At 68.1% G+C, this 56,429-nt stretch carries 65 protein-coding genes, 1 tRNA gene and 1 other RNA gene (1 of these 67 running past the window's edge); 59 read left to right on the forward strand and 8 right to left on the reverse strand.

Going from position 1 to position 56,429, the window contains the following annotated elements; all coding sequences use genetic code 11:
• From ftsA to smpB, 15 genes are all read left to right on the forward strand, one after another.
• The coding region (gene ftsA / locus EPN29_07805; GenBank protein ID TAN32526.1) for a cell division protein FtsA at positions 1-778 on the forward strand (778 nt) is incomplete at its 5' end.
• 64 nt (positions 779-842) lie between these two features.
• Positions 843-1,904, forward strand: coding sequence for a cell division protein FtsZ (gene ftsZ / locus EPN29_07810; GenBank protein TAN32527.1), 1,062 nt, complete (start codon positions 843-845; stop codon positions 1,902-1,904).
• A 12-nt stretch (positions 1,905-1,916) separates the two neighbouring features.
• Entirely contained in the window at positions 1,917-2,378 is a 462-nt protein-coding gene (gene nrdR / locus EPN29_07815) for a transcriptional repressor NrdR (protein TAN32528.1), read from the forward strand.
• Positions 2,379-2,388: 10 nt separating this feature from the next.
• Positions 2,389-3,102 carry a laccase domain-containing protein gene (locus EPN29_07820; protein ID TAN32529.1) on the forward strand — a complete coding sequence of 238 codons (714 nt, stop codon included), beginning with the start codon at positions 2,389-2,391 and terminating at the stop codon, positions 3,100-3,102.
• The gene (locus EPN29_07825; protein ID TAN32530.1) at positions 3,099-3,761 is read left to right on the forward strand and encodes a YggS family pyridoxal phosphate-dependent enzyme; all 663 of its coding nucleotides are present in this window, start codon (positions 3,099-3,101) and stop codon (positions 3,759-3,761) included. The genes EPN29_07820 and EPN29_07825 overlap by 4 nt, the downstream gene beginning before the upstream one ends.
• Before the next feature lie 4 nt (positions 3,762-3,765).
• Positions 3,766-4,017, forward strand: coding sequence for a YggT family protein (locus EPN29_07830; GenBank protein TAN32531.1), 252 nt, complete (start codon positions 3,766-3,768; stop codon positions 4,015-4,017).
• 3 nt (positions 4,018-4,020) lie between these two features.
• A complete protein-coding gene (locus EPN29_07835) occupies positions 4,021-6,894 on the forward strand; it encodes an isoleucine--tRNA ligase (protein TAN32532.1) in 2,874 nt (957 codons plus the stop codon).
• A gap of 20 nt (positions 6,895-6,914) precedes the next feature.
• The gene (gene lspA, locus EPN29_07840) at positions 6,915-7,343 is read left to right on the forward strand and encodes a signal peptidase II (GenBank protein TAN32533.1); all 429 of its coding nucleotides are present in this window, start codon (positions 6,915-6,917) and stop codon (positions 7,341-7,343) included.
• Positions 7,340-8,221 (forward strand): RluA family pseudouridine synthase, encoded by an 882-nt coding sequence (locus tag EPN29_07845; GenBank protein ID TAN32612.1) that lies wholly within the window; start codon positions 7,340-7,342, stop codon positions 8,219-8,221. The genes lspA and EPN29_07845 overlap by 4 nt, the downstream gene beginning before the upstream one ends.
• The gene (locus EPN29_07850) at positions 8,218-8,814 is read left to right on the forward strand and encodes a guanylate kinase (protein ID TAN32534.1); all 597 of its coding nucleotides are present in this window, start codon (positions 8,218-8,220) and stop codon (positions 8,812-8,814) included. Before EPN29_07845 ends, EPN29_07850 begins: the two co-directional genes overlap by 4 nt.
• 56 nt (positions 8,815-8,870) lie before the next feature.
• On the forward strand, positions 8,871-10,067 hold the full coding sequence (gene coaBC, locus EPN29_07855; protein TAN32613.1) for a bifunctional phosphopantothenoylcysteine decarboxylase/phosphopantothenate--cysteine ligase CoaBC: 1,197 nt from the start codon (positions 8,871-8,873) through the stop codon (positions 10,065-10,067).
• Positions 10,068-10,071: 4 nt separating this feature from the next.
• On the forward strand, positions 10,072-12,051 hold the full coding sequence (priA, locus tag EPN29_07860; GenBank protein ID TAN32535.1) for a primosomal protein N': 1,980 nt from the start codon (positions 10,072-10,074) through the stop codon (positions 12,049-12,051).
• A gap of 90 nt (positions 12,052-12,141) precedes the next feature.
• Complete coding sequence (gene def / locus EPN29_07865) at positions 12,142-12,657, forward strand: peptide deformylase (GenBank protein ID TAN32536.1); 516 nt, start codon at positions 12,142-12,144, stop codon at positions 12,655-12,657.
• Entirely contained in the window at positions 12,423-13,484 is a 1,062-nt protein-coding gene (locus tag EPN29_07870; protein TAN32537.1) for a methionyl-tRNA formyltransferase, read from the forward strand. Before def ends, EPN29_07870 begins: the two co-directional genes overlap by 235 nt.
• On the forward strand, positions 13,477-13,941 hold the full coding sequence (gene smpB, locus EPN29_07875; protein TAN32538.1) for an SsrA-binding protein SmpB: 465 nt from the start codon (positions 13,477-13,479) through the stop codon (positions 13,939-13,941). The genes EPN29_07870 and smpB overlap by 8 nt, the downstream gene beginning before the upstream one ends.
• Before the next feature lie 30 nt (positions 13,942-13,971).
• On the opposite strand, the gene EPN29_07880 is transcribed toward smpB, so the two are convergent.
• Entirely contained in the window at positions 13,972-14,937 is a 966-nt protein-coding gene (locus tag EPN29_07880) for a hypothetical protein (GenBank protein TAN32539.1), read from the reverse strand.
• 72 nt (positions 14,938-15,009) lie between these two features.
• On the opposite strand from EPN29_07880, the gene ssrA reads away from it, so the two are divergent.
• Positions 15,010-15,388: a transfer-messenger RNA gene (ssrA, locus tag EPN29_07885) on the forward strand.
• A 102-nt stretch (positions 15,389-15,490) separates the two neighbouring features.
• The gene (locus EPN29_07890; protein TAN32540.1) at positions 15,491-15,763 is read left to right on the forward strand and encodes a hypothetical protein; all 273 of its coding nucleotides are present in this window, start codon (positions 15,491-15,493) and stop codon (positions 15,761-15,763) included.
• A gap of 399 nt (positions 15,764-16,162) precedes the next feature.
• Here the strand turns inward: EPN29_07890 and EPN29_07895 are convergent, their stop codons facing one another.
• Positions 16,163-16,354: a hypothetical protein gene (locus EPN29_07895; GenBank protein ID TAN32541.1), complete on the reverse strand. Its 192-nt coding sequence runs from the start codon at positions 16,352-16,354 to the stop codon at positions 16,163-16,165.
• A gap of 332 nt (positions 16,355-16,686) precedes the next feature.
• On the opposite strand from EPN29_07895, the gene EPN29_07900 reads away from it, so the two are divergent.
• The 12 genes from EPN29_07900 (at position 16,687) to EPN29_07955 (ending at position 26,183) form a co-directional block, all read left to right on the forward strand.
• Positions 16,687-17,115 carry a nitroreductase family deazaflavin-dependent oxidoreductase gene (locus EPN29_07900; protein ID TAN32542.1) on the forward strand — a complete coding sequence of 143 codons (429 nt, stop codon included), beginning with the start codon at positions 16,687-16,689 and terminating at the stop codon, positions 17,113-17,115.
• Between the two features lie 103 nt (positions 17,116-17,218).
• A complete protein-coding gene (locus EPN29_07905) occupies positions 17,219-17,830 on the forward strand; it encodes a hypothetical protein (protein ID TAN32543.1) in 612 nt (203 codons plus the stop codon).
• Between the two features lie 5 nt (positions 17,831-17,835).
• Entirely contained in the window at positions 17,836-18,606 is a 771-nt protein-coding gene (locus EPN29_07910; GenBank protein TAN32544.1) for a TIGR00730 family Rossman fold protein, read from the forward strand.
• 104 nt (positions 18,607-18,710) lie between these two features.
• Complete coding sequence (locus tag EPN29_07915; protein ID TAN32545.1) at positions 18,711-19,685, forward strand: hypothetical protein; 975 nt, start codon at positions 18,711-18,713, stop codon at positions 19,683-19,685.
• Between the two features lie 40 nt (positions 19,686-19,725).
• Positions 19,726-21,084 (forward strand): redoxin domain-containing protein, encoded by a 1,359-nt coding sequence (locus EPN29_07920; GenBank protein TAN32546.1) that lies wholly within the window; start codon positions 19,726-19,728, stop codon positions 21,082-21,084.
• A gap of 2 nt (positions 21,085-21,086) precedes the next feature.
• Positions 21,087-21,998: a hypothetical protein gene (locus EPN29_07925; protein TAN32547.1), complete on the forward strand. Its 912-nt coding sequence runs from the start codon at positions 21,087-21,089 to the stop codon at positions 21,996-21,998.
• The gene (locus EPN29_07930; GenBank protein TAN32548.1) at positions 21,995-22,885 is read left to right on the forward strand and encodes a protoheme IX farnesyltransferase; all 891 of its coding nucleotides are present in this window, start codon (positions 21,995-21,997) and stop codon (positions 22,883-22,885) included. Before EPN29_07925 ends, EPN29_07930 begins: the two co-directional genes overlap by 4 nt.
• Before the next feature lie 9 nt (positions 22,886-22,894).
• Positions 22,895-23,551 carry an N-acyl homoserine lactonase family protein gene (locus EPN29_07935; protein ID TAN32549.1) on the forward strand — a complete coding sequence of 219 codons (657 nt, stop codon included), beginning with the start codon at positions 22,895-22,897 and terminating at the stop codon, positions 23,549-23,551.
• Positions 23,551-24,384 carry a sulfurtransferase gene (locus EPN29_07940; GenBank protein TAN32550.1) on the forward strand — a complete coding sequence of 278 codons (834 nt, stop codon included), beginning with the start codon at positions 23,551-23,553 and terminating at the stop codon, positions 24,382-24,384. The genes EPN29_07935 and EPN29_07940 overlap by 1 nt, the downstream gene beginning before the upstream one ends.
• A gap of 44 nt (positions 24,385-24,428) precedes the next feature.
• Positions 24,429-25,217, forward strand: coding sequence for an enoyl-[acyl-carrier-protein] reductase FabI (gene fabI, locus EPN29_07945; GenBank protein ID TAN32551.1), 789 nt, complete (start codon positions 24,429-24,431; stop codon positions 25,215-25,217).
• 6 nt (positions 25,218-25,223) lie between these two features.
• Positions 25,224-25,712 (forward strand): reverse transcriptase-like protein, encoded by a 489-nt coding sequence (locus EPN29_07950; GenBank protein ID TAN32552.1) that lies wholly within the window; start codon positions 25,224-25,226, stop codon positions 25,710-25,712.
• Between the two features lie 102 nt (positions 25,713-25,814).
• Entirely contained in the window at positions 25,815-26,183 is a 369-nt protein-coding gene (locus EPN29_07955; GenBank protein ID TAN32553.1) for a hypothetical protein, read from the forward strand.
• 27 nt (positions 26,184-26,210) lie between these two features.
• Here EPN29_07955 and EPN29_07960 read toward each other — a convergent pair whose 3' ends face one another.
• Complete coding sequence (locus EPN29_07960) at positions 26,211-26,501, reverse strand: hypothetical protein (protein ID TAN32554.1); 291 nt, start codon at positions 26,499-26,501, stop codon at positions 26,211-26,213.
• Between the two features lie 188 nt (positions 26,502-26,689).
• On the opposite strand from EPN29_07960, the gene EPN29_07965 reads away from it, so the two are divergent.
• On the forward strand, positions 26,690-27,130 hold the full coding sequence (locus EPN29_07965) for a MaoC family dehydratase (GenBank protein TAN32555.1): 441 nt from the start codon (positions 26,690-26,692) through the stop codon (positions 27,128-27,130).
• On the forward strand, positions 27,127-27,519 hold the full coding sequence (locus EPN29_07970; protein ID TAN32556.1) for a dehydratase: 393 nt from the start codon (positions 27,127-27,129) through the stop codon (positions 27,517-27,519). Before EPN29_07965 ends, EPN29_07970 begins: the two co-directional genes overlap by 4 nt.
• Positions 27,520-27,535: 16 nt before the next feature.
• On the opposite strand, the gene EPN29_07975 is transcribed toward EPN29_07970, so the two are convergent.
• Entirely contained in the window at positions 27,536-28,357 is an 822-nt protein-coding gene (locus tag EPN29_07975) for a hypothetical protein (GenBank protein ID TAN32557.1), read from the reverse strand.
• 111 nt (positions 28,358-28,468) lie between these two features.
• Here EPN29_07975 and EPN29_07980 point away from each other — a divergent pair, with 111 nt between their 5' ends.
• Positions 28,469-29,059 (forward strand): biotin transporter BioY, encoded by a 591-nt coding sequence (locus EPN29_07980; GenBank protein TAN32558.1) that lies wholly within the window; start codon positions 28,469-28,471, stop codon positions 29,057-29,059.
• A gap of 13 nt (positions 29,060-29,072) precedes the next feature.
• Here the strand turns inward: EPN29_07980 and EPN29_07985 are convergent, their stop codons facing one another.
• The 3 genes from EPN29_07985 to EPN29_07995 form a co-directional block, all read right to left on the reverse strand.
• Positions 29,073-29,747 (reverse strand): hypothetical protein, encoded by a 675-nt coding sequence (locus EPN29_07985; protein ID TAN32559.1) that lies wholly within the window; start codon positions 29,745-29,747, stop codon positions 29,073-29,075.
• Positions 29,748-30,015: 268 nt separating this feature from the next.
• On the reverse strand, positions 30,016-30,777 hold the full coding sequence (locus EPN29_07990; GenBank protein TAN32560.1) for an SCO1664 family protein: 762 nt from the start codon (positions 30,775-30,777) through the stop codon (positions 30,016-30,018).
• Positions 30,755-31,261, reverse strand: a complete 507-nt coding sequence (locus tag EPN29_07995) for a DUF3090 family protein (GenBank protein TAN32561.1) — start codon at positions 31,259-31,261, stop codon at positions 30,755-30,757. The genes EPN29_07990 and EPN29_07995 overlap by 23 nt, the downstream gene beginning before the upstream one ends.
• Positions 31,262-31,368: 107 nt before the next feature.
• On the opposite strand from EPN29_07995, the gene dnaK reads away from it, so the two are divergent.
• Complete coding sequence (gene dnaK, locus EPN29_08000; GenBank protein ID TAN32562.1) at positions 31,369-33,279, forward strand: molecular chaperone DnaK; 1,911 nt, start codon at positions 31,369-31,371, stop codon at positions 33,277-33,279.
• A gap of 15 nt (positions 33,280-33,294) precedes the next feature.
• Positions 33,295-34,440, forward strand: a complete 1,146-nt coding sequence (locus tag EPN29_08005; protein TAN32563.1) for a DUF2029 domain-containing protein — start codon at positions 33,295-33,297, stop codon at positions 34,438-34,440.
• A gap of 27 nt (positions 34,441-34,467) precedes the next feature.
• Here the strand turns inward: EPN29_08005 and EPN29_08010 are convergent.
• Positions 34,468-34,543, reverse strand: a tRNA-Thr gene (locus EPN29_08010).
• A 68-nt stretch (positions 34,544-34,611) separates the two neighbouring features.
• Here EPN29_08010 and EPN29_08015 point away from each other — a divergent pair.
• The 25 genes from EPN29_08015 to murA all read left to right on the forward strand — a co-directional run.
• Positions 34,612-35,100: a GNAT family N-acetyltransferase gene (locus tag EPN29_08015; protein ID TAN32564.1), complete on the forward strand. Its 489-nt coding sequence runs from the start codon at positions 34,612-34,614 to the stop codon at positions 35,098-35,100.
• Between the two features lie 27 nt (positions 35,101-35,127).
• Positions 35,128-36,249: a PDZ domain-containing protein gene (locus EPN29_08020; GenBank protein TAN32565.1), complete on the forward strand. Its 1,122-nt coding sequence runs from the start codon at positions 35,128-35,130 to the stop codon at positions 36,247-36,249.
• Positions 36,240-37,928: an arginine--tRNA ligase gene (locus tag EPN29_08025; protein ID TAN32566.1), complete on the forward strand. Its 1,689-nt coding sequence runs from the start codon at positions 36,240-36,242 to the stop codon at positions 37,926-37,928. The genes EPN29_08020 and EPN29_08025 overlap by 10 nt, the downstream gene beginning before the upstream one ends.
• Positions 37,929-37,969: 41 nt before the next feature.
• Positions 37,970-38,614 (forward strand): lactamase, encoded by a 645-nt coding sequence (locus tag EPN29_08030; GenBank protein TAN32567.1) that lies wholly within the window; start codon positions 37,970-37,972, stop codon positions 38,612-38,614.
• Positions 38,615-38,677: 63 nt separating this feature from the next.
• Positions 38,678-40,330: a CTP synthase gene (locus EPN29_08035; GenBank protein ID TAN32614.1), complete on the forward strand. Its 1,653-nt coding sequence runs from the start codon at positions 38,678-38,680 to the stop codon at positions 40,328-40,330.
• Positions 40,331-40,333: 3 nt separating this feature from the next.
• Positions 40,334-41,302 (forward strand): fructose-bisphosphatase class II, encoded by a 969-nt coding sequence (locus EPN29_08040; GenBank protein ID TAN32568.1) that lies wholly within the window; start codon positions 40,334-40,336, stop codon positions 41,300-41,302.
• Between the two features lie 67 nt (positions 41,303-41,369).
• Positions 41,370-42,254: a site-2 protease family protein gene (locus EPN29_08045; GenBank protein ID TAN32569.1), complete on the forward strand. Its 885-nt coding sequence runs from the start codon at positions 41,370-41,372 to the stop codon at positions 42,252-42,254.
• A gap of 19 nt (positions 42,255-42,273) precedes the next feature.
• Positions 42,274-42,483, forward strand: a complete 210-nt coding sequence (locus EPN29_08050) for a 50S ribosomal protein L31 (GenBank protein ID TAN32570.1) — start codon at positions 42,274-42,276, stop codon at positions 42,481-42,483.
• A complete protein-coding gene (locus EPN29_08055; protein ID TAN32571.1) occupies positions 42,484-43,488 on the forward strand; it encodes a DUF1385 domain-containing protein in 1,005 nt (334 codons plus the stop codon).
• Positions 43,485-44,555: a peptide chain release factor 1 gene (locus EPN29_08060; GenBank protein ID TAN32572.1), complete on the forward strand. Its 1,071-nt coding sequence runs from the start codon at positions 43,485-43,487 to the stop codon at positions 44,553-44,555. Before EPN29_08055 ends, EPN29_08060 begins: the two co-directional genes overlap by 4 nt.
• Entirely contained in the window at positions 44,485-45,396 is a 912-nt protein-coding gene (prmC, locus tag EPN29_08065) for a peptide chain release factor N(5)-glutamine methyltransferase (GenBank protein TAN32573.1), read from the forward strand. The genes EPN29_08060 and prmC overlap by 71 nt, the downstream gene beginning before the upstream one ends.
• Complete coding sequence (locus tag EPN29_08070; protein ID TAN32574.1) at positions 45,387-45,971, forward strand: threonylcarbamoyl-AMP synthase; 585 nt, start codon at positions 45,387-45,389, stop codon at positions 45,969-45,971. Before prmC ends, EPN29_08070 begins: the two co-directional genes overlap by 10 nt.
• Positions 45,972-46,034: 63 nt before the next feature.
• Positions 46,035-47,288 carry a serine hydroxymethyltransferase gene (locus EPN29_08075; GenBank protein ID TAN32615.1) on the forward strand — a complete coding sequence of 418 codons (1,254 nt, stop codon included), beginning with the start codon at positions 46,035-46,037 and terminating at the stop codon, positions 47,286-47,288.
• An 18-nt stretch (positions 47,289-47,306) separates the two neighbouring features.
• Positions 47,307-48,416 carry an undecaprenyl/decaprenyl-phosphate alpha-N-acetylglucosaminyl 1-phosphate transferase gene (locus tag EPN29_08080; protein ID TAN32575.1) on the forward strand — a complete coding sequence of 370 codons (1,110 nt, stop codon included), beginning with the start codon at positions 47,307-47,309 and terminating at the stop codon, positions 48,414-48,416.
• A complete protein-coding gene (locus EPN29_08085; protein TAN32576.1) occupies positions 48,229-48,642 on the forward strand; it encodes an AtpZ/AtpI family protein in 414 nt (137 codons plus the stop codon). The genes EPN29_08080 and EPN29_08085 overlap by 188 nt, the downstream gene beginning before the upstream one ends.
• Positions 48,639-48,986 (forward strand): hypothetical protein, encoded by a 348-nt coding sequence (locus EPN29_08090; protein ID TAN32577.1) that lies wholly within the window; start codon positions 48,639-48,641, stop codon positions 48,984-48,986. The genes EPN29_08085 and EPN29_08090 overlap by 4 nt, the downstream gene beginning before the upstream one ends.
• Complete coding sequence (gene atpB, locus EPN29_08095) at positions 48,983-49,762, forward strand: ATP synthase F0 subunit A (protein TAN32578.1); 780 nt, start codon at positions 48,983-48,985, stop codon at positions 49,760-49,762. The genes EPN29_08090 and atpB overlap by 4 nt, the downstream gene beginning before the upstream one ends.
• Before the next feature lie 9 nt (positions 49,763-49,771).
• Positions 49,772-50,023, forward strand: coding sequence for an ATP synthase F0 subunit C (gene atpE / locus EPN29_08100; protein ID TAN32579.1), 252 nt, complete (start codon positions 49,772-49,774; stop codon positions 50,021-50,023).
• Positions 50,024-50,545 (forward strand): ATP synthase F0 subunit B, encoded by a 522-nt coding sequence (gene atpF, locus EPN29_08105; GenBank protein ID TAN32580.1) that lies wholly within the window; start codon positions 50,024-50,026, stop codon positions 50,543-50,545.
• Positions 50,520-51,056: a F0F1 ATP synthase subunit delta gene (locus tag EPN29_08110; protein ID TAN32581.1), complete on the forward strand. Its 537-nt coding sequence runs from the start codon at positions 50,520-50,522 to the stop codon at positions 51,054-51,056. The genes atpF and EPN29_08110 overlap by 26 nt, the downstream gene beginning before the upstream one ends.
• Before the next feature lie 11 nt (positions 51,057-51,067).
• Positions 51,068-52,738 carry a F0F1 ATP synthase subunit alpha gene (locus tag EPN29_08115; GenBank protein TAN32582.1) on the forward strand — a complete coding sequence of 557 codons (1,671 nt, stop codon included), beginning with the start codon at positions 51,068-51,070 and terminating at the stop codon, positions 52,736-52,738.
• Positions 52,739-53,611: an ATP synthase F1 subunit gamma gene (gene atpG, locus EPN29_08120; GenBank protein ID TAN32583.1), complete on the forward strand. Its 873-nt coding sequence runs from the start codon at positions 52,739-52,741 to the stop codon at positions 53,609-53,611.
• A 53-nt stretch (positions 53,612-53,664) separates the two neighbouring features.
• Positions 53,665-55,077, forward strand: coding sequence for a F0F1 ATP synthase subunit beta (gene atpD / locus EPN29_08125; protein ID TAN32616.1), 1,413 nt, complete (start codon positions 53,665-53,667; stop codon positions 55,075-55,077).
• Positions 55,078-55,079: 2 nt separating this feature from the next.
• Positions 55,080-55,484, forward strand: a complete 405-nt coding sequence (locus EPN29_08130; GenBank protein ID TAN32584.1) for a F0F1 ATP synthase subunit epsilon — start codon at positions 55,080-55,082, stop codon at positions 55,482-55,484.
• 26 nt (positions 55,485-55,510) lie between these two features.
• Positions 55,511-56,429, forward strand: partial view of a UDP-N-acetylglucosamine 1-carboxyvinyltransferase gene (gene murA, locus EPN29_08135; protein ID TAN32585.1) — the 5' portion only. The gene runs 401 nt beyond the window's last position; 919 of the gene's 1,320 nt are visible here — the first part of the coding sequence; the start codon lies at positions 55,511-55,513; its stop codon lies off the right edge, out of view.

The following is a 56,429-nucleotide window of genomic DNA, read 5'->3' on the forward strand; positions in this document are numbered from 1 at the left end:
TCTGGAGGTCGAGACCAACATCGTCACCGGCGCCCAGACGGCGGTGCAGAACGTCATCAAGTGCGTGCACGGAGCGGGCTTCGACATCGAAGACGTGGTGTGCGCCGGCCTCGCCGCCGGCGAGGGCGTGCTCTCGCAGCAGGAGATCGAGCTCGGTGTATGCCTGGTCGAGATCGGCGCCGGCACGACCAGCGTGGTCGTCTACACCGACGGCTCCGCGCGCCACCTGGCGGTGCTGCCCGTGGGCGGGAACCACGTCACCAGCGACATCGCCATCGGCCTCCGCACCACGCTCGAAGAGGCGGAGAGCTTGAAGCTGAACTACGGCCACGCGCTCCCCGACGTGATCGACCACGCCGAGAAGGTCGAGGTCCGGCAGGTCGGCGGCGACCGCATCCAGGCCCTGCCCCGCCGCTTCCTGGCCGAGATCATCGGCCCGCGCATGCGCGAGATCTTCCAGATGGCGCGCGAAGAGGTGCGCAAGAGCGGCTTCGACCAGCTGCTGCCCGCCGGGGTCGTCGTCACCGGCGGCGGTTCACGGTTGATGGGCACGATGGACGCCGCCCAGTCCGTCTTCGACACCTCCGCCCGCCTCGGCCAGCCTTTGGGCCTGGCCGGTCTGGCCGACAGGGCGCAGGGGCCCTCGTTCAGCGTCGCCGCGGGCCTCGTCAAATGGGGCTCGCGGGCTCCTGCCCGCGGCTACTCCAACTCCCGCCAGCCCGCGACGTTCGGCACCACGTATCAAAAAACAGTGAGGTGGCTGCGCGATTTTTTCTAGAGAAGAAACCCGAAACCAACTAGAGCTCGCCATAGCCAAACCAAAATTCGAGCAGGAGGACGTCATGAAGGAAAGCGAATTGCACGAAGGGCGAGCGCGAATCAAGGTCGTCGGCTGCGGGGGCGGCGGCGGAAACGCCGTCAATCGCATGATCTCGAAAGCGCTCAAAGTCCAGTTCATCGCCGTCAACACGGACAAGCAGGCGCTCGAGCGCTGCCAGGCGGACGTGAAGGTCCAGATGGGCAACAAGATCACCCGCGGCCTGGGCGCCGGGGGGGACTGGACGCGCGGCCGCGACGCCGCCGACGAGAGCCGCACCGAGCTCTCCGCGGTGGTCCAGGATTCGGACATGGTGTTCATCACCGCCGGCATGGGCGGCGGCACCGGCACCGGCTCGGCGGCCGTCGTCGCCGAGCTGGCGAAGGAGGCCGGCGCGCTCACGATCGGCGTGGTCACGCGACCGTTCGCCTTTGAAGGCCGCATCCGCAACGACACCGCCGAAGAGGGCATCAAGGCCCTCCGCAGCCAGGTCGATGCGCTCATCGTCATCCCCAACGACCGGCTCGCGCAGGTCGCCAGCTCCAAGACCACGCTCGAGGACGCTTTCCGCATGGCGGACGATGTGCTCCGCCAGGGCGTGCAGGGGATCTCCGACCTGGTCACGCAGCCCGGCGTCATCAACCTCGACTTCGCCGACGTCAAGGCGATCATGGAAAACGCGGGCGAAGCGCTCATGGGCATCGGGCACGGCGCGGGCGACACGCGTGCCGAGGACGCCGCCAAGCAGGCGGTCTCCAGCCCGCTGCTGGAAACCTCGATCGACGGCGCCAAAGGCATCCTCTTCAACATCACCGCCGGCAAGGACATCACCCTGCAGGAGGTGCAGAAAGCGGCCGAGATCGTGCGCGCGGCCGCGGACCCGGGGGCCAACATCATCTTCGGCGTCGTGCGCGACGACACGATGCAGGGCGAGATCAAGATGACCGTGATCGCCACCGGCTTCGGCGGCAAGACCCAGGCGGAGGCCAAGCAGGAGACCATGCGCCGCGTCGTCGAGCGGCCGGAGTTCGGCGCCGAAGAGCTCGGCGACATCAACATCCCGGCCTTCCTGCGCAACCGGATGTAGAGGACAGAGACAATGCGCTGCCCGTACTGCGGTCATCACGACCTGAAAGTGGTCGACTCTCGCGACTCGGAGATCGGGGAGGCGATCCGCCGCCGGCGTGAGTGCCTGCAGTGCGGGCAGCGTTTCACGACTTACGAACGCATCGAGGCCGTTCCGTTCTACGTCACCAAGAAGGACGGCCGGCGCGAGGACTTCGATCCCCAGAAGCTGTTCACGGGTCTCAAGAAGGCGACCGAGAAGCGAGACATCTCGCCGGAGCGGCTGCGGGCGATCGTCGACGACATCGAGGCGGAGCTCCGGCGTTCCGGCCGGGTCGAGATCCCGAGCGGAGAGATCGGCGAGATGGTGATGGACCGGCTGCGCGACCTGGACGAGGTCGCCTACATCCGTTTCGCATCGGTGTACCGCGAGTTCATGGACCTGCAGCAGGTCAAGCGGGAGATCGAGCAGGTCCTCAGCACCAGACGTCCGTAACCTTCAGGGCGTGGGCGCCACGCCGCAGGTCTTGAAGATCCCTGAGCTCGAAGCCGAGACCGGTCTGATTCACGGCTTCTCGACGATGGCGCTGGGCTCCGTCGGACTCACGCATGCCCCAGATCCCGCGCCGGTGCTGGCCTCGCGCCGGGACTTCGCCCGCGCTCTGGGGATCGACGGCGAGACTCTGACCACGGCGGGGGCGGTGCACGGGGCTGCGGTCGCGCGCGTCGACGAGCCGCACGAGGTGGTCCGCGGTGTGGACGCGATGGTCACCGCCAAGCTCGGCGTGGCGCTGTTCGCCACCTTCGCCGACTGTTATCCGATCGTGCTCTGGGACGCGCGGAACAGGTGCGCCGCGCTGGCCCATGCCGGCTGGCGCGGGACGGTGGCAGGCGTCGCGACCGCCACGGTGAAGTTCATGAGGGACGAGTTCGGCACCACGCCGGGCGACATCCGCGCTGGGATCGGCCCCGGCATCTGCCGGCAGTGCTACGAGGTGGGGGAGGACGTCGCCTCGCGGTTCGACTCGCGTTTCGTCACCCCCGGCTCGGGCGATCGCGCCCTTCTCGACCTCGCCGCCGCCAACCGAGCGCAGCTCGAGGCGGCCGGCGTCAGGGACGTGCACGTCCTCGGCCTGTGCACGAAGGAGACGCCGTACCTGCCCTCGCACCGCCGGAGCCCGGACGGGACGCGCTTCGGCGCCATCGTCGCCTTGCGATGAAGGTGAGCGGCGCGGGGACGACCGTCGTGGAACGCCTGGCGTGGGTGAGCGCCCGCATCGCGGCCACGGGGAGCAACCCGGACGAGGTCGCCATCGTCGCCGTCACCAAAGGCTTTGACGCCGGCGTCTGCAGGCAGGCGCTGGGCGCGGGACTGAGCATGCTGGGAGAGAACCGCGTCCAGGAGGCGATCAGGAAGATGGGTGAGGTGGACGCCGCGGCATGGCACCTGATCGGCCATCTCCAGACCAACAAGGCGCGACAGGCCGCCGGTCGCTTCGCGCTCATCCAGTCCGTGGATTCCGTGCGCCTGGCGGAGGCCCTGGCCCGCGCGACGCCGTCGCAGGCCGTCCTGGTGCAGGTCAACGTCGCGCGCGAGCCGCAAAAGTCGGGCGCCGACCCCGACCGGGCGCTCGAGGTCATCGCGGCGGTGGCGAAGCTCCTCGACCTCCAGGGGCTGATGGCCATGGGAGCGTCCGCGGGCGATCCCGCGCCCGCCTTCAACGAGCTCCGGTGCCTGCGCGACGAGGCCGAGCAGAGGCTGGGCAGGCGGTTGCCCATCCTCTCGATGGGGATGAGCGGGGACTTCGAGGCCGCCGTGGCCGCTGGAAGCACGATGCTACGATTGGGCCAGGCGCTGTTCGGACCTCGCGCCACCTGACGATATGGCATTGATCGTAACCCTCATCATCTACGCCCTCTACGCCTTCATCATCGCCGTCCTGGTGCGGGTTGCCTTCTCGTGGGTGAGCCCGTTCCCGACCAACTCCGTCTCGCGCTTCGCCGTCCAGGTGACCGAGCCCGTGCTGGCGCCGGTGCGCCGGCGGCTGCCGCCGGTGTCGGGCATCGACCTCTCTCCCTTGGTGGTCACCCTGGCGGCATATTTCCTGATCGCCGCGCTCCGCAATATCGGCTGAGCGATGTCCAACCACGCCGGTCGCGAGCAGGGCGCGATGTTTGAACCCGTAATCCAGAAGGTCAGCTTCCCCGAGCTGGAGAGGCGGCTCATGGCGCGATGGGCGGACGAGGGCACCTTCCAGAAATCCCTCGAGCTGCGCGCCGGCCGGCCGCGCTTCGTCTTCTACGAGGGACCGCCGACCGCCAACGGCAGGCCGGCAACCCACCACATCCTCGCGCGCGCGTTCAAGGACCTCTTCGGCCGTTACAAGACCATGCGCGGGTTCTACGTCGAACGCAAGGCGGGCTGGGACACGCATGGGCTTCCGGTCGAGATCGAGGTCGAAAAGAAGCTCAAGATCTCGGGCAAGTTCGAGATCGAGAACAAGATCGGCATCGAGCGGTTCAACGAGATGTGTCGCGCGAGCGTGCACGAGTACGTGTCCGACTGGGTCGCCTTCAGCCAGCGGATGGCCTTCTGGCTCGACTACGAGGCCGCCTACTGGACGCTCACCTCGGACTACATCCAGTCCGTCTGGTGGGCGCTCAGCGAGATGTGGAAGCAGGGCCTGGTGTACAAGGGCTTCCGGGTCGCGCCGTACTGCTCCCGCTGTGCCACCCCGCTCTCGAGCCACGAGCTCGCGCAGGGGTACCGCGACAACGTGCCCGACCCGAGCGTCTTCATCCGGTTCCGCCTGAAGAAGGACCCGAAGACTTCGATCCTCGCGTGGACGACCACGCCATGGACGCTGCCGGGCAACGTCGCCCTGGCGGTCGACAACGACATCGACTACGTCAAGGTCAGGGATGGGGACGAATTCCTCATCCTGGCCGAGTCCCGGCAGGGGGTCCTCGACCACCCGTCAGACGTGGTCGAGCGCATGAAGGGCCGTGATTTGGTCGGGCTCGACTACGAGCCGCTTTTCCCATATTCGGTCCCGGCCGAAGGCCGCGCCCACTACGTCGTCGACGCGGACTTCGTTTCGACCGAGGAAGGTACCGGGGTGGTCCACACGTCGGCCCTCTACGGTGTCGACGACCTGCGCCTCAGCCAGGACAAGGGCATCCCTTTCCGGCACACGGTCGGACTGGACGGCAAGTTCCTGCCCTACGTCCAAAAGTTCAAGGGCCTTCACGTCAAGGAGGCCGACCCGGTCATCCTCGACGACCTCAAGGCACGCGGCCTGCTTTACAAGGCCGAGACGATCCTCCACACCTATCCCGAGTGCTGGCGGTGCAAAACTCCGCTCATCTATTACGCCCTCGACTCGTGGTACGTGCGCACCACGGAGCGCAAGGCGGAGCTGATCGCGAACAACGCCGCGACCAACTGGGTGCCCGCGCACGTCAAGACCGGCCGCATGGGTGACTGGCTGGAGAACAACGTGGATTGGGCGATCTCGCGTTCGCGCTACTGGGGGACGCCGCTGCCGTTCTGGGTGTGCGAGGCGTGTGGCGAGCAGCGCTGCGTCAGCTCGGCTTCAGAGCTCGGCCTCAAGGACGATGCCGACCTGCACCGGCCCTACATCGACGCCGTCACCCTGCCGTGCGAGAAATGCGGCGCAGTCATGCGGCGCGTCGCCGAGGTGCTGGACTGCTGGTTCGACTCGGGCGCGATGCCGTTCGCGCAGCGCGGCTACCCGGCCAACGGTGAGCAGGCATTCGAAGAGACCTTTCCCGCGGATTTCATCTCCGAGGCGATCGACCAGACCAGGGGCTGGTTCTACTCGCTGCTCGCCATCTCGACGCTGCTGTTCAAGCGGAACTCGTACCGCAACGTCATCTGCCTCGGCCTGGTCGTCGATCCCAGGGGCAAGAAGTCGTCCAAGTCGCGGGGCAATGTGCTCGATCCGAACTACCTCTTCGACAACTTCGGCTCGGACGCGCTGCGCTGGTATTTCTACACGTCAACCCAGGTCGGCGAGAACTATCGCACCGGCCCAGACACCCTCAGGGAGACGGTGCAGCAGTTCTTCATCCCGCTGTGGAACTGCTACTCGTTCTTCGTCACCTATGCGCGCCTCGACCAATTCGACCCATCGCAGCCGGCTGTCCCGGTGGCCGAACGGCACGTGCTCGACCGGTGGCTGCTCTCGCGGCTGAGCGGGCTGACGGCATCGGTCTCGGCTGGGTTGGACCGCTACGACGCGAACGAGCCGGCACGCCGGATCCAGCGGTTCGTCGACGAGCTGTCGAACTGGTATGTCCGCCGCTCGCGGCGGCGGTTCTGGAAGTCGCAGGCGGACCGGGACAAGCTCGCCGCGTACCAGACCCTGCACGAAGCGCTGCGCACCCTCTGCCAGCTGACGGCGCCGTTCGCGCCGTTCGTGACGGACGCGATCTACCGGAACCTTTCAGGCGACCGGTCGGTCCACCTGTCCGACTTCCCTGAGCCCGCGCCCGTTTACGACGCGCAGGTCGAGACGGACATGGCAAGGGCGAGGCAGGCGGTGGAGGCCGGCCTGGCGGCTCGCGATGCGGCGCGCCTCAAGGTCCGGCAGCCTCTTGCATCCTGTGCCCTGACCGGCGAACCCCTCCCCGAGGACATGGCCGCGATCGTGCGCGAGGAGCTGAACGTCAAGAGCCTGACCTTTGGGGCGCAGGAGGTGAAGCTGGACACCGCGATCACGGAGGACCTGCGCCTCGAAGGCCTCGCGCGCGAGGTCGTCCGCGCCATCCAGGACCGCCGCAAGAAACTCGGGCTCAACGTCGAAGATCGAATCAACACGCGCTACGAGGCAGACGGCATGCTCGTGCGTGCGTTGGAACGGCACGCCGATTACATCAAGACCGAGACGCTGTCGGTGACGCTGGAGCATGGGCGCGACGACGGCTACAACGGCGAGCAGATGATGCTCGAAGGAGAGCAGATCTGGATCGGCCTCAAGCGAAACTGACGACGGGACGCATTCTGTTCGTGGTCGCCGCCATGGCCGTGTTCGTGGCCGACCGGCTGACCAAGAGCCTGGTCGCGGCGGAGATCCCGTACGGGACCGAGGTCGCGGTGCTCGGACACCTGGTCGGGATCACGAACCTGCGCAACTCGGGCGCGGCCTTCGGCTTGGCGCCGGCCGGCTCCGGCTTCTTTCTGGTGGCCTCGGTGGTCGTGGCCGCCGGCCTGGTGGTCTACGTCGTCCGCAACCCAGGCAACACGTGGACCGAGGCGGTGCTCGGGCTGATCATGGGCGGCACCCTCGGGAACGGCTTCGACCGCGTCGTCTTCGGGACGGTGACCGACTTCGTCAACTTTCACTTCTGGCCGGTGTTCAACGTCGCGGACTCGGCGATCAGCATCGGTGTCGTGGCTCTGGCCGCCGGGTATTTGCTACGCAAGCCCGCCGCCTGATCGCGGCGGCGGCGGCATCCCGCCTGGATCGATTCCTCGCCGAGCACGCCGGCGACCTCAGCCGCTCGGCGGCGGCGCGACTGATCAAGGCGGCGGCCGTCCGGGTGAACGGCAGGCCGGCGCGGGCGTCCGACCGCATCGCTCCGGGCGATGTGATCGAGTACGAGCCGGCTGCGGCCGAGGTGTTGGCGGCCTCGCCGGAGGCGATCCCGCTGGAGGTCGTCTACGAGGACAGCGACCTCGTGGTCATCAACAAGCGGGCAGGCATGGTCGTCCACCCCGCCCCGGGACACCACTCCGGCACGCTCGTCCACGCGCTGCTCGGCATGGGCGGGAGCTGGTCGGCGGCCGGCGGCGAGGTGCGGCCGGGAATCGTCCACCGGCTCGACAAGGGGACCTCCGGGCTGATCGTCGCCGCCCGCAACGATGTGAGCCACCGCGCGCTCGCGTCGCAGTTGAGCGACCGCACCTTGAGCCGCTCCTACCTGGCGATCGTGCGCGGCCGTCTCAAGGCCGACGCGGGCGAGCTCGAGGGGCCGATCGGCCGGCACCCGAAGGAGCGCAAGCGCATGGCCGTGGTCAAAGGCGGGCGCTTTGCCCGCACCCGCTACGAGGTGGTCGAGCGCCGGCGCGGACATACTCTTGTGCGCTGTGACCTCGAAACCGGCCGGACCCATCAGATCCGCGTGCACCTGGCGGCGCTCGGTCACCCGGTGGCGGGCGATGCCGACTACGGTGGACGCGAGCCTGGCGCCCCCGACCGGCCGATGCTCCATGCGTGGCGGCTGCGCCTGCGCCATCCAAGAACGGGCGCCGAGATGAGCTTCGAGGCCGCGCCGCCAGCCGATTTCGAAAGCTTCTGGTCATCGCGGCCGTGAAGCGAGGACTGCTGATCGTCATCTCCGGTCCCTCGGGTGTCGGCAAGGACACCCTGATCCGGCGATTGCTCGAGCTGGACGGCAACCTGCGTTACTCGGTCTCGTGCACCACGCGCGCGCCCCGCCCCGGGGAGGTGGACGGCGTCAGCTACACGTTCGTCAGCCGGGAACGCTTCGAGCAGCTGATCGAGGAGGGGGCGTTTCTCGAGCACGCCACCTATGACGGCAACCTGTACGGCACGCTGGTCGAGCGGGTGGAGGAGGCTCGGGCATCGGGACACGACATCGTCCTGAAGATCGAGGTGCAGGGCGCCGAACAGGTGAGGGTCCGGCTGGGCGAGGCGCTGTTCATCTTCATCGTCTCGCCCTCGACGCAGGAGCTGGAGCGGCGGCAGGAGCTGCGCAACAGCGAGAGCCCGCGGGACCTCGCGTCGCGCCGGAAGATCGCAGAGACGGAGATGACCTACGCGTCGCACTACGACCACGTGGTCGTGAACGACGAGCTCGAGCGCGCGGTGGCAGAAGTGCTGGCGGTCATCCATGGCGCACGCCGGCGCGACCTTCAAGAAGAAGCGCGGGAAGGGCAGACTTAGCCCATGCGAGAAGAGCCCCGGACGTGCCTCTAGACCCAACTCCCGTCCCCGACGAGCTGCGAGGCCTCCGGGTCGGGCTGCTGGTCTCGGGCGGGATCGCGGCGTACAAGCTGGTCGACCTGGCTTCCGCGCTCACGCAGGCGGGCTGCGAGGTGCGCGTGGCGATGACCCCCTCCGCCACCCGCTTCGTCGGACCCCCCTCATTCCAGGGCGTGACCGGGAACCCCGTCCTGACAGGGCTGTGGCCCACCGACGGCGCCGCGGAGCCTCACGTCTTCCTCGGGGACTGGGCCCAGGTGATCCTGCTCGCGCCGGCGACGGCCAACGTCATCGGCCGCATCGCCGGTGGCCGCTCCGATGAGATCGTCTCCGCCACCGTGCTGGCCGCACGCTGTCCGGTCGTGGTGGCGCCGGCGATGAACGACGCGATGTGGTCGAAGCCCGCAGTGGAGGACAACATCACGGCCTTGAGGCGGCGGGGGATGACCATCGTCGAGCCTGAATCGGGCCACCTCGCCAGCGGGCACGTCGGCGCCGGCCGCCTGGCCGGCTCGTCGCCGCTGCTGACGGCAATGGCGGGCGCGGTCCGATCGCGATACGACCTGGCGTCGAGGCGGGTGGTCGTCACCGCCGGCGGTACTCGGGAGCCGATCGACCCCGTGCGGTTCATCAGCAACTACTCGAGCGGCAAGATGGGCTTCGCCATCGCCGCGGCGGCGGCGGACCGCGGCGCGCGGGTCACGCTCGTGACGACCGCCTCACACCCCGCGCATCACGGCGTCAACGTCGTCCCGGTCGAAACCGCGGAGCAGATGCGGGACCAGCTGAGATCATGGATGAAAGGCGCCGACCTGCTCGTGATGGCCGCGGCGGTGGCGGACTTCAGGCCGGCCAAGACCACGCGGGCCAAGATCCGCCGCGAGGAGACGCCGCGACTCACGCTGGAGCTCGAGCCGGTCCCGGACCTGGTCGCCGCGCTGGGCAGCGACAGGGAATTGGCCGCCGTCTTTCGGGTCGGCTTCGCGGCCGAGGGGTCTGATCTCGCCGCCAGAGCGCTCGACAAGATGAGGAGAAAAGGCCTGCATGCGATCGTCGCCAACGACATCTCGCGCACGGACATCGGTTTCGGCAGCGACCACAACGCCGGTGTGATGCTGTTCGCCGACGGGGCGCGCCACGACCTCGAGCGCACGACCAAGCGCGAGATGGCGGATCGGATCCTGGACCTGGTCCTGCCTCATCTGACCCGCTAGCCACGTGCTCTATGCCGAGGTCGCGGTCGAGGCGGCGCGGGGGCTGGGTCGCGAGACGTACAGCTACGCGGTGCCCGAAGGCCTGGATGTCGTCCCCGGTCATCGGGTCACCGTCCCGTTCGGCCGGCGCAGCACGTATGGATTCGTCGTCTCGCTCGGCACCGACGAACCCGGGGTGGACGCCAAGCCGATAGCCACTGCCGGCAGCGAACCGCTGCTGCTGCCGCACCAGGTCGCGCTGGCGCGATTGGTCGCCGACCACTACTGGGTGCCGCTCATCGAATGCCTGCGCGCCATGCTCCCGCCGAGGGTGCGATCGACCGGGACCATCGGCTCCCGGGCATCGAACCGCCAGCGCCGTCATAGCCGCCTGGTGGAGCTGGCCACCGCTCCGGTGTTGACCGCGCAAGCGGCGGTCCTGACCGGCGAGCAGCAAGCCGCGCTCGAGGTGATCGGCTCCAACCAGCTCACGCTCCTGCACGGGGTCATCGCCAGCGGCAAGACCGAGGTCTACCTCGCGGCGGCGGAGCGAGCCCTTGCCGAGGGCCTGCGGGTGCTCCTGCTCGTACCCGACATCTCCCTGACGCCGCAGCTCGTCCAGCGGGTGCGGGCCCGGCTGAGGGCGCCCATCGCCGTGCTGCACAGCCAGCTGACCGAGCTCGAGCGGGCGCAGCAGTGGTGGCGCGCGAGGCGGGGCGAGGCGGAGGTTGTGCTCGGCAGCCGCTCCGCCGTGTTCGCGCCCATCCCGCGCCTCGGCCTGATCTGCCTGGACGAGGAGGGATCGGCCGCCTACAAGCAGGACCGGACGCCGCGCTACGAGACCGGCTGGGTGGCGCGCAAGCTCGCCTCCGTCTGCGGCGCTCGGCTGGTCGCCGGTTCGGCGACGCCGAGCGTGGTCACGTACCACGAAGCGGCGCGCGGCGAAATGGCCCTGGCCAAGCTGACGAAACGCGTTCGCGGCCGTGACGCCGAGCTAGAGGTCGTCGACATGCGCGATGAGGTGGCGGCGGGCCATCGCCACGCGCTCTCGCGCCGCCTCCTCGAGGTCGTCGACCGCACGCTCGAGGATGAGGAGCAGGTGATCCTTTACCTCAACCGGCGCGGTATGTCGACCTTCGTCCTGTGCCGGGACTGCGGCCGTTCGGTGCAGTGCCTCGGCTGCTCGGTGGCGCTGGTCCAGCACGCAGAGATCGATGGGCTCATCTGCCACTACTGCGGATATTCACGGCCCATGCCCGCGACCTGTCCGCACTGCGGCAGCCGGAACATCCGCGGCCTGGGCATGGGCACCCAGCGCCTGGAGACCATGGTGAAGAAGCTCTGGCCGCGAGCCCGCGTCCTGCGACTGGACAGCGACTCGGCGCGGGGGCCTGACTCGTACTTCGACATCTGGGAGACCTTCAGCGAGCAGCGAGCCGACATCCTGGTCGGGACGCAGCTCGTGACGCGCGGCCTCGACCTGCCGGCGGTGACCTGCGTGGGCGTGGTCGATGCCGACCTGCCGCTGCATTTCCCCGACTATCGATCGGCCGAGAACACTTTCGCCATGGTCGTGCAGGTGGCCGGCCGGGCCGGGCGCGACGGTCGTGCCTCCAGGGTCGTGGTGCAGACCAGCAACCCCGAGCACTACGGTCTGCGCTACGCGGTGGCGGGCGACTACGAAGGCTTTTACGACGCCGAGCTGCCGTCTCGGAAGGCATTCGCCTTCCCGCCGTTTGCGGAGCTGGCGGTGCTGACCCGGACGGACGCCGACGACGGGCGGGCTGCGGGCGCTGCACGCGAGGCGGCTGAGGCGCTGGCCACCGGCCTGTTGAAGGAGGGAGTCGAAGGCATCCGCGTGATGGGGCCGTCGCCGGCCTTCATCCACCGGCTGCGCGGAGACTATCGGTGGCAGGTCACGCTGAAGGGCGATGGCCTGGAGCGGGCGCGGCATCTCGCTCCGCGGGGGAAGGGTTGGAGCTACGACGTCGACCCGGTGACCTGAAGCCGCGGGGGCGGAATCAGGGGACCGCGCGCACTCGCGGCCGTCCCTGAGAGGCTTGGGAGCACAGGCGTGGCAGGTAGAATCGAATTCGTGGCCGTACGACCGATTCTCAATTTCGAACACCCGGTCCTGCGCGAGAAGGCGAAGAAAGTCGCGCGCGTGGACACGTCCATCCAGCGTCTGATCGACGACCTGGCGGAAACCATGCTCGCCGCGCCGGGCGCGGGCCTGGCCGCCAACCAGATCGGCGTCCCGCTGCGAGTGTGCGTGGTCAAGGGCGACGACAACCAGATCTGGGGGCTGGTGAATCCCGAGATCGTCAAGAGCGACGGGGTGCAGGTCGGATACGAGGGCTGCCTGAGCTACCCGGGTTGGGTGGGCGAGGTGGCTCGCCGCGAGACGGTCGTCGTCAAGGGCCGCAACCGTCGCGGCAAAGAGGTGCGCATCAAGTCCACCGGATTCACCGCGCGTGCCTTCCAGCACGAGCTCGACCACCTCGACGGCGTTCTTTTCATCGACCGATTGACCAACCTCGAGACCCTGCGGCGGGTCGACGAGTTGATGGCCGAGGAAAAGGAAGCCGCTGTCGCGGCGGCTTCGGGCTAGCCTTCCTGAAGCTGGTTTTCGCGGGTACGGCCGGATTCGCCGTGCCCTCTCTGCGGTTGCTTCACGCGGCCGGCCACGACATCCGGCTGGTGGTCACCCAACCGGACAAGCCCGGCCACCGGATGAAGGTGACGCCGTCGCCGGTCAAGGCGGCGGCGGCGGAGCTCGGGCTCGAGGTGTACCAGCCGGCTCGGATCCGCGAACCGGAGGTGGGGGAGAAGCTGCGTGCGTCGAGCCCCGACCTGTTGGTGGTGGTCGCTTATGGGCAGATCATCCCGGCGTCCGTGCTCGCGATCCCGCGGCGTGGAGCCGTGAATGTTCACGCCTCCCTGCTGCCGCGACACCGTGGTGCGGCGCCGGTCGCGCGCGCCATCCTCGCCGGCGACGCGGTCACCGGGGTCACGATCATGCGGATGGACGAGCAGCTGGACCACGGTCCGATCCTGGCGACCAGCGAGGTGGCGATCGCGCCGGGGGAGGAGGCGCCGCACCTCACCGAGCGCCTGGCGGCAGCCGGCGCGGACCTGCTGGTCGAAACGCTTGGGCGCCTGGATGAGATCGAGCCGGTCGACCAGGATCACGCCGCGGCGACGGTGGCGCCGCGACTCCGTCGCGAGGACGGGGAGCTCGACTGGAGCCTGGGGGCGCAGGAGATCGACCGGCGCGTTCGCGCTCTCCAACCGTGGCCGGGCGCGACGCTGCCGACAGCCCGCGGGCGCGTCAAGGTGCTGAGCGGGCGTGTCGAGGGCGACCGCTACGTGCTCGAGCTGGTGCAGCTGCCGGGCAAGAGGCCCGCGCCGGCAAGGCAGGTCCTGGGCGATGCCTGAAAGAGACGAGCGCGAGCGGGACGTCGCGGTCAACCGGCGCGCCTACCACGACTACTTCGTCGACGAGAAGTACGAGTGCGGAGTCATGCTCACCGGGCCCGAGGTGAAGTCGGTGCGAGGCGGGCGGTGCAACCTGCGCGACGGTTTCGTCCGCATCGACGGACGTGAGGCCTGGCTCGAGAACGTGCACATTTCGCCGTACGTCCAGGCCAACGCCATGAACGTCGAGCCGATGCGGCCGCGCAAGCTGCTGCTGCACCGCAAAGAGATCTCGACTCTGATCGGGAAGGTGCGTCAGAAGGGATACACCCTCATCCCGCTGCGCGTGTATTTCTCGCGCAACCGGGCCAAGATCGAGGTGGGGTTGTGCCGGGGCAAGCGCGAGTACGACAAGCGGGAGGCGATCGCCGAGCGGGACGCCAAGCGCGAGATCGCCCGGGCGATGCACCGGGGCTGAGCGTCTTCCCGACTCGGGGACAGGACAGCTTTAAGCGGCCAGCTTGATTCCGATCGCCCGCAGGCGCTTGTTGAGTGAGTCGAACGCGAAATTCAAAATCTCGCTCTCGGTGTGGCCGAATTCTGTGATGTAGCGTGGGTCGGGAGGCTCGAGCGTGCCCGAGATGAGGGGCAGGCACTCGATGAGCGTCTTCTGGATCAGCGGCGCAAATCGCTCGGGGTTCTCACGCACCGCCTCCTGCAGCACCTTGATCCCAAAGTTGACGTGGCGCGATTCGTCGCGCGCAATGGCCGTGAAGCCGCGGTAGAAGCCCCTGTCCGTCGTCCCGATCTCCCGCATCGATTCGAGCTCGAAGCGCTGGCCGGTGAGCGCGAGGGTTGCCTCGATGACGATGTGGTACAGGGTGATGCCCTCGATGAAGGCGTCCAAGTCTTTCGGGTTGCTGGCGAGGCGCTGCGCGGCTGAGGGCAGGCGGTCGTAGAAGAGGGTGTTGTAGCCCTCGTTGGCATCGGGACGGATCTCGGCGAGCAGCTGTTGCAAATCGCGCGCCTCGGTGCCTACGACCTCGTGCCACCAGCGCTCGAAGAACACGGTGTGGCGGGCCTCATCGACCATCTGAGTGGACAGGAAGATCTCGATCTCGGGCGAAGGCGCCGCCCACACGAAGGGCGCGAGCGTGGACGTGACCCTCTCCTCTCCATTGAAGAAGAGGCGGTGCGACCACAGCGTCGACTTACGCTCCAGGTCGGTCGCCTCCAGCCAGTCCTGCCGGTCGAGGGTGAAGTCGAGGTCGGCGACCGCCCACTGCTGCGACTCCCACCGGCGGTAGAGATCCGCGTAGCTGGGCATGTTCTCGATTCCGCGGTCGATGAAGGAGAGGACGTCGTCGATGCGGATGTCGCCAAGCTGCTTGAGATCCGCCCGAGCGATCCTCTCCAGGTCCGGGTCGAGCTGCTCCCGCTTCTGCTCAACGGCCATATCGGATTCCGCGTCCATTAGACCAGAGGAGGAGGTGTGAGGTGGGTGCGCCACGGGTAGAATCTGGGGTGCAACCGAGTTCACCTTCGTGGGGGCGTCTGGTCTCGACGGGGCAGTTGAGCTTCGGGATTGCGAGCCGAGAGCCGCGTGCGTTACAGCGCAGCGTTTACAAACGCCAACAAGACCAACGGTCTTGCCCTCGCCGCGTAAGCGGTAGAGACATGATCCCCGGGACTTAGATCCCGGGCGCTGCCCCCGGTCAATCCGGCGGACCGGGGAGCGGTGTCACAGAAGACCGGATTGCCGCCTCGGGGGCGCCACGGCCCTGGGGCGGGACGAGCACCGCGGCTGGCAGAAGCGGATCCCGTCGGGAGGAGCCGCCAAGCGAGAACCAAAATCCTGGACACGCTCGTAGAGATCCCGGGGGACGCTGCTTCGGACGCGGGTTCAATTCCCGCCGCCTCCACCAAGTTTCGTATTCGGAATCGGGTCGAATCAGGGCCTTTGACCCTACCCTGACCCTGGTCGGGAACGCCACCGTTTGCCCGCCGGCGCGTTATGCTCCATGAACATGGTCAACGTGGCCGACGTAGTGGTAGGCGCAACCACTGACCAGCAGGCGCTTTCGGTGTCGGTGGCCGTGCCGAATGGGGAGGAGCCTCCCTACCGGGTGGACGCGGTGGCAGAGATCACCGTGGGCAGCGTCACGTTCGTCGCAAAAACGGTCACTCTCGGCCGGTCAAGTTCATTCCTCGCCGGCGCCGGGGATGCCATCCTTGGCGCCCGGACCTTCGATGACGAGTCTGTAGACGCCATCCGGGAGGCCCGCAACCAACGTCGGTAAGGCCGCCCGCTGCGGCGGTTGCCGATGCCAGCCTTGCCGTTAAGTGGGTGATCCGAGAACCCCTCAGTGGAGAGGCCCGCCGACTCCTTGCGGACTGGGAGAGCGCCAACATCAGCCCGGTGGCACCGGTCCTGTTCGCCACGGAGTGCGCACAAGCCTTCTATCGCAGGGTCAATGCAGGTCAAATCACCGTTCAGCGGGCCCAGGCGCTCTTTGACGCTCTTTTCGCTCGTGGCGTGCGATTGATCAGGCTGTCGCCTGCCGTAATAAGGCGGAGCATCGAAATGGCTGCGGGTTTCGGACTCCCGAACCTCTACGACTGTCAGTACGCGGCGACGGCGGAATTGCTGCGGACCGACTTCTGGACGGGCGACAGAGCCTTTCGCGATGTTGCCCAAGCTACGCTGCCGTACGTGCATTGGATGGTGAACGGATGGGACGAGTTTGAGGGCGCTCTTTGCGATGCTCGCCGACGTTGCCCTCGGCCACCCGGACGGAAAAGTCTACATCCTTGGTGGCGGCGTCGAGATTCTGAAACCGCCAGCGCTGCCTTTCGTCGAACATCTCCTTCGTTGCGAAGATCGAGTTCACTCCTGCCGAAACCGGACGACCTCGGGTAATCGAAGTCGTGCCACTGGACAGCGACGCTCGACCACTCGGCCCGCCTGCGCAAGTCGAGGCGAATCCCCAACAGAATCCCGAATATCCCGGTCTTCCCGTCTCGGTCCAGATCGTGCTCAACATCCGAGACCTTCCAATCGAGCGCGCGCAGTCCCTTGCATTCGCAGTATTGGTCGATGGGCACGAACTCGCCTCGGTGCCCCTTCACATCATCGCCCCGCGGGCTTGAGCTAGAGGTCGCGCGTCAACAAAACAACAGGTCGACGTGGAATCGCCGTGCCGCTGGGAGGGTATGAGTTCTCGTGAGCACGAGCTTTGGAGATTTCAACCGGGCGTTGATCCAGGACCTGCGCGCCCATGGCGGTAAGGCCACGGCTGGTCCTTTCGTGGGTCGCGACGTGCTGATCCTCACCACCAAGGGTGCCAAGACCGGCGCGGAGCGCGAGACTCCGCTCGCCTATTCACGAGATGACGGCCGCTACGTCGTGATCGCATCCAAAGGCGGCGCTCCGACCCATCCCGCCTGGTATCACAACCTCGTCGCCCACCCCACCGTGACCCTCGAGGTGCTCGGCGACAGGTTCGACGCGCGCGCGCACGCCGTTGATGGCGAGGATTACGAGCGCCTCTACGCCGAGCACGCCCGGACCATGCCGGCATTCAATGAATACCGCCGCAAGACCTCGCGCAAGATTCCTGTCGTCGTGCTGGAGAGGATCGGTCCCGGTTAGGCACGGCGCGGGCGGGGCCGCCTCGGTCCGCCGGCGGAATCGCTGAAGGCCCCGTTGCTCTGGATGGTGCCGACCCGGGGTCAAACCGGGTAACCTTCGGCCGGTGCCCGACCTGAGCCACCTATGGCAGCGCTTCCTGCTCGCAAGCTCACTTTTGGTGGGCCTGCTCATCGGCGCCGCCGCCACCGTTTTCGGCTACAGCAACCTGGGCGCCGTGGACGTCCGGTGGTCGCTTTTCCACCTCGATGACGTCCCGCTCTGGACCGTGGCTGTCGTTCCTCTCGCCCTCGTCCTGATCGCCGGTACGCTCTATCACTGGATGGACGGCCTGCACCACTTCACCGAGCACATGCGGCATCGACGCCGCGTCAATGAGCTGGAGGCCGAGATCGTCTCGCTCCGCGCGCACCTGGACCACGTGCTCGAGATGCCGGATCAGTCTTCGTCCAGGCTGTCCGCCAAGCACATCGTCGCCGCCACCCTGCCGCCGGCGGAGGACGTCACCGAACTCGCCCCCACCGAGATGGAGGCGTTGCCCGGGCCGGTGGAGCAGGAAGTAGGAACCGGCGGCAGCGCTGGGAGAGCCCAGCGCAAATCGTCCGGGTCGCGCAGGCATGTCGCGCACCCGGTTTCGGCGGAGCCTGTGGCCGCCTCCGCCGCCGGCGCCGGGCCAACCGAGGTCGCAGCCCCCTCAAGCCGCGCCTCGGAGGCTTAGGGATCATGTCCGACCGCCGGCGCGCGGGTCGTCTTGTCGTCCCCAGGCAGCAGGCGCCGGCCGACAAGATGCTGCTCGAGCGCAGCGCGATCGAAGAGCTCAGCCACCACGCCGATCCCTGGCGCGTGCTCCGAATCCTCTCCGAATTCGTCGAGGGCTTCGACGCGCTGAACGAGGTCGGGCCGGCGGTGACGGTGTTCGGCTCCGCGCGATCGCGCCCCACCGATCCGTACTACGCCGACGGCGTGGCCCTGGGCGCGGCTCTCGCGCGCCGAGGCTTCGCCGTCATCACGGGCGGCGGGCCGGGAATCATGGAGGCGGTCAACAAGGGCTGTCACGAAGCGGGAGGCCTCTCGGTCGGGTGCAACATCGAGCTGCCGCACGAGCAGGCGCTGAACCGATACGTCGATCTCGGGGTCGAGTTCCGATACTTCTTCGTCCGCAAAAACATGTTCGTCAAGTACGCGCGGGGCTTCGTGATCTTTCCCGGTGGCCTCGGGACCCTCGACGAGCTTTTCGAATCGCTGACCCTCGCGCAGACGGGAAAGATCGAGCACTTCCCAATCGTCCTGTTCGGCACGCCCTACTGGAGCGGGCTGCTCGATTGGATGCGGAGGGTGGTGCTGCCCAGCGGCGCCATCTCGCCCGATGACCTGAACCTGTTGAGCCTCACAGACGACCCCGAGGAAGCGGCGGAGATGGCGACGAGGCCCCTGCCCATCAGCGTCGAAGCACCGCGTGCCGACACCGGGGAACCGAAGGCGGGCGCGAAATAGCCACCGTAGCGCCGCTCGACTTCTACTTTCTGACCGATGGCGGCCAGACGGCCGATACCGTCGCGCAGAGGGTCGCGGCCTTTCTCGATGGGGCGACGAGGACGATGGAGATCGCCATCTACGACCTGCGCCTGGACACCGGCCCGTCCGCCACCATCCTCGCCGCCTTTGAAGCCGCGCAGAAACGCGGCGTCACGGTCCGGCTCCTCTTCAACCAGGACCACCCAGGCATCCCGGAGCCGCCGCCGGCGGAGGTCGACTGGACCTTCATCGACCGCTTGAGGTCGATCGGCATCGAGGTCAAACCCGTTCCCGGCGTGCCCGACCTCATGCACCACAAGTACGTCGTGCGGGACGCCGGCACGCCGCTCGCGTCTGTTCTGTCCGGCTCGACGAACTGGACCAACGACTCCTGGAACCGCGAGGAGAACGCCATGTTCACGATCGCGTCCTCCGAGATCGCGGCCGACTACCGGGCGGACTTCGAGGAGCTCTGGGAGCGACCGGTGGTCGCAACCTCCGGCCGCATCTCCTCGCCGTGGTCGGTGCTGGCCGATGGGACACGCGTGCGGCCCTACTTCTGCCCCGGACGAGGCATGAAGCTCGTCCACGCGATGGCGCGATCGATCGCCTCGGCGCGCCGGCGCATCCGGGTGTGTTCCCCGGTCATCACCTCGGGCCCCATTCTCGGCACCCTGGCGGAGGTCTGTGAGCACCCCGGCATCGATATCTCGGGTGTGTACGATGCGACTCAGATGGATGAGGTCCAGCACCAGTGGGCCGACCAGGCCAGTTCGGCCTGGAAGATCACCGCGTTCCACAGCATCGCGTCCGCGGTGAGGTTCGGCGCGAAACGTTCCACGCCCTACGCGAAGGGCTCGGTGCACGACTTCATGCACGCCAAGATCCTGGTCGCCGACGACTACGTATACGCCGGCAGCTTCAACCTTTCCCACAGCGGCGAGCAGAACGCGGAAAACGTGATCCAGGTCGAAAGCGCCGCGCTCGCGGACGGCTGCGCCGCATACATCGACCGCGTGGCGGCGCGGTACGGCGGTCGCCCTCTTCAGGTGGTATAGCAAGCTGCCGAGCCGTCGGGTCCTCTGGGTCGGCGCCGCGGTGGTCGCACTGCTGGCCGTCGTGCTGCTCGTTCTGGCGCCGCGCGTCCAGCCCACCACCGGCACGCTGCTGGTCGTCGTTTCAGGGCGAGCCGAGGGATCGCTGCCCTCTTTGCCGTTGATGGTCCACGGCAGCGGGCGGTGGGTCGCCCTCGGCAACGTGTCGGGCGACGTGCCGGCCGCTCCGAACCAGCGTGAGCTGGTGCAGGTATCGATCGCGGTGGGCGCCTACGACGGCATTCGTCTGGGCGCCGATGAGCAGGCGCTGCCGATGACCGTGACGGCCGGTCGTGTGGAGCCCCTGCTGCTGGGCATCGATTCCGGGCATCTGCTCGCGGGTGCCGTCTACGCCGGCAACGACGACGTCAACCTCGGCCTCGGAGAGCTGGGAGGCAAGTTCGTGGCGCTGCCTCCTTTCGACCTGGAGGATCAGTCCGGACGCGGGTTCAACGCCGTGACCACAGCCGGCAAGGACCTCGTGATCGCGGCGTTTCACACCACCTGCCACGAGACCTGCCCGTTGTACACCGCGCTGTTCTTCCAGCTCGCCAAGCACGCCACGCCGGGGGTGATGCTCGCCGAGGTCACCACCGACCCCACGGTCGACACCCCTGCCGTGCTCGCCGACTATGGACGCCGGACCGGCGCCGGCTGGACGCTGGCGACCGGCACCCCGCAGGCGCTGAGCGCGTTCTGGAAACCCTTTGGTGTGCAGCTCGCGAGCGGGGACAGCCACGTGTCCACGCTCGCCCTGGTCGACCGGCATGGGTACGTGCGCCTGGTCTACCGCGGCGTCCCCGACGTCGGCAAAGCCATCCCCCCGTCTCTGATCACGACCCTCAGCGCCCAGGGCCTGCACGAGCTTGCGTCCGGTGGCGACGGATGGGGCGCGCCGGATATCCTCAAAGCGCTGCTGACGATCGCCGGCCCGGAGCAGCCTTCGCCGGGCGGGAGCGGCAAGGCTCCACCCTTCGCGCTGACGGGCACCGACGACCGGAAGTTGGGCCTCTCGGACCTGGCGGGGCGGCCGGTGGTGATCAATTTCTGGGCCACCTACTGCCCGCCTTGCAGAGCTGAGATGCCCCTTCTCCAGAGCCGGGTACAGGGTCAATCCGAGGTGCAGCTGGTGCTCATCAACGAGGGGGACAGCCCGCAGGCCGCGCGCGATTTCCTGAACGCGGCCGGCATCCACCTGCCGGCGCTGCTGGACACCGACCTGAGCGTCGGCCGGGCGTACGGAGTGTCCGCGCTGCCGATGACCGTGTTCGTGCGCGCCGACGGGTCGATCGCGGGCCGGCAGCTCGGCCAGCTGGATGACCGCGTCCTGGCCGCCCAGATGTCGAATCTGACCACTCAGTAGAGTTGTCAGCGGTGGTGTTCTTTCGCCGTCTCGCCGTGGTCACCGCGCTGTTCGCCTACCTGCAGATCGCACTCGGCGGCACGGTGAGGGTCTCAGGTTCCGGGCTGGGCTGTCCCGACTGGCCGCTTTGCCACGGTCGCCCCTATCCGCCGGCGGACGTCCACGCGATCATCGAGTACTCGCATCGGGCGGTCGGCAGCGTCACCGGCCTGCTCATCATGGCGACGGTCGTGCTCGCGTGGGTCGTCTTTCGCAGCCGGCGGCCGGTGGTCGCGTGGCTGGCCACGGCTTCGCTGGTCGGCGTGGTCGGGGAGGGAGTGCTTGGTGGCGTGGTGGTGGCTCACGATCTCGCGCCGTGGGTGGTCGTCGCGCATCTGGGCCTGGCGATGATGATCCTCGGGTTCCTGGTCGCCACCGCGGTGATGTCGATGCCGCCGTCCGACGGCGTCAGGGACGCGATGTTCCGGCGGCTCGCGGCGGTGTCCGCCGGCGCGACGTATGTGCTGCTGCTCACCGGCTCGACGGTCGTGGCCAGCGGCGCGGATGAGAGCTGCCGCTCGTGGCCGCTGTGCGGCGGCGGCTGGGCGCTCGACTTCGACGGCGTGAACGCGTTCACCATGCTGCATCGCGGCGCCGTCTTGCTGATCGGGCTGCTGCTCGTCTACATGCTCGTGCTGGCGACAAGACGGCCGGGTCTGCGAGTGGTGGCGGCAGCCACGCTGACGGTGGTCGCCTTGCAGGTGGCGGTGGGGGCGGGCTCGGCGCTGACCGACGCCGCGCTTTTCAACGGCCTCCACGTCGCCATGGCGACGCTGGTCTGGTCTGGCGTCCTGGCCACCGCGCTGCTCACCCTCCCGCGCGCGGACGGCGCCCGGCAGGTGGCGCAACTTGAGGTCGAGCAGGAATCCGCATGAGTTCCTTGACGGCTGCGACCCCGCGCGGGATCGGGCGTGTTGCCCGCGACTATCTGAGCCTGCTCAAGCTCCGCATCGTCGTGCTGCTCGACGCGACGGCGGTCGGGGTCATGGTCCCGGCGGCCCAGGGCCACCCCCGCCTGCTGCCGGTGCTTGCGGTGCTGGCCGGAGGTACGCTCGCCGCCGGCGGAGCGCACGCGATCAACTGCTGGTTCGACCGCGATATCGATCGGGCGATGAGCCGGACGCGGCTGCGGCCGCTGCCGGAAGGACGCATCCCGCCCTGGCACGCGCTGGCGATCGGGATCGTCCTCAACATCCTCGCCTTCGCCGTACTGTGGGCCGGCGCCAACCTGCTCGCGGCCGTGCTGGCGCTCGCGGGCGCGCTGATCTATGTCTTCGTCTACACGATCTGGCTCAAGCGCTCGACGCCCCACAACATCGTCATCGGCGGGGCGGCCGGCGCCATGCCCCCCCTGGTCGGCTGGGCGGCGGTCACCGGCCGGATCGACCTCACCGCGCTGGCGCTCTTTGCCGTGATCTTCTTCTGGACGCCCCCGCATTTCTGGGCCCTGGCGCAGGTGATCAAGACCGACTACGCCCGCGCGCACATCCCCATGCTGCCCGTGGTCTCAGGCGAGCGCTCGGCCAAGCGGCAGAGCATCGTCTACGCCGCCCTGACCGCGGTCGTCAGCGTCGTCCCGTTCTTCACGGGCTCGGCCGGAGCGGTCTATCTCGCGGGGGCTGTGGTGTTGGGCGTGGGGCTGGTCGGCATCACGGTGCTCGACCTGGATGGGCGCCGGTGGACACGGCGGCTGTTCGCTTACTCGATCGTCTATGTCGCGCTGCTCTTCAGCCTGTTCGCCATCTCACCTTTTCTGCCGTAGGACTGTCGGGTGGAGATCGTCCGCCTGCACCTGGCGCGCATCGACGCGTTCAACCGCATACCGGTGCACGGCTTTGTCATCAAGCATCCCCGGGCCGGCGCGATCCTGGTCGATACCGGTGTGGGCTGGCCGACGGAGCTCGTCCAGGAATGGAAGGTGGTCAACCGCCACGCCGCCGACGCGCTTGCGGAGCACGGCCTCAGCCCGGCGGACGTCCAGATCGTGATCAACAGCCATCTCCACTTCGACCACTGCGGCCAGAACGCCGTTTTCAAGCACGCGCCGTTTTACATCCAGCGCCCTGAGCTGGAGCGCGCTCGGCGTGAGGAGAAGCTGACCGCCGAATGGTTTGACTTCGCGGGCGCGCGCTTCGAGCTGGTCGACGGTGATGCGCAGATCGCCGATGGAGTCCGCGTCGTGGCCACCCCCGGCCACACGGTCGGCCATCAGAGCGTGGTCGTCGACACGCCCGATGGCGGAGCGGTGATGATCGGTGATGCCGCGTACACCGCCGACATCTACCGCGAGATGGACGGCGCCGACCTCTCGAAGTGGGACGGCCAGTATGCCGACCGAACGGCCTGGTCGGACTCGCTGCGCAAGCTGCACGGCCTGCACCCGCATACCGTGCATTTCTGTCACGACACCCGGGTCATCGACCGCTGATGCCCTTCGGACCTCTGGTCGGCGTCGACTGGTTGCGGGCGCACCTCGATGATCCGGAGGTGCGCGTGATCGACTTCCGGTGGTATCTCGACGGGCGCAACGGTGCTGACGCCTACTCGCGCGGTCACATCCCGGGCGCCGTCTTCGTCGACCTCGAGGCCGTGACGGGCAGCGAGGGGGGAGGCCGCCATCCTCTGCCCGCGGGCGAGCAATTCGAAATGGAGATGCGCAAGGCCGGCATCAGCGCCGGCACCAAGGTGGTGGCTTACGACGATGCCGGCGGCTCCGTGGCGGCGAGGTTGTGGTTCCTGCTCGGCTGGTTCGGTCACCAGGCGCAGGCGGTGCTCGACGGCGGCCTCCAGGCGTGGGGTGATCGCCTTCCTCTGCTTGAGGTAAGAGGTCCGTCCCTGGCGCCCGGCGGCTTCAGGTACCGCGAGCCGGATCGATCGCGCATCCTCGACTTCGACGCCGTCCGCCGGCTCCGGGACGTGCCGCTGTTCGACGCCCGCGCCGGCGAGCGCTATCGCGGTGAGAAGGAGCCGATCGATCCCAAAGCCGGCCACATCCCGGGCGCGCTCAGCGCTCCGTGGCTGGAGAACCTGGGACCCGACGGCGCGTTCAAGTCGCCCGCGGAGCTGCGGCGGCGGTTTTTGGCGCTGGGCGCCGTCGAGGCACGCGGGGCGGTCGTCTACTGCGGGTCGGGCGTGAATGCGTGCCATGACCTGCTGGCCATGGAGGTGGCCGGCCTGTCGAACGTCCGCCTGTACGCGGGGTCCTGGAGCGACTGGTCACACCATGACGCTCCTGTGGCCACCGGCAATGACCCGGGTTAGGCCCGTCGCGCGCGGGACGCACCGCGTCGACTAGGATTTCGGGCGTGATTCTGAAAGGCAAACGTATTTTGATCGCGGGCATGAGCGATCGGCGCAGCATCGGCTACGCGATCGCGGTCGAGGCGCAGCGGGAAGGCGCCGAGCTGCTCCTCACGAGCTTCGGCCGGATGATGAGCATCACGCAGATGACGGCCAAGAAGCTCAACCCGGTGCCCGAAATCATCGAGATGGACGTGACCAAACCGTCCGACATCGCCGCCGCGGTGGAAGCCGCCGCCAAGCGCTGGGACCGGTTGGACGGGCTCGTCCACTCCGTCGCCTACGCGCCGCCTGACGCGCTCGGCGGCCAATTCTTGAATACTCCCTGGGCCAGCGTCGCGACGGCGCTGCAGGTCAGCGCCTTCTCCTTCAAAGAGCTGGCGGCCGGGTTCCTGCCGTTGATGAAAGAGCACGGCGGTTCACTTATCACGCTTGATTTCGACAACTCGACGCACGCGTGGCCGAAATACGACTGGATGGGCGTTTCCAAAGCGGCGCTCGAGTCGGTGACCCGCTACCTCGCGCGAGATCTCGGCCGCTACAAGATTCGCGTCAACGCCATCTGCGCCGGACCCCTGGCCACGCTGGCGGCGAGCGGCATTCCCGGTTTCAAAGATTTCGAAGAGGTCTGGGAACAGCGCGCGCCGCTCGGCTGGAACCTCCAGGACAAGTCCTCCGTCGGGCGCGCCGCGTGCGCGCTGCTTTCCGACTACCTGGACATGACCACGGGTGAGCTGCTGCACGTCGACGGCGGCTACCACGCGATGGGGGCTGACCTGCCGCCAGCCGACTGACCCCACATCTTGTACCCGTTGGGGACAACTGCCCCACATCGTGTTAGGCTCTTCCGCATCCTACTTCAGGAGGAATGCAGTTTGCGGGAGTGCCTGGTGATCTATGTTGACGCCGCTCTCGACAAGAACGGCCGGGCCGGATGTGGCCTGGCCGTTTTCATTGGCGGGCGGGCCGTCTATACGGAATCGTTCGGCTTTTCGCATCTTGGCGGATCCGCTCAGCTGGAGGCGCACGTATGCGCGGGTGCGCTCGACCTGGCCGCCGCGCGCTGGCCTCATCACCGCGTGATCGTGCGCACGGATTGCGCTCCCGTAGTGCGAAGTCGTATGCCGTCAAGTGACAGTTTTCGCATCGCCGTGCATGAAGTTCGTGAGCGATGCAGGCGCGGCTGGCGCGTGGTTCGTTATGTCAGCCGTAAAGCAAATCCTGCACACGAACTTGCACGCGAAGGTTTGAAAAGTCTTGCCAGACAACCGGTCCTGGCTGCGGCATAAACGCTTTCTGGAAATCTCAATAAGCGCGGTTATACTGCGGGTCTGACCCGGACTATTACCGGGCTTGTTTTCAGTCGGTTTTTATTGATCGCAGGAGTCGAAATGGAAGCAGAAGAATCAGCGGAGGGTCAACCGGCCCCGAAACGGCGTGGACGTCCGCCGGGCTCGAAGAACACGGCTGTCCGGCCGCGCCGCAAGCGCGCCGGCGGCGGCGATTTGATCGAGCAGCTCAACACGATGATCGCCGATCTCATCAAGGAGAACCGCAAGCTGAAGCGGCAGGTCGTGAAGCTGACCACACGTGGATCAGCGGCCGCCACCAGCACCGTCGAACGCGGCTTGCGCACCATCCAGCGGCGAGTGCAGCGGGCGCTCACCGGACCGGCCAAGCGCAGGCGTCGAGGAACGGCGGCCGAGGCGCCGGGACGCGGTAAGACGGTCGCCCGCCGGGGGCGTAAGACCAGCAGTTAGCCTTCCACACGCCCAGCAGTCGGCGACCTAGCGTGCTGACTGCTGGGCGGTGAACCCGGCGGCGAATTCCATTTGCTTGGCGGTGCGGTACGCGTCGACGATGCTGTAAACCCACAGCGTGCCGCCGCCGAGTTCCATGGGCACGCCCACAGCGAGCCCGATGACGCTCAGGTCGAGGTCGAGACCGAAAAACTGCAGGCCGCCGATGCCAAGCAGGTAGGCGATGCCCTTCAGGTTGTGGCCGAGGTAGAAATGCCCGCATCCAGGGATGATCGCGAGCGCGGCCGCGACGATCGGACTTTTTCGAGGCCGGATCACGGTGCCCCGGTAGCGACCGGACGCGGGGGCTCCACATCGGGGGCACGGAGCGTTCGGATCTGTCAACAATGCGCCGCAGTTGCCACACAGGACATCTGATGCCATGCCGTACGTGAACATTAGACATCGGCAGCGCGCCGGATTCCGGTTTTCCGCGGGAGGTTTTTTTGATAGCCTCCGAATGACTCGTGCCGGACCTTGAGGCGGAGATGAGCACGTCAACGTCAGTCATCGAGCGGCTGCGGGCGCGCATCGGCGTGGCGGCGCCGCTGACCCAGGCGACCGTCGAGGCGGGCCACCTGCGGAGATTCGTCGAGGCGATCGGCGACCCCAACCCGAGGTGGCGCGAAGAGGCGCCTCCGACCTTCCTGGTCGCGCTGGCGCCGGTCTCACTGCACCTGGCCGAAGCCGAGGCATACGGCAGGGGCTGGCTGAACGGCGGGAACCGCTTCGAATACTTCGAGCCGGTGAGGGTCGGGGACAGGATCACCGCTGTGGGCCGTGTCGCCGACGTTTACGAGAAGAGCGGCTCGAGCGGCAGCCTGCTTTTCATCATCTTCGAGACCGATTACGTCAATCAGCACGGGCGGACCGTCGCCCGGCTGAACGGCACGATGATCCGGCGATGAGGCTGAATGTCGGCACGGAGCTGCCGGAGCTCGTCAAGCACCCCACGACCCGCCAGCTGGTGAAGTACGCCGGAGCTCAGGGCGACTTTTACGAGATCCACTACGACCAGGAGTACGCGCGCAGCGTCGCGCTGCCGGGCGTCATCCTTCACGGCCTGCTCAAGGCTGCGTTCCTCGGCCAGCTCGTCACCGACTGGCTTGGCGATCGCGGCCAGCTGATGACGTTCGAGGTGAGTTATCGAGGCATCGACGTTCCCGGCCGGCCCTACCGCTGCCGCGGCCGGGTGAGCGCGGTCGACGGCGCCGACTTGACGCTCGAGGTTTGGGGCGAGGACCCCGACGGCAATCGCACCACTATCGGCCGTGCGACCGTCGAGATGCGGGATTAGCCCGTGACGCTGTCTCTCATCGCGAGGCGGGCGATGCGGCCTCGGCGGCGTTCGCGCGCCTGGCCAGGCTCGGCCAGGCTCGGGCGGTGATCGTGCTCGTAATCCTGCCGATGGTGTTCAAGCCCCGCCGGTAGCCGGCCGCGGATCGCACGGCCGACTGCGCGCGCAGCGCCAGCACGACCGAGGCGTCGATCACGCAGTAGCCGCCGACGATGACCGAGGGCGGGTTGCCCGACGGGATGTGCGTCCAGGGCGCGACCGGCAGCCAGTACCAGTTGCCGAGGCTCGTGCCGACGATCTCCAGCGCGCCGGTGGCGATGAAGATGCCCGCGAACAGGGCCCAGCGTGGCGAGCGCAGCACGAACCACGCGAAGACCGGCAGGCACAGGGCGCCCTGGAGGTCCCACCGGCCCGAGACCAGCGGCAGCACCGTCAGGCCCGCAAGCGCCCAGGCGCCGGCGGCGCCGAGGATGGCATAGGCGACGCGGCGACCGTGCCGCAGGACGACCGGCGTGCGCGCGAAAAGCAGTCCGAAGAGGTAGACGAGTCCGTGGCCCGGCGGGACGAACAGCGGCAGGTTGTGCATTCGATAGCGGTACACGCCCCAAATCAGCGAGCCGAAGATCTCGAAGCCGGTCGCGACGACCACGCACATCCAAACCTGGGCGCGCTGTTCCCGGGGCGCTTTGAGCGTGGTCAAATACAGGACGGCGAAGGTGACGAGCCCGAGCAGCCACTGCTGCCATAGCGCGGTGACGTGGCTGTCCGCAAGCAGAAGGAAGGGCAGGTACGTCAGCCCATATGCATTCACCCAGTAGGGCTTGAAGCGCGCGATCACCGGGAGCGAATGCTAACCGTCTCCTGCTCGGCCGCGGCCGGGCGGTCGGTGCCTCAAGCCACAATAGGCAGCGACATCACGCCGTCCTGAGTTTGGTTGAAGGAGATAGCAATGGCAGTGCAGCCGGCCGTCGTTCGCCACCCTGGAGTCCTTGCCGACCTGATCCCGGGCACCTGGGTCCGCGACGCGGCCCTGGTCGCCGGCTACGCGGCCTTGGTCGGCCTGTCCGCCCAAATCGTGATCAGGCTGCCTTTCACGCCGGTCCCGATCACCGGACAGACCTTTGGCGTGCTCCTCGGCGCGATGGTGCTCGGCTGGAGGCGCGGACTGCTGGGGATGGTCGTGTACACGCTGGTCGGGCTCGCCGGGCTGCCGTGGTTCGCCGGGGCCACCGGGGGTGCGAACGCGATCTTCCTGCCTTCGTTCGGCTATATCGTCGGCTTCATAGGCGCTGCCGCCGTCATCGGCCGGCTGGCCGGGCTCGGGCTGGACCGGACGCCGTGGGGCGCGCTGGGGGCGATGATCGCCGGCAATGTGGTCGTCTACGCGGCCGGCGCCACCTGGCTGGCGTTCGCGATTCACGTCGGGCCGGCGACGGCGCTGGCGCTCGGCGTCACCCCGTTCCTCCTCGGCGACGCCCTCAAGGCTCTGATCGCCGCCGGGCTGCTTCCCGGCATCTGGATGATCGCCGGCCGGCGCTAGCCTTGGTGGCGGCTCACTCGCCGGGCTCGGGCAGCTCGGGAGGCTCGTCCGGCGCGCTCGGCGGGTCGCCAGACGCCGGCTCGGCTTCGACCGGCGACACGGGCTCCGAAGGCGGTACTGCTGCCGCGCCGGGTGATGGCGGCGGTGGCGCAGCCGGCAGCACGTCCGCCCAGGCAGATGGGGCTGGGGCAGGCGCCGCGGGGGCCGGCGGCGGCGTCCCGAAGTCCGCCCTGTAGTCGGGCCGGGTGGCACGGTGGACGACGGAGGCGGCCGGCAGCGTCGGTGGGCGGGGGCGGCGGGCGACGCTGAGCCACCAGTAGGCCGCGGCGCCCAGGATGCCGAGCCCACCGAGGATCGGCAGGAACACGAATGGCGGCTTCGAGATGACGTCGAGCCCGCTCAGGGTGCCTGCGACCGGCGAGGGGCTGGGCGAGTCGCTCGGGCTCGCCGTGGCTGCCGGCGATGGCGAAGGCGAGTCCGCCGGTGAGGGCGATGCGGACGGGGTGGGCGTGGGAGGTCCCTGCAGGGCGAAGTTCGCGCAGGGGTTGGGCGCCACGCTGGCGCAGAGGTGGTGAACCCCGGGGCTGTCGCCGGGGAATGGCTTCACGCGGGTGGTGAAGTTGCCGCTGCCGTCCGCGTTCGCGCCGCCGGCCACCTTGTTGCTGGGCGGATCCCAGTAGAGCGTCATCGCCTCGTTGGCCAGGAAGGAGGAACCGTTGACCGTGATCGCCGTGTCCGCTCCGCCGGCGGTGACGTCGAGGGTCAGGAAGGCGTTGAAGGGCGTTGGGGTTGGAGGCGGCGGGGGCGCGGTCGATGGCGCTGGCGAGCTGGTGGGTGACGGTGCCGGCGTCGAGGTCGAAGTCGCGGGGCTCGTCGCAACCAGCAGCAACCACAGGGGTAGGGTCGCGAGGACCCGGATCAGCCTCATCCGAAGCTCGGAAGGTTAGCAGGCCTCTTCACACTGGCGGCCAGGGGACCGACCACGCCGATGCCGGCTCGGGGAACCGCCACCCGGGGTCGAGCACCCCGCGCAGCCGCCGCTTCAGCGCTTGCACCTCCGCCGGGCTGATCAGCTCGTCCAGCCTCTTCGCCAGCGCAGCTTTCTCCACCTCCCGCAGCGCCCGCTCCACGTCGCCGCAGAGCTCGGGCGGCAGCGGCCCGCCCGAAAAATCCCAGATCACGGTGCGCAGCTTGTGGTCGGCGTGGAAGGTGAGGCCGTGGTCGATGACCCACACCCGGTCGTCGGCATCGAACAGGCAGTGGCCCGACTTGCGGTCGGCGTTGTTGGTGATGACATCGAAGAGCGCGACCCGCACCCAAGTGTCGCGATGGACGGTCTGCTCCCCCAGGAAGTGGCGGCGGTCGGCCTCGATGAACAGTTGCACCGCGCCCATGCCGTGCGGTGCCTGGCGCCTCAAGACCGTGGGCGGGATGTTCGGCCAGCCCAGGACCTTGCTGAGCTCATAGGCCGCGATCTCACGCCGGTGAAGCGTTCCCGCCTGGAAATCCCACAACGGCGACTCGCCCCTGGCCGGCTTGTAGACCACCGTCAGGCCGGAGGGCGGATGCGGGTTCAGCCTGGCCAGGAAGGTGTAGTTGGACGCTCTGCGCAGGAGGCCGATCACCTCCATGTCGGGGAGCTCGGCGAGAAGACGTTCGGTCTCTTGGGCATGCGCGCCCGGCGCGGGCCCGGCGCTAGAAGATCGGCCGCGCGCCATTGGCGACCGGGCAGGGGTGGCCTGATGGGTCCATGGGCAGCCCGCAGCGAGGGCAGAGCGGGCGGCCGGCGGTCAGCACCTTCTGCGCCTGCTTGGAGAAGCCGATCGCCTGCTCGTGGCTCAGCCAGAAGCGCACTCTGGCAGAGTCGTCGGAGGAGCCCTCGTCGCCAGCGGCGGCCTGGCTCGCGACCAGGACGAACATCCGGCGCGCTTCGTGATATCCCAGGCCCATCTCACCGACCTGCCACTCGGGCTCGCCCGGTTCGAGGCCGGCGCCCTCCGGCGACTGTTCCGGCATCTGGATGCCCTGGGCCTCCATCATCTGGTGCAGCCGCAGGATCAGCGCCTGGATCTGAGACTTCTCGCAGGTCAAGGTCAGAGTGCGGCCCGAACCGCGGGCCAGCAGGTAAAAACGCCTCTGGCCTGGCTGGCCGACGGTGGCCACCGCGATGCGGTCGACAGGGTCGAGCTCGAAGATCGGCATTGCTGCTTAGCCTAGGGGTTGTTTTGAGGCGCCTGCAGAGGGGAAGAAGATCAGAGGTACTTATTTCGAATGGCGCCGGCCGCGCGACCTGGAGGATTAGCTGACTTATGCCGAAGACCGTAGGAATCGACCTGGGGACGACCAACTCCGTCATCGCCGTTATGGAAGGCGGCGAGCCTGTCGTCATCCCCAACTCCGAAGGTTCCAGGACCACACCCTCGGTGGTCGCTTTCACCAAGTCCGGTGAGCGGATGGTGGGTACCCTCGCCCGCCGGCAGGCGGCCGTCAACCCCGAGAACACCGTCTATTCGATCAAGCGCTTCATGGGCCGCAAGCTCTCCGAGGTGGACTCGGAGCGGAAGATCGTGCCCTACGAGGTCAAGCCGGGCAAGGACGACCGCGCCGTGGTCAGGATCCCGAACGCGGACAAGGAGTTCACCCCAGAAGAGATCTCGGCCATGATCCTGCAGAAGCTCAAGGCGGACGCCGAGGCCTACCTGGGCGAGAAGGTGACCGACGCGGTCATCACCGTCCCCGCCTACTTCAACGACTCGCAGCGCCAGGCGACCAAGAACGCCGGCCAGATCGCGGGTCTCAACGTGCTCCGAATCATCAATGAGCCCACCGCGGCATCGCTGGCCTACGGCCTCGACAAGAAGGCCAACGAGACCATCCTGGTCTTCGACCTGGGCGGCGGCACCTTCGACGTGTCCGTCCTCGACGTCGGCGACGGCGTCTTCGAGGTGAAGTCCACCAACGGCGACACCCACCTCGGCGGCGACGATTACGACCGGCGCATCGTCGACTGGCTGGCCGAGGAGTTCAAGAAGCAGAACGGCATCGACCTGAAGGCCGACCGCCAGGCCCTGCAGCGCCTCACCGAGGCTGCCGAGCGAGCGAAGATCGAGCTGTCGAGCCGGCTGGAGACGACCCTCAACCTGCCCTTCATCACCGCCGACCAGACCGGCCCCAAGCACCTCGAGATGACGCTCACCCGCGCCAAGTTCGAGTCGCTGACCGCGGATCTGACCGAGCGCTGCCGGCAGCCGTTCCTGTCGGCGCTGAAAGACGCCGGCCTCACGCCCCAGCAGATCGACGAGGTCGTGCTCGTCGGCGGTTCGACCCGTATGCCGGTGATCCAGCAGCTGGTCAAGAACCTGCTGGGCGGCAAGGAGGCGCACAAGGGCGTCAACCCGGACGAGGTGGTCGCGGTCGGGGCGGCGATCCAGGCCGGCGTGCTCAAGGGCGAGGTGAAGGACATCCTGCTCCTCGACGTGACCCCGCTCTCACTCGGCGTCGAAACGCTGGGCGGCGTGTTCACCAAGCTCATCGAGCGCAACACGACGATCCCGACGTCCCGCTCCCAGGTCTTTTCCACCGCGGCCGACAACCAGACTTCGGTCGAGGTCCACGTCCTCCAGGGTGAGCGCGAGATGGCGCACGACAACCGCACGCTCGGCCGCTTCCACCTGGACGGGATTCCGCCCGCACCGCGCGGCATGCCGCAGGTCGAGGTCACCTTCGACCTCGACGCCAACGGCATCCTCAACGTCAAGGCGCAGGACAAGGGCACCGGCCGCGAGCAGTCGGTGACGATCACCGCGTCCTCGACCCTGGCCAAGGACGAGGTCGAGCGGATGGTCAAGGAGGCCGAGGTCCACGCCGCCGAGGACCGCTCGAAGCGCGAAGACGTCGAGCTGCGCAACCAGGCGGACCAGATGATCCACCAGGCCGAAAAGGTCATGAAGGACAACGCCGACAAGATCCCCGACGACGTCAAAACCGAGGTCACCGCCAAGCTCGAGTCGCTGAAGACGGCGGCCAAGGGCTCGGACGCCGCGGCTCTTCGCAAGCAGATGGACGACTTCAACGAGGCGCTGCAGAAGATCGGACAGCACATCTACCAGCAGGCCGGCGCGCCCGCCGGCGGCGCCCCGCAGGACGGCTCCCCGGCAGCGGAAGGGGAGCAGAAAAAGGAAGAGGACGTCGTCGACGCCGACTACCGGGAGGTCAACTAAGACCCGAGCCGCTCTGTGAAGTTGGTCACGTACCTGCGGTCGCGAACCCGGCTCTGGGCGGCCGCAGGGCTGTGGGCCGGCCTTTTGCTGCTGGCCTTCGACCTCTACGCCTCGGCCGTCACCTACATCCCCCAATACCGAGTCCGAAACGACTTCCGGCTCATCTACGGCGCGGCGCTCACGGGCCTCGATCACGGCTACGGCCACCTTTACGACCTGACGGCGCAAAAGGCCGCGGTGGAGGGGCTTGGGTCGGGCTTCTACTGGTCGCCGTTTCTGAACCCACCGCCGCTGGCCTGGCTCGGGACTCCTTTCACAGTCCTTCCCTTCGGCGTCGCGATCGTGGCCTGGACCGCCCTGATCGTTGCCGCATCGCTGCTCGCCTGGCACCTGGCCGCGCCGGGCGGCCGCCTGGCGCGCGCCGCCCATCTCGCCCTGTGGTTGGGGCTCTTCCCGGTCGCGTTCGGCTTGATGGTGGGGCAGCCGGTCGCCCTGGCGGCTGCCGCGTTGGCCGCATGCTGGTGGCTGGCCGGCCACAACCGCACCGTGGCGGCCGGGCTCGCCCTGAGCCTGATCGCCATCAAGCCGCAGGTCGCCTTGCTCGTGCCGCTGTGCCTGCTCGCGTCAGGCCATGGGCGCATCTTCGGCGCCTGGCTCTCGGCCACCGGGCTGGCGGCCCTGGTCGCGCTGGCGTTGCTCGGCCCGGAGGGGCTGCACCGCTACCGCGAGGTGCTCGCCCTGGCCTCGCAGTGGGAGCCGACGCGGCGTTACGCCATCGCCGGCCCGCTCGGCCTCGGCCCGCAGCTCTACGCCGTGCAGGCGCTGGTCGTGGCCGGGGCCCTCGCGGCGGCCTGGCGCCAGCGCCATGCCGGTGTCGGGCCGCCGATCGCCGCGGGCATCGTCGGCTCCCTTCTCTTCACCCCCTACGTCGGCTTCCAGGACTTCGCCATGCTGGTCGTCGCGGGCTGGCTGGTCCTGCGGTCCCAGCCCACGCCATGGCAGGTGGCGCTGCTGGTCGTGGGCTACGTGCTGCTGGAGCTCGCGCTGCTGTTGCCGGCCGTACCGATCCTGGTCGCGGAGGCGTGCTTTCTGGCGACGTTGTGGTGGCCGGCCGCCATCCGCCCACCGACGATCGATGGCGAGCTGGTGCCTGCCACCTGAGCCCATCCACGCCCTGTCGCAGGGCATTGGAGCCGACGGTGGGATTCGAACCCACGACCTGCCACTTACGAGGCGGCTGCTCTGCCAACTGAGCTACGTCGGCATGGGAGGCGCAAATTCTGAGCGGAAAACGGCGCGTCGCCGCGGGCGCCTAGGCTACCATCGACGGAGATGAGAACACTGGATGTCGAGCGCCTCGCGGCCGGTGATTATGGCCTCATCAAGCCGCTTTTGGTCGAGCTCCACCTCGGCGAGCAGGTCCACTATTCGGACCATCCGCAGCTGAGTCGCGGCGAGATCGAGCACCACCTGGCGGACGTCCCGTCGGCGTTTCGGGGTGAGAACATCGTCTACGCCGTCCGCGACGAGGTGGGCGAGGTGATCGGCTTCTGCTGGATCGTCCTCTACGACCCGGGGACCGGGCTCGAGGGTGAGGTCGCCGAGGTTTACGTCGCCACCGAGCACCGTGGACGGGGCATCGGCGAGATGCTGCTCAAGCGGGCGGTGAAGCTGTTCCAGGAACGCCATGTCACGCTCGCCTACGTCTGGACGCGCCCGGACAACGAGTCCGCGGTCCGCCTCTATCGATCGGCCGGCTTCCAGACCAGCCGGCAGCTGGTCATGACCTGGTACCCGACGGAGCCCTCTCGCAGCAGCTGACCCTCCCTTTCTACACTTGCGGGTAGGTTGATCCCTCCAGGCGGCGACTTGCGCCCGAACGACTCAGAAACCTCCCGGCGCCGCCGCTCCGGCCCAATCGCGTTTGCCGCCGCCGGCCTGGCGTTGACGGCGCTGGTCGCCGCCGCCGTGACGCTTGGCGTGCTCCAGCTCCAATCACGTACCAACACCCAGCAGGTCAACCTGCGTTCGGGCGTGACCATCTCCGAGGACTCCGCCATCGTCCAGGCGGCGGCCAAGGCCAGGCCGGCGGTCGTCAGCGTGGTCACGCAGCAGCAGCCCTTCCTGGTCCGCGGCTCCGGCTACCTCGCCACGAGCGACGGCTACATCGTCACCAACATCGGCGTCATCGCCGGGGCCGCCACGATGACCGTCCTGGTCGCGGACGACACCAAGCCGCGCGCCGCGCGTCTGGTCGACTACGACTGCGAAACCGGCGTGGCGGTGATCAAGGTCGATGACGTCAGCGGCCTCCCGACGCTTGCCTTCGCCGACCCGACCGCCCTCGTCCAGGGCCAGGTGATCGTCGCCGTCGGCGGTCCGCTGGAGGGCGGAGCGGTCACGCCCGGCCATGTGAGCGCCATGCACCGGATGATCTCGGTCGCCGACCCGGTGGCCGCCGGCCACAAGCTGGAATTCAGCGACTCCATCGAGACCGATGCCGTCATCGACACCGGCGTCTCCGGCGGGCCGCTGCTCAATGTCGGCGGCCAGGTGATCGGCATCGCCATGGAGGCCCGGCCGCCGGCGGGACCGGCCGGCTTCGGGCTCAATGCCGCCGACATCGTGGACGACGTGCAGCAGATCCTGCTGACGGGTCAGGTGGTCGTGGCCTCCCTTGGCGCCGCCAACACCGACCTCAGCGCCGGGATGGCCGAGCTGGCCGGGCTGCCAGAGGGCGGCGAGCTGCTGTCGGTCGACAAGGGCGGGCCGGCGGAGTCGGCCGGCCTTCAGCCCGGAGACGTCGTCACTCAGATCGATGACGTCAAGCTCGACGGAGCGCATCCGCTGCGCCTCCTGCTTCGCTCACGCTTTCACCCCGGCCAGCGCGTCACGGTGACCTATTCGCGAGCGGGCGCCTCGGCGCAGATCCAGCTGACCCTGGCGGGGCAGCACCCGACGTGCGCATGACGATGGACTCGGCGCGTGGCATCAGGGACCGGATCGCGGGCGCGCTCGAGGCCGCGGTGCGCGCGCTCGGTGTCCAAGGCGAGATCCCGGATCTCGAGCTCGGGCGCGCGAAGGGCAGCGACCGCGGGGAGTATGCGAGCCCGGCGGGGCTGAAGCTCGCCAGGCTGATGCGGCAGGCGCCGCCGCAGATAGCGGGCCGCCTGGCCGGCGCCATCGCCCTGCCGGACGGGGCGGCCGCCGTGGAGGCGGTCGGGGGTTATGTCAACTTCCGGCTGACGCCCGAGTGGCTCCAGCGATTGGTGGCCGAGGTGGCCGCGCACGGGCCGGGCTACGGCGCCTCCGGCACCGGCGAAGGCGAGCGCATCCAGGTGGAGTTCGGGAGCATCAACCCGACGGGACCGATGCACATCGGCCACGGTCGCGGTGTCATCCTCGGCGACTCGATCTCCCGCCTGCTCGAGTTCACCGGCCACGACGTCCAGCGCGAGTACTACGTCAACGACCAGAACACGCAGGCGCGCCTTTTCGGCGAATCCGTGTACGCGCGCCTCCATGGCGACGAGCCGCCTGAGCGCGGCTATGCCGGAGCGTATGTGGCCGAGCTTGCCGAGATGGCGCGCCGCGATCTGCCCGGAATCGACGCCCTGCCACACGCCGAAGCCGAGCCCAGGTTGCGCGGGTACGCGATCGCGGTGATGGTCGAGCGCATCCGGGCCAGCGTGGCCCGGCTCAACGTGCGTTACGACGAGTGGTTCCGCGAATCCGAGGTGTGGCAGCAGGGACTGGCGGAGCTGGCCATCGAGCGCCTGCGCGAGTCCGGCTATTTGAAAAAGCGCGACGGTGCGCTGTGGTTCGGGCCCGCCCTCGAGGAGGAGGACGGCCTGGTCGATCAGATGGTGTCGGAGGAGGAGGACCGGGTGGTCATCCGCTCGAACGGCGAGCCGACCTACTTCGCGTCAGACCTCGGTTACCTGCTGAGCCGCTTCGAGCGTCGGGCTTTCAACCGGGTGGTCGAGATCTGGGCCGCCGACCACCATGGCTATGTCTCGCGAATGAAGTCGGCCACCGCCGCCCTCGGCCTGGACCCGTCGAAGCTCGTGGTCATCCTGAATCAGATGGTCAACTTGCAAGAGGGCAAGATGTCCAAGCGCGCGGGCCGGTTCGTCACCCTCGACGAGCTCGTGGACCGGGTCGGTTCCGACGCCGTCCGTTACTTCTACCTCCTGCGCTCGCCGGACACCACCATCGAGTTCGACCTGGAGCTTGCGGTCACCCAGGGCAACGAGAACCCCGTGTACTACGCGCAATACGCGCACGCGCGGCTGGCCAACGTCGAGGCGACGGCAAGCGAGCGGCATCCGCGATTGCCGGAGCGGGCGGAGGTCTCGTTGCTCGTGCATCCATGGGAGCTCGACGTGGCTCGCCAGCTCGCGTTCTGGCCGGAGGTGGCCGCGGACGCCGCGCGGCTCCTCGAGCCGCACCGCATCCCGTACTACGTGCAGGACCTCGCCACCGCGGTGCACCGCTTCTATCACGCGGGCAACGAGACCAGCGACCATCGGGTGGTGGTCGACGACGAGGCGGTGACCCGAGCGCGCTTGGAACTGTGCCGGGCGGCGCGTCACACTTTGAAGACCGCGCTCGGCCTCATGGGAGTCACCGCTCCCGACCGCATGTAAGGTTCGGATTTCCCCCCACCGGCATTCACAAGGAGAGAGATTTGGACGTCACCTGGCTGGGACATGGCTGCTTTCGGCTGCGCGGCCGCGGCGCGGCAGTCGTGACCGACCCCTACCCGCCGGCGATCGGGCTCAAGCTGCAGCGGCTGGACGCCGACCTCGTGACGGTCAGCCATGAGCACGAGAACCACAACTACACCCAGATACTGCGCGACGCCTACGAGATCCGGGGGCCGGGCGAGTATGAGGTCGCGGGCATCAGCGTCATCGGCGTGCCCACCTATCACGACGCGGAGAAAGGCGCCAAGCAGGGTCGCAACACCATCTACCTGATCGAGATCGACGACGTGCGAGTGTGCCATCTCGGCGACCTCGGTCACCGACTCGACGACGCGGATGCCGAGGCCATCTCCGCGCCGGACGTGCTGCTCGTCCCGGTCGGCGGCCGCACCGCGATCAACGCCGCGGAGGCGGCGGAGGTGGTCCGCCAGCTCGAACCGCGCTACGTCGTGCCCATGCACTACGCCATCCCCGGGCTGAAGCTGGAGCTCGACACCATCGACCGGTTCCTCAAAGAGATGGGCGTGAAGCCGTCCGAGCCTCAGCCCAAGCTGTCCGTCATGGCCTCGTCGGGGGATTACGAGACCAAGGTCGTCGTCCTGGAGCCGAAAGTCGAACCCAGGTAAGCGTCGCGCGTCCCGTCGCCCAGCCGACCCGGTAACATGGTTAAAACCGCCCTGGAGGTCTGCATGTCGAAGTACGTTTTCGTGACCGGGGGTGTCGTCTCCTCGCTTGGGAAGGGCATCACGGCGGCGTCGATCGGGAACATCCTGAAAGCCCGCCACCTCACCGTCTCCCTCCAGAAGCTCGACCCGTACCTGAACGTGGACCCCGGCACGATGAGCCCGTACCAGCACGGCGAGGTGTTCGTCACCGACGACGGCGCCGAGACCGACCTCGACCTCGGGCACTACGAGCGCTTCGTCGACGAGAACCTGACCGTCGCCTCCAACGTCACCACCGGCAAGATCTACCAGGAGGTCATCGCGCGCGAACGTCGAGGCGACTACCTCGGCGCCACCGTGCAGGTCATCCCCCACGTCACCAACGTGATCAAGGAAAAGATCCTCCGGGCGTCACGCGACCCGCAGGCCGATGCCGTCGTGGTCGAGGTGGGAGGCACCGTCGGCGACATCGAGAGCCTTCCGTTCCTCGAGGCGATCCGCCAGCTGAAGAACGACCTCGGCCGGCAGAACGTCTTTTACGTTCACTGCTCGCTGGTCCCGGTCGTCCACGGCCAGGAGATGAAGACCAAGCCGACCCAGCACTCGGTCCATGCCCTGCGCGCCATCGGCATTCAGCCCGACGCCATCATCTGCCGTTCTGAGATCGCGATCGACGCCGACCTCAAGGAGAAGATCGCGCTGTTCTGTGACGTGCCGCGCGAGGCAGTCGTCTCGGTGCCCGACGTCGAGTCGATCTACGAGGTGCCGCTCATGCTCGAGGCCGCCGGACTCGGGAAGGTCATGGCCAAGCACTTCGAGCTCGACGAGACGGCGCATCTGCCGGACCACGGGCCGTGGATCCAGCTGGTCCACCGCATCAAGCATCCGCGCGCGACGGTGCCCGTCGCCCTGGTCGGCAAGTACGTGGCGCTGCCTGACGCTTACCTGAGCGTCATCGAGTCGCTGCGGCACGCCGGCATCCACCACGGCCTGGACATCGAGATCCGCTGGGTCTCATCCGAGAAGCTGGACGCCGGCGACACCTCGCCGCTGATGGGCGTCGCCGGCATCGTGGTGCCCGGTGGCTTCGGGTACCGCGGCATCGAAGGCAAGGTGCAGGCGTCGCGATATGCGCGCCACAACCGCATCCCATACCTCGGCCTGTGCCTCGGCATGCAGTGCGCGGTCATCGACTTCGCGCGTGAGGTCCTCGACGCGCCGGACGCCAACTCCACCGAGTTCGCGGCCTTCACCTCGACGCCGGTCATCGACCTGATGCCCGAACAGAGGAATGTCGACCAGATGGGGGCTTCGATGCGGCTCGGCCTGTACCCGTGCAAGCTGCTGCCCGGCTCGCTGGCGCACAGGGCCTACGGCGAAGAGGTCGTTTACGAGCGGCACCGCCACCGCTTCGAGTTCAACAACGAGTACCGCGAGTCGATGGGCGAGGCGGGCATGGTTTTCAGCGGCGTTTCGCCGAACGGCCGGCTGGTCGAGATCGTCGAGCTGGCCGACCACCCATGGTTCGTCGCCAGCCAGTTCCATCCCGAGTTCCGCTCGCGTCCGAACCGCGCGCACCCGCTCTTCCGTGACTTCGTGCGTGCGGCCTTCCTGCAGAGCGGTATCGACCAGATGGAGCTTCGCCCGGCCGAGCTGCTGGAAGAGACCGACAGCTAGCAGGTGGAGCAGCAGAGAGGGGCGATCCCGTCGTTTCAGGCGCGCGCCGAGCTGTCGCTCGAGCTCGTGCACGCCACGGAGGCGGCGGCGCTGGCCGCCGCGCGCCTGCTCGGCAAGGGCGATCCGGACCGGGTCAGCGAGGTCGCCGGAGAGGCGATGCGCGGCGTGCTCGAGGCCTCCAGCAGCTCGGGCACCGTCGTCCTCAGCCCGCGCAACGAGTCCTACCTCGCGCCGGGCACCGTCCTTGCCGGCGGCGACCGGCGGGTCGACTTCGGGCTCTTTCCGGTCGAGGGGGCGAGCCAGGTCGCGCGCGGCGCCGCCAGCGCGGTTTCCGTGCTGGTCGCGGTCGAGCCGGGCGGCTTCGCCCAGCTGCCGGAGGTGTGGCATGTCGAGAAGATCGTCGCCGGCCCGGCGGCGCGCGGCGCGATCGATCTCGACGACCCGATCGCCGACAACCTTCGCCGCATCGCCTTCGCGCGCGACGCCCGCGTCCAGGACCTCACGGTGGCCATCCTCGACCGTCCCCGCCACCAGGACCTCATGGCCGAGGTCGCGGCCGCCGGCGCGCGAATCCTCGCCCTCGGGGAGGGTGATTTCGCCGGCGCCGTCATGGCGGCCCTGCCCGGTACCGGGATCGACGCCGCGATCGGCATCGGCGACCTGCACGCAACCCTGATCGCAGCCTGCGCGGTGCGGTGTCTGGGCGGTGAGCTGCAGGCGCGGCTGTGGCCCCGCAACGAGGAGGAGAGGCTCCTCATCGGGGACCAGGCGCCCCGGGTTTTCGGGGTTGCCGACCTGGCCCCGGCCGCCGAGGTCGCCGTCGCCATCACCGGCGTCAGTGGCGGCCAGCTCCTGCCGGGAGTGATGTTCGGGAGCGGCTACGCCGAAACCTCGTCGCTGCTCATGTCCAGCCGGCACGCCACCGTCCGGCGGCTGACCACCCGCCATCACGTGGCCGGGGACCCGAGCTAGCGGCAGGGCGGCACTCCGGCTGCCTGGATTAGGGAGCTCCGGGCCGGGGTATCACATACACGAGCAGATGAACGATAAGGACGCCCTGACGCCGCCACCGGGCGGGAGCTATATTCCCCCGCCCCCGAGCTTCCCTGTGTCCTCGGACATCCCGCCGCAGTCGCCGTACCACCACGCGCCGGCGCCGCCAAGCTCCAACCGCGGCCTCATGGGCGGCCTGGGAGCCGTCCTCGCCGCGGCCTGGGCGTTCGTCAAGTTCGGGGGGATCCTGCTGTTCAAGATTCCGGCCCTGGGGACGCTGCTCTCGCTGGTGGTCAGCTTCGGCGGCTATGCGCTGTTCTACGGCCCCTGGTTCGCGGTCGGGCTGGTCGTGATGATCTTTGTGCACGAGATGGGACACGTGGTCGAGATCCGGCGCCAGGGCATGCAGGCGACGGCGCCGATCTTCATCCCGTTCATGGGCGCGGCCATCTTCCAGCGCTCACACCCCACCGACGCCCTCAAGCAGGCCCAGATCGGAATTGCGGGCCCCATCGCCGGCACCCTCGGCGCCACCGCCGCCTTCGTGCTCTACGGGTCGACGCACTCCCCGGTCCTGCTGCTCACGGCCCTCATCGGCTTCTACATCAACCTGTTCAACCTGATCCCGGTCTGGCAGCTGGACGGGGCGTGGATCCTCGCGCCGGTCTCGAAGTGGTTCCAGGTCGCGGGCTACGCGCTGATCGCGGCGGGCGCCCTGTTCCTGGGCTTCTTCAGCCCGCTGGTGATCATCATCGCCGTGCTCGGGATCCCGACTTTGATCCAGCGCTTCCGCGATGCCAACAACCCGTACTACACGTCGGTTTCCGCTCGCGGCCGGTGGGCCATGGGCGCCGCGTGGCTGGCCCTTGTCATCTATCTCGGAGTCGCAAGCCTTCAGGCGAGCAGCTTGCTCGGTTCCTTCGCTCGCTAAACTTTCCCATGGAGTTACTTTGAAAGCACAGATCCATCCCACCTACTACGAGGACGCGGTCGTCACCTGCGTGTGCGGGAACACGTTCACGACCGGGTCGACGCGCAAAGAGCTCAAGACCGAGATCTGCTCCGTCTGCCACCCGTTCTTCACGGGCACCCAGCGGATCGTGGACACCGGCGGTCAGGTCGAGCGGTTCCGCAAGCGGGCTGCGAAGACCAGAGCGTAGATGGCCGTCCCGGAGGTAACCGCTCCGGAGACGGGGACTCCGCCCCACAACCTGGCGCCGGAGGCCGCTCCCGCGCCCGCGGCCCAGGCGCCCCGGAGCTCGGGCGGCGGGGCCGAGCCGTTTTTCTATGGCGGCCAGGCGGTCATCGAGGGCGTGATGATGCGCGGCAAGCGTCACTACGCGGTCGCCGTGCGCCTGCTGAACACGCATGAGATCGTCGTCGACCGCGGTGAGCTGAAAGCGTCCATCTACGTCAACCCGATCTGGAAGCTGCCCTTCATTCGCGGCCTCGCCCTCATCGGAGAGCAGCTGCACCTCGGGATGAAGTCTTTGATGTGGTCGGCCAACATGGCGGCCGGCGCCCAGGACGTCGAGATCAGCAAGAAGGAGATCGGCGGCTCGGTCGCGGTCGCGGGCGTGTTCGCGCTGGCGATCTTCATCGGCCTGCCTCTGCTCCTGGCGAGCGTCGCGGTCCACCGCAGCGGCAGCTTTCTCTTCGTCCTGGTCGAGGGCTTGATCCGCGTCGGCCTGGTCCTCGGCTACCTGTCCGCGATCGCCCTGCTGCCAGATGTGCGTCGCGTCTTCCAGTACCACGGGGCGGAGCACAAGACGATTAACGCGTTCGAATCGGGATGGCCCATCGACGTTCCGTCCGTGCGCCGCGCCAGCACCCTTCACCCGCGCTGCGGGACAGGGTTCCTGCTCGTCGTTCTCGTCGTCAGCGTGATCGTCTTCAGCGCCGTGGCGATCTTTCACCCGAACTGGTTCTGGCTCGTGCTGAGCCGGCTGCTTGCGATTCCGATCATCGCGGGCGCCGGGTTCGAGCTCATCCGGTTCATGGCGCGCCACCGCCACCACCCCGTGGTGCGCGTCATGCTGCTGCCGGTGCTGGGGACGCAGAAGTTCACCACGCGTGAGCCCTCCGACGACATGCTCGAGGTTGCGATCACCGCCTTCAACAGCGCCCGCCAGGGTGAGGAGGACACCGCCGGAGCGGCGGCGTGATCGACCGGCTCGAGGCGATGGCTCGCCGGTATCAAGAGATCGAGAACGAGATGGGGCGGCCGGAGGTCGCCTCGGATCACGCCCAGCTGACCAAGCTCGCGCGCGAGCAGCACGCTCTGCGAGAGACCGTCCAGGCCTACGACGCATATCGCCGCGCACGCCAGGAGATCGAGTCGGCTCGGGAGCTGATCCGGCAGGAAAAAGACGCGGAGATGCAGGAATATCTGCGGGCGGAGGAGCACCACGCCTCGGCCGAGCTCGGCGAGCTCGAGGAGAAGTTGAAAGTGCTGCTGCTGCCCAAGGACCCCAACGACGAGCGCGACGTGGTGGTCGAGATCCAGGGCGCGGAGGGTGGGGAGGAGGCGGCGCTGTTCGCCGCCGACCTCTATCGCATGTACCAGAGGTGGGCGGAGCGCAAGGGCTGGAAGGTCGAGGTCGCGGACGTCTCGCCCAGCGACAAGGGCGGCTTTGACAAGATCGAGTTCGAGGTCCACGGCCACGGCGCTTATTCGCAGCTCAAGTACGAGGGCGGCGTGCATCGAGTGCAGCGCGTGCCGAAGACGGAGGCGCAGGGGCGCATTCACACGTCGGCGGCGACCGTCGCCGTCATGCCCGAGGCGGATCCCGTGGAGGTGGAGCTCAAACCCGAGGACATCGAGATCAAGACCTCGACGTCGACCGGCCCCGGCGGCCAGAGCGTGAACACCACGTATTCGGCGATTCGCATCACGCACAAGCCGACCGGGATGGTGGTGAGCATCCAGGACGAGAAGTCTCAGCTCCAGAACAAGGAGAAGGCCCTGCGCGTGCTGCGGGCGAGGCTGTACGAGCTGAAGCTCGCCGAGCAGCAGGCCGCGATCGGCGCGCAGCGCCGCGGCATGGTGGGCAGCGGCAACCGGTCCGAGAAGATCCGCACCTACAACTTCAAAGAGAACCGGGTCACCGACCACCGGATCAAGCTCACGCTGCACAAGCTCGACCAGGTGATGGCGGGCGATCTCGACGAGCTGGTCACCGCCCTGGTCAACGCCGAGCGGGCGGCGCAGCTCGACGGCGCTCCCGCCTGACCCAGCTCCGTTGACTGTGCTCGAGGTCCTCAAACTGGCCTCGAATCACCTGCACAAGCGCGGCTCGGATTCGGCTCGCCTGGATGCGGAGGTGCTGCTCGCGCACGCGCTGGGGGTGCGCCGGCTCGACCTCTACTTGCGGTTCGACCGGCCGCTGTCGGAAGCGGAGCTTGGACCGTATCGAGCCCTGGTGGCGCGCCGGGTTCGCGGCGAGCCGGTCGCGTACCTGGTCGGGCACAAGGAGTTCATGGCGCTGGACTTCGAGGTCACGCCCGCGGTCCTGGTGCCGAATCCGGACACCGAGGTCCTCGTCCAGCGTGCGGTGGCCCTGGCGCGCGAGTCCGGGCGGGCGCTTCGCGTCGCCGACGTCGGCACCGGCAGCGGCTGCATCGCCATCGCCGTCGCGCACTACGCGCCGGGTGTCGAGGTGTGGGCGGGCGACATCAGCGGCGCAGCGCTGGAGGTGGCGGCTGGCAACGTGGCCAAGCACGGGTTGGAGACGCGCGTCCATCTGGTCTGTGGCGATCTGATGGCGCCGCTGCCCGGGGCCTTCGACCTGGTCTGCGCCAACCTTCCCTACCTGGCGGCGGGATCCGAGCTGGCGCCGGAGGTGCTGGCGCAGCCGGCGCGAGCCCTGTATGCGGAGGCGGATGGCGCCGGGCTGGTAACGCGGCTATTGGCGGAGGCGCCGGCGCGGCTCAATCCCGGCGGCAGGGTGCTCGCGGAGGTCGACCCCTCAATCCTTGCGGTCGTTCTCGACGCGGCGGGCGGGCATTTTGGCGAGCACGTCGTGCACCGCGACCTTGGCGGCCACGAGCGGGTGCTGGAAGCATGGTCCTGAAGCCGACGCGGGCCGGGCTCACGCGCGCCGCCCAGCTGATCCGCGGTGGGAGCGTGATCGCGTTCCCGACCGACACGGTCTACGGGCTGGGGGCGGCCGCGGATGACGAGGTGGCGAGGCGCCGGGTCTACCAGATCAAGGGCCGGCCGGCCGGGCTGCCGCTCATCCTCATGGTCGCCGCCGAGTCGCAGCTGGAGGGCTGGGTGCACGTCGATTCGCGGGCAGAGGCGATGATCCGGCGCTGGTGGCCGGGACCGCTGACCTTGATCCTGCACGCCAAGGGCGGAGGCACGCTCGGGGTTCGCATTCCCAAGCACCAGGTCGCGCTCGACCTGCTCAGCGCCGCGGGGCCGCTGATGACGACCAGCGCGAACCTTCACGGTAAGGATCCGGCGATGACGGCGGAGGACGCGGGCGCGTTGCCGGGCGTGATGGTGGTGCTGGACGGGGGCGCGGCGCCAGGAGGCCTGGCGTCCACGGTGCTCGACCTCACCGGCCCCGAGCCGCACGTGCTGCGCGAAGGCGCCATCCCGACCTCCGAGCTGCTGGGTCCGCCACCCCCTCACGCCGGCTGACGGCGCGCACGCCGACCGCCTGAGCCGAGATAGGATTCGCTCATGGCCGCACCCATCACCACGATGACCTTTCGCGCCCTCGACCGCGACGATCCCGAGGTCGCCAACCTCATCCGCAAGGAGTTCAAGCGCCAGTCCGAGACGCTGGAGCTCATCGCGTCGGAGAACCTGACCAGCCCGGCGATCCTCGAGGCGCTGGGCACGCTCCTCACCAACAAGTACGCGGAGGGCTATCCCGGCCGGCGCTATTACGGCGGCACGGGGGAGGTGATCGACAAGATCGAGTCCCTGGCCGTGGAGCGGGCCAAGGAGCTGTTCGGCGCCGAGTACGTGAACGTCCAGCCGCACGCCGGCTCGCAGGCCAACGCCGCCGTGTACATGGCCGTCTGCCAGCCGGGCGACCGGGTGATGGGGATGGACCTGTCCGCGGGCGGTCATCTGACCCACGGCAGCCCCGCGAACTTCAGCGGCAAGCTCTACGAGATCCATTCGTACGGCGTCGACCGCGAGACCGAGCTCATCGACTATGACGCGATGGAGAAGCTGGCGGAGCGGGTGCGGCCCAAGATGATCCTGGGAGGCTTTTCGGCGTACTCTCGAATCGTCGACTGGGCGCGGATGCGACAGATCGCCGACTCGGTCGGGGCGACGTTCTTTGTCGACATGGCGCATGTCGCCGGCCTGGTCGCGGGCGACCAGTACCCGTCACCGATTCCCTACGCGGACGTCACGACCACGACGACGCAGAAGACGCTGCGTGGCGCCTGGGGCGCGATCATCCTGTGCCGCAACGAGTACCAGAAGGCGATCGACTCCGCGGTGTTTCCCGGCATCCAGGGCGGACCGCTGATGCACGCCATCGCGGCCAAGGCGGTGTGCTTCGGAGAGGCGCTGAGGCCGGAGTTCAAGGTCTACGCCAAGCAGGTGGTGGTGAACGCCAAGGCGCTGGCCGGCCGCCTCATGGAGCGGGGGCTGCGCCTGGTGAGCGGAGGCACCGACAACCACCTGATGCTCATCGACCTGCGCCCGCAGAAACGGACCGGGAAGCAGGTCCAGGAGGTGGCGGACACGGTCGGGATCACGCTCAACCGCAACTCGATCCCGTTCGACGAGGCGTCCAAGTTCAATCCCAGCGGCGTGCGCGTCGGCACCCCTCTGGTGACCACGCGCGGCATGCGCGAGGCGGAGATGGTGCAGATCGCCGACTGCATCGCCGACCTCGTCGAACGCATCGATGATCGCGCGGTGCTCGACTCCGTTCACGAGCGCGCGCTCGACCTATGCCGAAGGTTCCCGGTTCCCTACTCGTTCGACTGAGCTCTCGCGCTTCGACCGGTGAGTGACTTCGTCGGCGGCGACGCCCTCGTCAACCTGCGCGACCACCTGCTGCCCGGGCTGTGGCCGCTTCTGGTCGCGTTCGCGCTGTGCGCCCTCGTCGTCCCGGTCGCGATTCGCGTGTCTCGCCTGACGGGCTTGATCGCCGAACCCGGCGGGCGTCACTCGCACAGCAGGCCGACCCCACTGCTTGGCGGCCTCGCCATGTTCGCCGGCTTCGCGGTCGCGGTGCTCGTCTTCCTGCCCGGTTACCCGGAAACGCCAGGCGTGCTGGTCTCGTCGGGCCTGGCCGCACTGCTGCTCATCGCCGACGACCGCTGGCCGGTCCGCCCCGCCATCAAGTTCGGCCTCCAGGCGTTCGTGGCCCTGCTCGCGGTGGTCGTCTTCGGCTTCAAGATCACGTTCCTGGGGCTGCCGGGGCAGCACGTCGTCCACCTCGGCCTGCTGATCACCCCGATCAGCCTCTTCTGGCTGCTGGGGATGCAGAACACCGTCAACTTCCTCGACGGCGTCGACGGGCTGGCCGCCGGCGTGATCTTCATCGTCGCGGTGACGCTGATGCTCGCGGCGGCCGGGCTCCGGCAGGTCGAGGTCGTGCAGCTCGGCGGCGCGCTGGCCGGCGCGTGCGCCGGCTTTCTGCTCTTCAACTTCCATCCCGCCCGCATCTTCATGGGCGACTCCGGCTCGCACTTCCTCGGCATGGCTCTGGGCGTCATCTCGATCCTGGGCGTGGCCAAGGTCGCTGTCGCCTTCGCCCTGGCGGTCCCTGTCCTCGCCCTGGCCCTGCCGATCGCGGACACCGCGTGGGCGATCCTGAGGCGGCGGCTCCAAAAGGCGTCGGTCGCCACCCCCGACCAGGAGCACCTCCACCACCGCCTCCAGGCGTTTGGGCTGGACCCGCGCCAGACCTGCTTCGTCTTCTATGCCGCGAGCGCTCTGCTGGGTGCGCTCGGGCTCACGCTCTTCGGCCACGGCAGGATCCTCGCGGTGGCCCTGGCGACCTCCGCGGCGCTCGCGTCGACCGTGGCCGCGGATCTTCTGCAGCGGACCGGCTGGCGCGTGCCCGCGTCCTACCTGCGCCGCCTGCTCGCCACCCAGGGTTCCCGGTAGAATTCGGCGGGGCATGGCGCCCACTCCGAGTGCGGGCCCGACGGGGGCTGACATGGCCGGAATCGGGGTCTATTTCGCAGCCGCGGTTCTTCTGCCGCTGCTCGGGGGAGTGGCGCTCGACAAGGCGCTGCACACGGCGCCGGTGTTCGTCCTGGTAGGACTGTTCGTGGGGCTTGCGGCCGGTGCGGCCGGGATCTGGTTGAAGGTAAGGGAGCTTTCGAAGTGACGTCGGGCGGGGTGCTCAAGGAAACGGTGGTGGCCTGTGCGGTCTGCGCCGCCGCGGTCGCGGTCATCGCGGCGGTGACGGGTCGACTGTCGCTTGGCATGGGCGTCGCGGCAGGGCTGCTGCTCGGTTCGCTCAACGGCTACCTGATAAGAGCGCTGCTCGACCGCCGCGCCCCCTTGGTCGCGGGGAGCCTGCTTCGCCTCCTCGCCTTCAGCGCGATCGTGGTCGGGGCGGCGCTGCTGCTCGGCCGCGCGGCGTGGACCCTGCCCCTTGGCATCGGCGTCGCTCAGCTGGTGATGGTCGCGGCCGGCTTGCGCCGGGGGCTCCGGGGGCTCCGCGCATGATCCGAGCCGATTTGGCCGGAACGCATCCCACCATCGACCTGGGATGCGGTGCTCTCTGCACGCTCAACTACGACAGCCTGATATCCAGCGGCATCGCGCTGGCGGCGACTCTGGCCGTGGCCCTCTGGGTGCGGTCCAAGCTCAAGGATGGCGAGCCCGGCCGGGTGCAGGCGATCTTCGAGTGGGGTTACGACCAGCTGCGCGGGCTCATCAGGAGCAATGTCTCCGAAGGGGCGCTCTTCATCCTGCCGCTGGCGATGACGCTCTTCCTCTACATCCTCATCGCCAACTGGATCGAGCTCTTGCCCCTGGGGCTCGTCCCCATCCTGCATGGCGCGAACGCGGACCTCAACCAGACGCTGGCGATGGCGCTCATCGTGATCGTGGTCGTGCAGTGGTACAGCATCCGCGTCCTCGGCCTGCGCGGTTATCTGGGGCGCTTCACCAAACCCTTCGAGCTGCCGCTGGCGGCTCGCATCGTCTTCATACCGCTTAACGTCCTCGAAGAGGCGGTGAAGCCGCTGACGCTGTCCCTGCGGCTTTTCGGCAACATCTTCGCGGGGGCGGTGATGATCGGCCTGATCGCTGGATTCGGTACCCTGGCCCTTCCAGCCGTGGGCACGATACCGGGGACGGTGGTCGGCTCGGTCTTGCTCGCCGTGTGGAAAGCGTTCGACGTCATCTTCATCGGTTTCATCCAGGCGTTCATCTTCATGCTGCTAACGGTCATCTACTTCGGCGCGGCCCGCGAGGGTCTCGAACACGAACACCATTAGGAGGGTTTCATGACAGATCACGGTCTCGTTCTCGCCGGCGCGCTGGTGGCTTTCGGCCTCGCCATCGGATTGGGCGCTATCGGCGCTGCGGTTGGCGACGGCCTCGCCGGCAATGCCTTCATCAGCGGCGTCGCACGGCAGCCTGAGGCCCAGGGCCGGATGATCCCCTGGCTCTTCACCATCGTCGGCCTGGTCGAGGCCATGTACTTCATCAACCTGGCCTTCGGCTTCGTGTTCCTGTCGAACGTCCCCGCCAAGTAAATGCTGTTTCTCGCCGGCGTCGCGGGCGTCATCCAGATCGACGGGACGGTGATCGTCGAGCTGATCACCTTCCTCGTCATGCTCGCCGTGCTCGCCCGCTGGGTGTATCCGGAGATCGTGAGGCTGGCGGAGGCGCGCCAGCGCGTCATCGCCGAGCAGCTGAAGGAGGCCGAGCAGGCGCGCGCCGACGCGGCGGCATACCTCAATGAGGCCGAGGTCAAGCTCAACGACGCCCGCAAGACGGCGCAAGGGCTGATCGACGCGGCCGGCAAGTCAGGCGATCAGCTCCGCCAGGAGCTGAGGCAGAAGGCTGAAGAGGAAGCCCGGCGGATCGCCGAAGCGGCGCGCAAGGAGATCGAAGCCGAGCGCGATCGGGCCGTGCTGTCGGTGCGGAACGAGGTCGCGGGGCTGGTCGTGTCGGCGACCGAGAAGGTCATCGGCGAAACCCTCGACGACGCGAAGCACCGCCGGCTCATCGAGCGGGCCATAGCGGAGGTTGCTGGTGGCGACGGCAGCAGCTAGGCGGTATGCGAAGGCCGTCTTCGAGCTGGCTCAGCAGGAGGGCCAGGTAGCGGCGTGGAGCCGCCGGGTGTCGAAGGTCGGTGAGCTCCTGTCAGATCCCCAGGTGGCTGCCGTGCTCACCAACCCGACGATCGCCGCAGACCGGCGGATGGAGCTCGTATCCGTGGACGCGGCCCTGCTCGACGCTGAGGCCGTCAACCTCGCCAAGCTGCTCATCGAGTCGAATCGGGTCCAGGACGTCGGCGCGATCGCCAAAGAGTACGAGCGGCTCGCCGACGCGGCCGCCGGCCGCGTCCGCGCCACGGTTACAACCGCCGTCGAGCTGGCGCCGGCGGACCGCGACCGCGTCGCGGGTGAGCTCTCGAAACGCCTCGGTAAGGAAGTCCGCCTGGAGGTCGTCACCGACCCGCAAATCCTGGGCGGCATGAAGCTCCAGTACGGCGATCGCCTCGTCGACGCCAGCGTCTCAACCCGATTACAGCAGCTGCGCCGCCGTCTGGCGGCCTCGTAGGAGTAAGCCAAGTGGGAATCAGCACGAAAGAGATCTCCGAGGTCATCAAGGAACGCCTGAAGGACTTCGACGCCAGCCTTGTCGCCACCGATGTCGGGCGGATCGTCGCCACGAGCGATGGCATCGCGCAGGTGTACGGCCTCCAGAACGCGATGGCCGGCGAGCTGCTCGAGTTCCCACACGACACGTACGGCCTGGCTCTGAACCTGGAAGAGGACCAGGTCCGCGCCGTCATCCTGGGCGAGTTCGGCCACCTGCACGAGGGTGACGAGGTGCGCACCACCGGCCGGCTGCTCGAGGTCCCAGTGGGTGACGAGCTCATCGGTCGGGTGGTCAACCCGCTGGGCGTGCCCATCGACGGCAAGGGGCCTCTCAAGACCTCCAAGACTCTGCCGGTGGAGAAGATCGCCCCCGGTGTGATCACGCGCAAGCGCGTGGACAGCCCGGTCCAGACGGGCATCAAGGCCATCGACACGATGATCCCCATCGGCCGCGGCCAGCGCGAGCTGATCATCGGCGACCGCTTCACGGGTAAGACGACGGTCCTGCTCGACACGATCATCAACCAGAAGGGCAAGGACCTCATCTGCATCTACGTCGCCATCGGGCAGAACGCAGCCTCGATCGCACGCGTCGCCGCGACGCTCGAGGAGAACGGGGCGATGGACTACACGATCATCGTCGCCGCGTCAGCGTCCGATCCGGCGTCGCTCAACTTCATCGCTCCGTACGCCGGCTGCGCCATGGGCGAGTACTTCATGGAGCAGGGCAAAGAGGCGCTGTGCTGCTACGACGACCTGACCAAGCAAGCGTGGGCCTACCGCGAGCTCTCGCTCAACCTGCGCCGGCCGCCGGGCCGCGAGGCGTATCCCGGCGACGTGTTCTACCTCCACTCAAGGCTGCTGGAGCGCGCGGCCAAGATGAGCCCGGCCCAGGGCGGTGGCTCGCTGACCGCGCTGCCCGTGATCGAGACACAGGCCAACGACGTCTCGGCCTTCATCCCGACCAATGTGATCTCCATCACCGACGGGCAGATCTACCTGCAGGCCGACCTGTTCAACGCCGGCCAGAGGCCGGCGCTCAACGTCGGCATCAGCGTCTCGCGCGTCGGTGGTGACGCCCAGACCAAGGCGATGCGCCAGGTCGCGGGGCAGCTCCGCCTCGACCTCGCCCAGTATCGCGAGCTGGCGGCCTTCGCCCAGTTCGCGTCCGACCTTGACACCTCGACACGCAACCAGCTGGAGCGCGGTGCTCGCCTGACCGAGCTGCTCAAGCAGGACAAGTACCAGCCGATCCCCCTCGCGGAGCAGGTGGCGGCGATCTACGCCGGCACGCAGGGCCACCTCGATAAGGTGCCGGTCACGAGAGTCCGGGAGTGGGAAGCGGGGTTCCTCCGCTTTCTCAAGAGCGAGCGGCCGGGCGTGCTCGCCGAGATCGACAGGAAAAAGGCGCTCGACGACAGCCTGTTCGCGCGCCTCAAGGCCGCCATCTCGACCTTCAACCACCAGTTCGGAGTCCAGGGCTACGAGGACGTGGCGGACCCTGCCGCGGCCGCTGAGGCGCAAGAAGAGCCGAAGGCTGAGGTCCAACCAGTGCCGAAGGCTGAGGTCCAACCAGTGCCGAAGGCTGAGGTCAAACCAGAGCTGAAGCCCAAGGCGTCGCGCAGGAAAAAGGGAGAGTAGTTGCCCTCATTCAGGGATGTAGTCCGGCGTATCGACTCCATCAAGAACACGCAGAAGATCACCAAGGCCATGCAGGTCGTCGCGGCCACGCGCCTGCGCCGGGCGCAGGCGGCCGTGCAGGCGACGCGCCCCTATGCGGAGAAGATGGTGGAGGTGCTCCAGACCACCAGCGAGCGCGCCACCGAGTACCGGCACCCGTTCATGGTCCGGCGTCAAGGCAAGCGCGCCGTGATGATCCTGGTGACCACGGACAAGGGGCTGTGCGGCGCGATCAACGTCAACAGCATCCGCGCCGCGACCCGGTACATGAACGAGCACTACGCCGACCACCAGCGTTACGTCACCCTGGGTAGAAAGGGCCGCGACTTCCTGCTGCGCTACCGGCGTGACGTGATCGCCGAGGTCAGCGGCGTGTCGGATAGGCCGACGGTCGCCGAGATCCTGCCGGCCATCACGGTCGCGCTCGAGGAGTACACGCAGGGCAGGGCCGACGCGGTGCTGCTGTGCTACGCGAAATGGATCTCGACCATGAGGCAGGAGGCAACGGTGCGGGTGCTCATCCCCGCCGAGATACCGAAGCGCGAAAAAGACGGTTCCGGGCCGCGGGCCGACTATATCTATGAGCCTGACCCAGAGTCGGTCCTCGACGGTCTGCTGCCCCGCTACGTCGAAACACAGGTCTTCCAGGCGGTGCTCGAGAACAAGGCGAGCGAGTACTCGGCCAAGATGATCGCGATGCAGAACGCGACCAACGCCGCCGGCGACCTGATCAATGCGCTGACGCTGTTTGCAAACAAGGTCCGCCAGGCTGGTATCACGACGGAGTTGATGGAGATCGTCAGCGGCGCCGAGGCCATGCGGGCGTCGAGCTGAAAGGGAGGGAATCGATGGCGAAAACAAAGCACGAAACCGAGAACAGGAGCGCAATGAGGACCAGGACCGGCCAGGTGAGCCAGGTCATCGGCGCCGTGGTGGACGTCCAGTTCCCGCCCGGGGAGCAGCCGGAGCTGTTCGAGGCGTTGGAGGTCAGGCCTCTCGACGGCCGCACGGTCGTGCTCGAAGTCGAGGGCGCGATCGGCGACAACGTCGTGCGCTGCATCGCCATGGACGCCACCGACGGTTTTCGACGCGGCGACGCGGTGGTCGCCACCGGCGGTCCGATCTCGGTGCCGGTCGGTGTCGAAACCCTCGGTCGCATGTTCAACGTGGTCGGAGCGCCCATCGACGACGAGCCCGCGCCCGAGGGCGTGATCCGCTGGCCGATCCACCGCCCGGCGCCACCTGTGTCGGAGCAGCAGGCGAAGGTCGAGATCCTGGAGACCGGGATCAAGGTCATCGACCTGATCTGCACGTTCGCCAAGGGCTCCAAGATTGGTCTTTTCGGCGGCGCCGGCACGGGCAAGACGGTCATCGTGCAGGAGCTCATCCGCAACATCGCGTACCAGCACCAGGGACGGTCGGTCTTTGCCGGAGTGGGGGAGCGGACGCGCGAAGGCAACGACATGTACCACGAGATGCAGGACGCGGGCGTGCTGCCGCAGACCGCTCTCGTGTTCGGACAGATGAACGAGCCGCCGGGCGCCCGCGCCCGCGTGGGGCTGACGGGCCTGACGATGGCGGAATACTTCCGCGACACCGAGGGCGCCGACGTCCTCTTCTTCGTCGACAACATCTTCCGTTACCTGCTCGCCGGCTCAGAGGTTTCCGCGCTGCTCGGTCGCATGCCCTCGGCCGTCGGCTACCAGCCGACCCTGGCGACCGAGATGGGTGAGCTCCAGGAGCGCATCACGTCCACCAGCAAGGGATCGATCACGTCGGTGCAGGCGGTCTACGTCCCCGCCGACGACTACACGGACCCGGCCATCCAGACGGTGTTCGCCCACCTCGGCGCGACCGTGCGCCTGGAGCGCTCGCTGGTCGAGATCGGCATCTACCCCGCGATCGACCCCCTCGGTTCGTCGAGCCGGTTCGTCGAGCCCTCGATCGTCGGCCAGGAGCACTACGACACCGCGCAGGCCGTCAAGAAGACGATGCAGCGCTACAAGGACCTGCAGGACATCATCGCTATCCTCGGCATGGAAGAGCTGTCGGAGGACGACAAGCAGGCGGTGTCTCGGGCGCGAAAGATCCAGAGGTTCCTGTCGCAGCCTTTCAACGTCGCTCAGCGATTCACCGGGCGCGAGGGCAAGTCGGTGCCCATCCTCGAGACCGTTCGTGGATTCAAGGAGATCCTCGAGGGCAAGCACGACGACCTGCCGGAGCAGGCCTTTTACATGGTCGGCACCATCGACGAAGCGCGGGCGCAGGGCGAAGAGATGAAAAAGAAGTCGGACTCGTAAACATGCGGGTACCGCTGCGGGTCGTGAGCGTGGAGCGCAGCCTCTTCGAGGGGGATGTCGACTTCATCGTCGCCAACGGCGCCGACGGCGAGCTCGGCGTCCTGCCGCGCCATGCTCCGCTCATGACCATCCTCAAGCCCGGAGCGCTCAAGATCACCCAGGGCTCGGAAGAGCAACTGCTCTTCGTCGGCGGCGGGTTTCTTGAAGTGCTGCCGGATCGCGTGACCGTGCTCGCCGACGTTGCCGAGCACGCCGATGAGATCTCGGTCGAGCGCGCGGAAGAGGCGCGCAAGCGTGCGCAGGAACGACTGGCTGGAACGCTCACCACGGCCGAAGAGGTCGAGTTCCAGCAGGCGCTGGCGATGGCGGAAGCGCGCCTTCGCCTCGCGCGCATGCGCCGACCCTGATCCAAGCCGGTTACGTTTAGGTCTTGATGAAGACCCGCACGCCTCGTCGCGAGCACGCGCTGCAGATCACCGGCGGGAGGCAGATTGCAGGCTCGATCTGCATCAGCGGATCCAAGAACGCCGCCCTGCCCGAGATGGCCGCCGCGCTGCTCACCACCGAGCCGCTCACCCTCCACAACGTGCCCAAGGTGACGGACACCCAGCTGATGGCGGAGATCCTGACCGTCCTCGGCGGTAGCAGCGAGGGCATGGGCTCGGTCGTGCTCCGCATGGCGGGCGCGCGGGCCAGTGACGTCCCCGACGGCCTCGGCCGGCGGATGCGCGCGACGATCGTGCTGCTCGGCGCGCTCCTCGGACGCTTCGGGCACGCCCGCGTTCCTCGACCGGGCGGCGACGACATCGGTGCGAGGCGCTTCGAGCAGCACCTGCGCGGGCTGCAGCAGATGGGCGCGCACATCACCGAAACGCAGACGGAGATCGTCGCCGAGGTGGATCGCCTGCGCGGCGGGCGGATCGTCTTCGACCTGCCGACCGTGACCGGCACGGAGAACATCCTGCTCGCGGCGGTGCTGGCGCAGGGGCGGACCGAGATCTTCAACGCCGCGCGCGAGCCCCATGTCCAGGACCTGTGCCGCCTGCTGGGAAAGATGGGGGCGCGGATCGAAGGCATCGGCACCGAGCGCCTGGTCGTCGACGGCGTTCGCGAGCTCGGTGGCGCAGAGCACACGGTCATCGCCGACTACCTGGAGGCGGGCACCTATGCCATTGCGGTGGCGGCGGCCGGCGGCGAGCTGCGCATCGACTGCAGCCGGCCGGAGGACCTCAAGATCGTGCTGCTCAAGCTCGAACTGGCCGGCGCCCGCGTCGAGGTGGGGGATGGCTGGTTTCGAGTGGGACGCCGGCCGCGGACGCGGATCAAGCCCATCGACATGTCGACGTGGACGT

This window comes from bacterium (assembly GCA_004299235.1).
In the GTDB taxonomy this organism is placed as follows: Bacteria; Chloroflexota; Dormibacteria; order Dormibacterales; family Dormibacteraceae; genus SCQL01.

What these genes read in the sequence shown, in the direction of transcription:
- EPN29_07825 (TAN32530.1), top strand. Translation starts at nt 3,099, where the DNA reads ATGAAGGTGAGCGGCGCGGGGACGACCGTCGTGGAACGCCTGGCGTGG.
- EPN29_08015 (TAN32564.1), top strand. Translation starts at nt 34,612, where the DNA reads ATGAGAACACTGGATGTCGAGCGCCTCGCGGCCGGTGATTATGGCCTC.
- EPN29_08055 (TAN32571.1), top strand. Translation starts at nt 42,484, where the DNA reads ATGGCCGTCCCGGAGGTAACCGCTCCGGAGACGGGGACTCCGCCCCAC.
- EPN29_08130 (TAN32584.1), top strand. Translation starts at nt 55,080, where the DNA reads ATGCGGGTACCGCTGCGGGTCGTGAGCGTGGAGCGCAGCCTCTTCGAG.
- EPN29_08045 (TAN32569.1), top strand. Translation starts at nt 41,370, where the DNA reads ATGAACGATAAGGACGCCCTGACGCCGCCACCGGGCGGGAGCTATATT.
- smpB (TAN32538.1), top strand. Translation starts at nt 13,477, where the DNA reads ATGCCTGAAAGAGACGAGCGCGAGCGGGACGTCGCGGTCAACCGGCGC.
- nrdR (TAN32528.1), top strand. Translation starts at nt 1,917, where the DNA reads ATGCGCTGCCCGTACTGCGGTCATCACGACCTGAAAGTGGTCGACTCT.
- EPN29_07915 (TAN32545.1), top strand. Translation starts at nt 18,711, where the DNA reads ATGGAGATCGCCATCTACGACCTGCGCCTGGACACCGGCCCGTCCGCC.
- EPN29_07880 (TAN32539.1), bottom strand. Translation starts at nt 14,937, where the DNA reads ATGGACGCGGAATCCGATATGGCCGTTGAGCAGAAGCGGGAGCAGCTC.
- EPN29_07910 (TAN32544.1), top strand. Translation starts at nt 17,836, where the DNA reads ATGTCCGACCGCCGGCGCGCGGGTCGTCTTGTCGTCCCCAGGCAGCAG.
- EPN29_07830 (TAN32531.1), top strand. Translation starts at nt 3,766, where the DNA reads ATGGCATTGATCGTAACCCTCATCATCTACGCCCTCTACGCCTTCATC.
- EPN29_08035 (TAN32614.1), top strand. Translation starts at nt 38,678, where the DNA reads ATGTCGAAGTACGTTTTCGTGACCGGGGGTGTCGTCTCCTCGCTTGGG.
- EPN29_07980 (TAN32558.1), top strand. Translation starts at nt 28,469, where the DNA reads ATGGCAGTGCAGCCGGCCGTCGTTCGCCACCCTGGAGTCCTTGCCGAC.
- EPN29_07835 (TAN32532.1), top strand. Translation starts at nt 4,021, where the DNA reads ATGTCCAACCACGCCGGTCGCGAGCAGGGCGCGATGTTTGAACCCGTA.
- EPN29_07955 (TAN32553.1), top strand. Translation starts at nt 25,815, where the DNA reads ATGGAAGCAGAAGAATCAGCGGAGGGTCAACCGGCCCCGAAACGGCGT.
- EPN29_08070 (TAN32574.1), top strand. Translation starts at nt 45,387, where the DNA reads ATGGTCCTGAAGCCGACGCGGGCCGGGCTCACGCGCGCCGCCCAGCTG.
- atpF (TAN32580.1), top strand. Translation starts at nt 50,024, where the DNA reads ATGCTGTTTCTCGCCGGCGTCGCGGGCGTCATCCAGATCGACGGGACG.
- atpE (TAN32579.1), top strand. Translation starts at nt 49,772, where the DNA reads ATGACAGATCACGGTCTCGTTCTCGCCGGCGCGCTGGTGGCTTTCGGC.
- EPN29_08075 (TAN32615.1), top strand. Translation starts at nt 46,035, where the DNA reads ATGACCTTTCGCGCCCTCGACCGCGACGATCCCGAGGTCGCCAACCTC.
- ftsZ (TAN32527.1), top strand. Translation starts at nt 843, where the DNA reads ATGAAGGAAAGCGAATTGCACGAAGGGCGAGCGCGAATCAAGGTCGTC.
- EPN29_07930 (TAN32548.1), top strand. Translation starts at nt 21,995, where the DNA reads ATGAGTTCCTTGACGGCTGCGACCCCGCGCGGGATCGGGCGTGTTGCC.
- EPN29_08085 (TAN32576.1), top strand. Translation starts at nt 48,229, where the DNA reads ATGCCGCGAGCGCTCTGCTGGGTGCGCTCGGGCTCACGCTCTTCGGCC.
- dnaK (TAN32562.1), top strand. Translation starts at nt 31,369, where the DNA reads ATGCCGAAGACCGTAGGAATCGACCTGGGGACGACCAACTCCGTCATC.
- atpB (TAN32578.1), top strand. Translation starts at nt 48,983, where the DNA reads ATGATCCGAGCCGATTTGGCCGGAACGCATCCCACCATCGACCTGGGA.
- EPN29_07990 (TAN32560.1), bottom strand. Translation starts at nt 30,777, where the DNA reads ATGGCGCGCGGCCGATCTTCTAGCGCCGGGCCCGCGCCGGGCGCGCAT.
- EPN29_07940 (TAN32550.1), top strand. Translation starts at nt 23,551, where the DNA reads ATGCCCTTCGGACCTCTGGTCGGCGTCGACTGGTTGCGGGCGCACCTC.
- EPN29_07890 (TAN32540.1), top strand. Translation starts at nt 15,491, where the DNA reads ATGGTCAACGTGGCCGACGTAGTGGTAGGCGCAACCACTGACCAGCAG.
- EPN29_07970 (TAN32556.1), top strand. Translation starts at nt 27,127, where the DNA reads ATGAGGCTGAATGTCGGCACGGAGCTGCCGGAGCTCGTCAAGCACCCC.
- EPN29_07995 (TAN32561.1), bottom strand. Translation starts at nt 31,261, where the DNA reads ATGCCGATCTTCGAGCTCGACCCTGTCGACCGCATCGCGGTGGCCACC.
- EPN29_07985 (TAN32559.1), bottom strand. Translation starts at nt 29,747, where the DNA reads ATGACGCTCTACTGGGATCCGCCCAGCAACAAGGTGGCCGGCGGCGCG.
- atpD (TAN32616.1), top strand. Translation starts at nt 53,665, where the DNA reads ATGAGGACCAGGACCGGCCAGGTGAGCCAGGTCATCGGCGCCGTGGTG.